Here is a 57671-nt window from a genome sequence, read left to right as displayed (position 1 = left end):
CCGGCAACAGTTGCGGCAGCAGGATGTGCCGGAACCGCTGGGTGGGGGTGGCCCCGTCCACCCGGGCCGCCTCCTCCAGCTCGCCGGGCACCGCCTGGAGCCGGGCGAGCAGGAACAGGAACGCGAACGGGAAGTAGCGCCACGCCTCGAACGCGATGACCGTGGCGAGGGCCGTCGACTCCTGGGACAGGAACGGCACCGGGGTGTCCCAGCCGAGGAACCGCTGGCCCCAGTCGTTGACGATGCCGAGCTGGGGGTCGAGCATCACCTGCCAGACGAAGGTGACCGCGACCACCGGCGCCACGTACGGCAGCAGCATCGACGCGCGTACGAGGGTGCGGCCCCGGAACGGCCGGCGTACGACGAGCGCCGCCACCAGGCCGAGCACGATCGAGCCGGCGGTGCTGGCCACGCTGTAGACCAGCGTGGTCCAGAGGGTGTCGGCGAAGCCGGGGGTGTTGAGGACCCGCTCGACGTTGTCCATCGTGAACTCGCCGAAGAGCCCGGTGCGGCGCAGCGTGGCCAGGCGTACCCGCTGGAAGGCCAGCACGACGGTCCAGACGATGGGGATGCCGATGACCGCGACCACGACGAGCAGGGTCGGGGCGACCAGGGCGAGCCCGGCGCGGCCCTCGCGGCGCCGCAGCGTCAGCGGCCGCCGTCGGGCGGCCGGGGCCGGCCGCTCCCGGGTGGGGGAGCGGCCGGTGCCCGGAGCGGCGGTGGTCAATTGACGCCCGCCTTGATCGCCTCCACGTCCTTCTTCGCCCGGCCGGCCGCGGCGGCGGCGTCGGACTTGCCGGCGACCACGTCGCTCAGCGCCTTGGGCACGGGCAGCTCGCCGAGGATCGCGCCGACCAGCTTGCCCTGGCCCTGGGCGAGGCCCCACCGCTGGAAGGTGTCCGGGCTGCGCCGCAGGCCGGCGAGCACCTCCTCGCCGTAGACCTCGGCGAGCGGCTTCTTGGCGTCCACCCCGGCCTGGCTGGCGTTCCAGGCGGTGAGGAACTTCTCCGGCTCCTGCGCGGTGCCCTTGCGGACGGGGAAGCGCCCCTCGGGGGACATGCCGAACCAGCGGGGGTAGGCGTCGCCCAGCATGTGCTCCACGAACGACTTCGCCGGGTCGGCGGCGGCGCCGTCGAGCACCGCCCACGAGCTGATCTCGCCGTACTGGGCCGGCTCGGCGCCGTTCGGGCCCTTGATCGCGGTGACGAAGCCGCTGTTCTTCGCCAGGTACGTCGGGTCGGCCTGGCACTGCGGGCAGGTCGGCTTGGCGTCGTTGCGCAGCCCGGCCAGCTCGTCGAGGATGAACGGCGACCAGATCAGCATGGCCGCCTTGCCGGCGAAGTAGGTGGCCCGCGTGGTGTCCACGTCCTGCGCGCCCTTCACGGAGCTGGTGCGCATCAGGTCGCCGTAGAACCGGAACGCCTCGACGCACTCGGGGGAGTCCAGCTTCACGGCCCCGGAGTCGTCGGTGAGCTGGCAGTTGTTGGCCAGCGCCAGGTGCTCGAAGGTCTGCTGGGTGAACACGTCGCCGGGGGCGGTGGCGGCGGTGATGCCGGCGACGCCGCCGGTGTTCAGCTTCGTCGCGGCGGCGGCGATCTTTTCGTACGTGTCGGGGGCGGGCAGCCCGGCGGCGTCGAACAGGTCCTTGCGGTAGACGAGCAGCTGGCCCCACCCGTCGCTGGGCACGGAGAGCTGCTTGCCGTCGTCGGCGGTCAGCTCGAGCGCGCGCGGCGAGAACGTCTGCCGGCCGAGAGCCTCGACGACCTCCGCGTTCGCCGAGGGGTGCAGCAGTTCGTTGCCGGCGAGGGTGCGTATCCCGGCCAGCGACACCGAGCCGACCACGTCGGGCAGCTCGCCGGCGGCGGCGCTGGAGGCGATCAGCGAGGGGAACTGGTCCTCGTTCACGGTGACCAGGTCCACCGTGATCCCGGTCCTGGCGGTGAAGTCCGCGATGATCGCCTTCGTGGCGGTGACCCGGTCGGCCACGTCCTCCAGGCTCCACACGGTGATCTTCTTGCTGTCGCTGCCGGATTCGCCGTCCCCACAGGCCAGCAGACTGGCCCCGGTGACTGCCATGATCAGGGTCGCGGCGAGTATCCGCATCGGAGGTGCTGACATCGGTGGCACTCCTCTCGAAGGGTATACAAGGGATTCAACGCCTTCGATTGATCAATTACAAGACATATACCGATTTTTTGCCTACGATGGAACCCAGTGCTACCGGGATGTGACTCATGGTCAACTGGGTTGTCTCTCTGGCCGGGCCTCGACGGATCAGCCTCGAGCCCTGCCCCCCGGATCCGCTCGGACCCGGTCAGGTCCGCGTCCGCACCTGCTACTCCGGCATCTCGGCGGGCACCGAGCTCACCCTCTACCGGGGCAGCAACCCCCGGCTGAGCAAGGACTGGGACGACGTCAGCCGGATGTTCGTGCCCCGGCAGACCTCCGTGCCGTACCCGCTGGTGGGCTTCGGCTACGAGGAGGTCGGCGAGGTCGTCGAGGTCGCGCCCGACGTGGCCGACCGGCGGGCGGGGGAGGTGGTCTGGGGCATCTGGGGGCACCGCGCCGAGGCGGTCGTGGCCGCCGAGGCGGTGCACCCGCTGCCCGCCGGGATGGATCCGCTCGCCGCCGTCTTCGCCCGTCCCGGGGCGATCGCCCTCACCGCCGTGCTCGCCGGCGACCTGCACCTCGGCGACTGGGTCGGCATCTTCGGGCAGGGCGTCATCGGGCTGCTCGCCACCCGCCTCGCCGCCCTCTCCGGCGCCCGGGTGGTCGCCGTCGACCGGGTGCCCGCCCGGCTGGCGCACGCCACCCGCCTCGGCGCGCGCATCGCGGTCGACGCGGGCGCCGAGTCGGCCGCGGCCGTGCTGCGCCGGGCCACCGGCGGCCGGGGCGCGGACGTCTGCCTGGAGCTGTCGGGCGCCTACCCGGCGCTGCACGAGGCGATCCGCTCCACCACCCACGCCGGCCGCGTCGTGGCCGCCGGCTTCTACCAGGGGCAGGCCGACGGGCTCGGCCTGGGTGAGGAGTTCCACCACAACCGGATCCAGCTGGTGGCGGCCCAGGTTTCCGGGTCGACCCCGGCGCCCGGCATGGCCGGCCGGTGGACCGGAGCCCGCGTCGCACACACCTTCATGGACCTGGTGGCCGAGGGCAGCGTCGACCCGCTGCCGCTGGTGAGCCACGTCGTGGACGCCAGCGCGGTGGCCGACGCGCTGGCGCTGCTCGACCGCGGTGACGGTGACGCCCTCCAAGTGGTGCTGAGGTTCCCATGACGATTCCCCTGGCCTGTCAGGAGCAACTCCTGCCGGGCACCGACCTGATCCAGAAGTACGCGCTCGCCACCGCGCTCGGTTACGACGCGATCGAGCTGCGCGGCCGGGGCGACCTCGGCCTCGCCCGTCGGCTGCCCGAGCTGCGCCGCGCCCGGGCGGCCGGCGTGGTCATGCCCACCGTCTGTGTCGAGATGGACCACTTCATCGGCGACTTCGACCCGGGGCGGTCCCGCGACGCGGTGCGCAACCTGCGCTCGCAGCTCTCGGTGATCGCCGAGCTCGGCGGCGTCGGCGCGATGACCCCGGCGGCGTGGGGGATGTTCTCCCGGCGGCTGCCGCCGTTCGAGCCGCCCCGCTCGCCCGCCGGCGACCGGCAGGTGCTCCTCGACGCCCTCGGCGAGCTGGGCGAGCACGCCCGCGCCGAGGGGGTGACGCTCTTCCTGGAACCGCTGAACCGGTACGAGGACCACATGGTCAACCGGCTCGACGACGCGGTGGCCCTCTGCGCGGCCGTCGGGCTGCCCTCGGTGCGGGTGGTGGCGGACACCTTCCACATGAACATCGAGGAGGACGACGTGCACCGGGCGCTGCGCGCCGCCGCGCCCTACCTCGGGCACGTGCAGGTCAGCGACTCCAACCGCTACCAGCCGGGGGCCGGCCACCTCGACTGGCCGGCCCTGGTGCGCACCCTGCTGGAGATCGGCTACCGGGGTTGGCTGGCGCTGGAGTGCCGGCTGCGGGGCGATCCGGTCCGCGCCCTGCACCAGGCCGCCGCCGTGCTCCGGCACGCGCAGCCCGGGCAGGCGGCGGCATGAGCACGGACACCGCGGACGGCGGCCCGGACACCGGAACGACCACCGACGCCGGGGCCCGGGACGTCGCGGCCCGGGACGTCGGGGCGCTGCGCCGGCTCGCCGTCGCCACCCTCGACGGCAACTGGGAGCACGACCACACCGTGCCCTCGCGCACCCTCTACCCGCACCAGTGGAGCTGGGACTCGGCGTTCATCGCGCTCGGCTGGGCCCACGTCCGCCCCGACCGCGCCTGGCGGGAGCTGGCGAGCCTGTTCCGGGCCCAGTGGGCCGACGGGCGGGTGCCGCACATCGTGTTCAACCCGGCGCTGCGGGTCGGCTCGTACTTCCCCGGGCCGGAGTTCTGGCTCTCGGCCGCCGCCGAGGGCGCCCCGGCCGTCGCCACGTCCGGGCTGATCCAGCCGCCGGTGCACGCGCCCGCCGCCTGGCTGGCGTACCGCCGGTGCCCCTCCGAGGACGGGCGGGCCGCGCTGCGCCGGCTCTATCCCCGGCTGGTGGCGCAGCAGCGCTACCTGGCCACCCGTCGGGACGTCGGCGGGGGCGGGCTGGCCTGCATCGTCCACCCGTGGGAGTCCGGGCTGGACAACAGCCCCGCCTGGGACGCGCCGATGGCGGCGGTGCCCGCCGACGCCGCCGTCATGCGCGCGTACCGCCGGCACGACACCGCGCACGCCGACGCCGCGCACCGCCCCACCGACCTCGACTACGCGCGCTACGTCGCGATCGTGGCGTCCTACCGGGAACACCGCTACCGCGACGGGGAGCTGGCCGCCCACCACCCGTTCCTGGTGGAGTGTCCGCTGCTCAACGCGGCGATGGGCGCCGCCGAGCACGCGCTCGCCCGGATCGCGCCGGTGGTCGGGGCCGACCCCGGCCCGCACCGGGAACGCGCCGCCCGGATCACCGAGGCCCTGGTGCGCCGGCTGTACGACCCCGCGACCGGCACCTTCCAGCCCCGGGACCTGCGCGCCGACCGCCTCGTGCCGGCCCGGACGGTGCTCGGCCTCGTCCCGCTGATCCTGCCCGACCTGCCCGCCCGGCAGGCCACGGCGCTGGTCGCCGAGGCGTGCTCGCCGCGGTTCGGGCTGGCCGCCCGGATGGACCGGCCGCTGCCCAGCCACGACCGCACGGCGCCGGACTTCGAGCCGCTGCGCTACTGGCGCGGGCCGAGCTGGATGAACGTCAACTGGCTGGTGCGCCGGGGGCTGCTCACCCACGGCCGTCCCGATCTGGCCGCCGGCCTGCGGGACTCGATGATCGAGCTGGTGGCCCTGTCCGGCTGCCACGAGTACTTCCACCCGGACACCGGCGCCGGGCTCGGCTCGCCCGCCTTCGGCTGGACCGCCGCGCTGCTGCTCGACGTCCTCGCCGACGACCCCGCCGGGTGAGTCCGCCGTCGGGCCCGGGGCGGGGGCACCCGTTTGCCGGTGGCGGGCACGGGTAAGCGCGGGGCCGGTGACGACAGGAGGGCGCCGTGCGGTTTCCCCTATTCGTCGACGCGGTGTCCCGCCGGGCCGGGCTGTCGGCCGCCCAGTCCGCCGCGATCGCCCGCGCCGTGCTGCAGACGATGGTGGAGCGGATGACCGGCGGCCGGTCCGGCGACCCGGCCGGGCACCTCCCCGACGAGTTGGACGGCTACCTGGCCGGGCCCGACCCCGCCGACGGCCCGCCGGCCCCCCTCGGGCCGGCGGAGTTCCTGCGTCGTGTGGCGGAGCGGGCCGGAGTAGACGAGGCCACCGCCCGCGCCGGGACCGGCGCCGTCTTCGCCACCCTGCGGGAGGCGGTCACCGTCGACGAGTTCCGCGACATGGTCGCCCGGCTACCCCGGGAACTCGACGGCATGACCCAGCCGATCCCCAGGCCGCCGTATGACAGCTGACGGGCCACCCCGTCATCAGACGTTCACAAATCGGCTGTGGACATCGACCCCGGTCACAGGAAGACTGATGGCCCCGGGGTCGTCTCGCCGCAAAATCGCCGGGCGGTACGCAATTAGACGAAAGCTCCTCTAGGCGCTAGAGGGATGATCGGACGGACTTCGCCGCCCGTTGTGCGAGGGTCCCGTCGACTGTTCGGTCTGACTCTAATCGATGATCTTTCGAGCCAGGTATCGAGCCTTATGCTGCTTCCATTGTGAAGTCCTGGGGGGGATCATGATTGCGTTTGTCAAACGCTGCACGCTGCCCATGAGCGGGTCCGCCGCCGCGCGCTGACATGGCAGAACCGACGGTAGTCCATCGCTTCGGCGCGGTCGCCGCCCGTCGCCCCGATCAGCCGGCAATCCTCGGCGAGGCCGCCCCGATCAGCTACGCCGCGCTCGCCGGGGCCGCCGGCGGGCACGCCGTCGCGCTCGCCGCGGCCGGGTGCCGACCCGGCGACCGGGTCGCCCTGCTCACCGGGCACGGGCCCGCGACCATCGCCGCCATCCTCGGCACGCTCGCCGCCGGGTGCGCGTACGTGCCGCTGGACCCGGGCTTCCCGGAGCAGCGGCTGCGGCACATGCTCACCGCCGCGGAGGTCGGCATCGTCCTGTGTGGAGTCGAGCACGCCGGACTGGCCCGCCGGCTCATCGCCGACCGGCCGGCCGTCCGGGTGCTGACCGTCGACGACCTCCCGGCCGCGCCGCTGCGGCCCGTGCCCGTCGACCCGGACGCGCTGGCGTACGTGCTGTTCACCTCCGGCTCCACCGGCGTGCCGAAGGCGGTCGGTCAGACCCACCGCAACCTGCTGCACGTGGTGGACAACCAGATCGCCGCCCTCCACATCGGCCCGGACGACCGGCTCAGCCTGCTCGCCTCGTTCAGCTTCGACGCGGCGATCCCCGACCTCTACCCGGCGCTGCTCGCCGGGGCCGCCGTCGTCCCGGTGGAGCTGCGCCGGCACGGTCTCGCCCACGCCGTCGAGCAGCTCGCCCGGCACGGGGTCACCGTCTACCACTCCACCCCGACCGTCTACCGCTTCCTGCTCGACACCCCCGGCCCGCGCCTGGACCGGGTGCGGGTCGTGCTGCTCGGCGGCGAGCAGGCCACCCACGCCGACGCGGCCCGCGGGCGGGACCACTTCGCCCCCGACTGCGTGCTGGTCAACGGCTACGGCGCCACCGAGCTGACCTTCGCCGCCCGGTACGCGCTGCCGCTCGCCGACGCCGACCCCGCCGCCACCGGGCCGCTGCCGATCGGCACGGCGCTGCCCGGGTACGAGCTGCGCCTGGGCGAGGGCGACGAGATCGTGGTGCGCAGCCCGCACCTCGCCCCCGGCTACCTCGGCCAGGACAGCGACCGGTTCTCCGTCGACCCCGACGGCGTGCCGACGTACCGGACGGGGGACCTCGGCGCGCGGCTGCCCGGCGGGGACCTCGTCTGCCTCGGCCGGCTGGACCGGCAGGTCAAGGTGCGCGGGTTCCGCGTCGAGCTGACCGAGATCGAGGCCGTCCTCGCCGACCAGCCGGGCGTCGCCGCGGTCCGCGCCATCGCCCGCGACGGCGAGCTGCTCGCGTACGCCCGGCCGGGCGGCGACGCGCTGGACCCGGCGGCCCTGCGCGACGCCCTCGCCCGACGGCTGCCGGAGTACGCGCTGCCGCGCGCGGTGGTGGTGGTCGACGAGTTCCCGCTCACCGTCACCGGCAAGATCGACGAGCGGGCGCTGCCCGACCCGGCCCGGGACGTGCCCGCCGGGGAGGCGCCGGCCACGCCCACCGAGCGGATCGTGCACGAGATCTGGTGCGAGGTGCTCGGCCGCCCGGCCGTCGGCCGCTCCGACAGCTTCTTCGACGTCGGCGGCCAGTCGCTGCTGCTCGGTCGGGTGCAGCAGCGGCTCGCCGAGCGGTTCGGGGTGCGGCTGCCGATGCTGCGGCTCTTCGAGCACCCGACCGTGGCCGCCCAGGCCCGGCTGGTCGACACCCCGCCGGAGCCGGTCCGCGCGCCGGTCGTGCCCGCCCCGGCCGCCCCGGCGACCGCCGCCCGGGAGTACACGGGCGACGAGATCGCCGTGGTCGGCCTCGCCGGCCGGTTCCCGGGCGCACCCGACGTCGGCACCTTCTGGTGGAACCTCTGCGCTGGCGTGGACTCCATCCACGACCACAGCGACGAGGAGTTGGCCGCCCTCGGCATCGGCCCCGGCCTGCGCGCCGACCCCCGGCACGTCAAGGCGGCCGGCCGGCTCGACGGGGTGGCCGACTTCGACGCCGAGTTCTTCTCCTTCGGCGCCGACGAGGCGGCCCGCACCGACCCGCAGCACCGGCTCTTCCTCGAGACGGCCTGGGAGGCCCTGGAGGACGCAGGGCACGACCCGGCCCGGTTCCCCGGGCTGGTCGGCGTCTACGCCGCCACCTCCGCCAACCGGTACTTCCTGTTCCACCTCATGGACAACCCGGCCGTGGTGGGCGACGTCGACCCCGACGACTGGGAGGCCCGGCTCGTCGGCCGGCAGTTCACCGACCACCTGCCCGGGCAGGTGGCCTACCGGCTGGGCCTGACCGGGCCGGCGGTCGCCGTGCAGAGCGCCTGCTCCAGCTCGCTGGTCGCGGTCTGCCTCGCCGCGCAGAGCCTCGCCGACTACCAGTGCGACATCGCCCTGGCCGGCGGGGTGAACGTGACCTGGCCGCGCTACCGGCACACCCCCGGCGGTCTGGCCTCCCCGGACGGTCGCTGCCGCGCCTTCGACGAGGCCGCCGCCGGCGCCGGCTTCGGCTCCGGGGCCGGCGTGGTCGCGCTGCGCCGGCTCGCCGACGCCCAGGCCGACGGCGACCGGATCTACGCGATCCTGCCCGGCTGGGCCGTCACCAACGACGGCGCCGACCGCGCCGGGTTCGCCGTCCCCGGGCCCGCCGGGCAGGCCGCCGCCGTCGCCGGCGCGCTCGCCGCGGCGGAGGTCGCCCCCGGCGAGGTCCGCCTCATCGAGGCCCACGGCAGCGGCACGCCGCTCGGCGACGCCATCGAGGTCGCCGCGCTGCACGAGGTGTACGCCGGCGCCGGACCCGCCGAGACGTGCGCGCTCGGCTCGGTGAAGACCAACATCGGCCACCTCGACGCGGGCGCCGGCATCGCCGGGCTGATCAAGGCCGTGCTCGCCGTGCAGCACGGCGTCATCCCGCCGAACCTGCACTTCACCCGCCCGCACCCGGAGATCGACCTGGCCGGCGGCCCGTTCTACGTGCCGACCAAGGCGCGGGACTGGCCCGAGGCGACCCGTCGCGTCGCCGGGGTCAGCTCGTTCGGGCTGGGCGGCACGAACGCGCACGTGGTGGTCGAGCAGCCGCCCCCGGCCGAGCCGGTCGAGAGCGCGGACGCGCCCGCGTACCTGCTGCCGGTGTCGGCGCGGACCCCGGCGGCGCTGCGGGCGGCGCTGACCCGGCTGCGCCAGCACCTCGCGGGGGCCGCTCCGGCGCTGGCCGAGGTGGCCGCCACCCTCGCGCTGGGCCGGCGCGCCTTCGGCTGCCGGGCGGCGGTGGTGGCGGTCGACCCCGCCGATGCCGTCACCGCCCTGGAGGAGTTGCTCGCCACCGACGCCCGGCTGGCCGGCGAGCCCGGCGAGCTGCGCGAGCTGGCGGCGGCCTGGGTCGCCGGCCGGGACGTGGACTGGGCGGCGCTGCACCCCGAGGGCTCGGTCCGGCGCACCGGGCTGCCCACCTACCCGTTCCAGCGCCAGCGGTACTGGATCGACCCTCCTCAGAAAGGCGCGCGGTGAACTGGTTCGTCTCCGCCGGCCGCCGTGACCCGGCACCGGTGCAACTGTTCTGCCTTCCCTACGCCGGCGGCGGCGCGAGCGTCTTCCGCCGCTGGCAGGACGGGCTCGGCACGGACGTCGAGGTGCTGCCGGTGCAGCTGCCGGGCCGGGAGAACCGGATCAGCGAGGACCCGGAGTTCCGGGTGGCCGACGTCGCGTCCGCCATCGCCGACCGGGTCCGCGGCCCGTACGCGATCTACGGCCACTCCATGGGCGGCCGGGTCGGCTTCGAGGTGGTCCGCGAGCTGCGCCGTGCCGGCCGTCCGCTGCCGCTGCGGCTCTACGTCGGCGGTGCCCGCGCCCCGCACGTGACCGCGGCCAGCCTCTTCGACGGGCTGTCCGGTGTGGACGACGACGAGCTGCTGCGCCGCCTCGGCGCCGGCGGCGGCCTGCCGGCCGAGCTGCTGGCGCACCCCGAGCTGGTCGAGCTGCTGCTGCCGCTGCTGCGCGCCGACTTCGGCCGGGTCGACAGCTACCGCTACACCCCGGGCGAGCCGCTGCCGGTGCCGATCGTGGCGTTCAGCGGCCGGCACGACCGCGCCGTCGCCCGGGAGCACAGCGACGCCTGGCGCGAGCACACCGCCGCCGGCTTCACCCTGCACGAGATCGACGGCGGCCACTTCTTCCTCAACGACCGGCTCCCCGAGCTGCTCGCCGCGATCCGCGCCGACCTCGCCGGGGCCGTGGCGGCCGGCCCGGTGCCGGCAGCTGCCGTCGAGTCGGCGGCGACGATCGGGACCGGCTCGGCGGCGGGTGGGCACCGGGTGCCGCTCGGCGACACCGGGTGGTCGGTGTGGCGGGACGCCATCCTGCGTACCACCGGCTTCCCCGCCGACGGCCTGACCATGCTGTCCGCCCCGCAGGCCGCGGCGGCCGCCGACGAGCTGCTGGCCACCGGCGACGGCGCGGAGCGGTTCGACAAGGAGTTCGCCGAGGCGGTGACGGCGACCGGGCGCCGGCTCACCGAGCTGGCCGCCGAACCGCTGCTGCGGGAGGCGGTCACCTGGCAGAACCGGGGTGCCGTGGTCGCGCTGGACGGCCTGGCGGGCGGCGGCCCCGACCCGGCCCGCAACGTGCGGCGGCGGGACCGCGAGCGCGCCCTGCTGAAGTACTGGCAGCGGTACTGCGGCAAGAACGAGACGGTCGGCTTCTTCGGCCCGAGCTGCTGGGTCACCCTCGACCCGGCGCGCCCGGAGACCGCCGACGTGCGCCCCGGCCCGGGCCTGACCCGGCGCCGCTGGGTGTGGTTCGAGTCCTGGGCGCTCAGCGCCTACGCCGAGCGGATCGGCCGGGACGTGGCGGTGCGCAGCTGGTGGGCGCCGATGCTCTGCCCGCAGCTGAGCCTCGCCGACCGCACGGTCCGCCGGCCGGGCCGGCCGCCGGTGTCGCTCACCCCGGTGGAGGCGGCGCTGCTGGCCGCCGCCGACGGCCGGCGCCCGGCCCGCGAGCTGGTCGCCGACCCGGCGATCGGGTTGCGCCGGCCGGAGGACGGCTACGCGCTGCTGGACCGGCTCGTTGAGCGCGAGCTGATCACCTGGGACGCGGCGCTGCCGGTGAGCCCGGACGCCGAGGACGTGCTGCGGCGGCGGATCGAGGCGATCGGCGACGAGGCCGCCCGGCTGGGTGCCCGCGCCGGCTTCGACCAGCTGTGCGCCGCCCGGGACGCGGTGGCCGCCGCGGCCGGCGACCCGGAGCGGCTGCGCACCGCCCTGGACGCGCTCGACGCGACCTTCACCGAGCTGACCGGCCAGCCCCCGCGCCGTCGCGCCGGTCAGATGTACGCCGGCCGCACCCTCTGCTACGAGGACACCAGCCGCGACCTCGACGTGGTCTTCGGCAAGCCGCTGCTGGACCGGATCGCCGCCCCGCTCGCGGTGCTGCTCCAGGCGGCCCGCTGGCTGGTCGACGCGCTGGAGCGGGCGTACGACGAGGCGTTCCGCGAACTGTACGACGAGCTGCGCGTCGAGGCGGGCGGCGGAACGGTCGCCCTGGCCGACCTGTGGTTCCTGGCGCAGGGCCTGTTCTGGGGCGACGGTGCGCGGCCGGTCGACGCGGTCGCCGCCGAGTTCGCCGACCGCTGGGCCGGACTGTTCGGCCTCGCCGCGCTGCCGCCCGGGACGACCGAGATCCGGCTGCCGGTGGCCGATCTGGCCGCCCGGGTCGCCGAGGTCTTCCCCGCCGTGCGGCCGGCCTGGCCCAACGCCCGGCTGCACAGCCCCGACCTGCAGATCTGCGCCGCCGACGCGGAGGCGCTGGCGCGCGGCGACTTCACCGTGGTCCTCGGCGAGCTGCACGCCGCCTGGGCGTCCTTCGACTGCCAGGTCTTCACGCCGTCACACCCGGACGTGGGCCGGCTGCGCGACGCGCTGACCGAGGACCTCGGCGAGCGGCGGATCCGGCTGCTCGTCCCGACCGACTGGCCCCGGCGCACCAGCCGGGTCGCCGAGGCGCTCACCGGGCCGACCGACCGGCAGCTGGCCTTCGCGCCCGCGCCCGGCGCCGACCCCGACCGGGTGCTGCCCACGGTCGACCTGACCGTCGCCGAGGAGGGCGGCCGGCTGGTCGCCACCGCCCCGGACGGGGAGCGCTGGACGCTGCCCGAGATCTTCTCCCCGCTGCTCAGCGCGCACGCCGTCGACGGGTTCAAGCTGGTCAGCCCAGCGCCGTACACGCCCCGGATCACGGTCGGCGAGCTGGTGCTGGCGCGGCAGACCTGGCGTACCACGGTCGGCGCGAGCGGGCTCGCCGCCGTCACCGGCGAACGGGAACGGTTCCTCGCGGTCCGGGAGTGGCGCCGCCGCCTCGGGCTGCCCGAGCAGGTCTACGTGAAGCTCGGCACCGAGACCAAGCCCTGCTTCGTGGACCTCAGCAGCCCGGCGTTCAGCGCCATGTTCTGCGCGATGGTGCGGGCCGCCCGCACCGACGGCGGCGACGACGTCTCGCTGATGGTCAGCGAGATGCTGCCCACGGTCGGGGACGCCTGGGTGCCCGACGCGGCCGGCCGGCGCTACTTCAGCGAGCTGCGGCTGCACATCGTGGACGCCGACGGGGAGGACGCCCGATGAACGAGCGTCAGCGAGTGAATTGTTGGTGCAGCGCGTTGGTGCCTCATGGCGGCGCGGAGCGAAGCGGAGTGCTGTCATGAGCCACCGGATCCCGCTCGGCGACACCGGCTGGTCGGTGTTCCGCGACGTCGTCCTGCGTACCGCCGGCTTCCCGGCGGCCGGGCTGGCCGCCTTCGCCGCGCCCGAGGCGGCTGCCGCCGCCGACGCCCTGCTCTCCGGCGAGGGCGAGGCGGACACGTTCGACAAGGCGTTCGCGGCGGCGCTGGCGGACGGCTCCGAGGTGGCCAACCAGATCGCCGCCGACCCGCTGCTGCGCGAGGCGGTCACCTGGCAGAACGCGGAGATGCTGATCGCGCTGGACGGCCTGCTGCGCACCGACCCGGCCGTCCGCAACGTCCGCCGCCGCAAGCGCGAGCTGAGCCTGCTGCGCTACTGGCAGCGCTACTGCGGCAAGGCGGAGACGATCGGGTTCTTCGGCCCGGTCTGCTGGGGCCGCCTCGACCCCGACGAGCCGGCCACCCGGCTGCGGCCGGGGCCGGCGCTGGTGTCCCGGCGCGAGGTCCACTTCGAGGCGTGGGCGCTGATCGCGTACGCCGACCGGCTCGCCGACGACCTGGCCGTGCGGCGCTGGTGGGCGCCGACGCTGCCGCCGCACCTGAGCCTCTCCGACCGGCAGGTCACCCGCCCGCTGCTCCCGCCGACCGAGCTGACCGGCGCGGAGGCGCGGCTGCTCGCCGCCTGCGACGGGCGCACCCCGGCGGTCACCCTGGTGGAGCGCCTGCTCGCCGGCGGGGAGGCCGGGCTGCGCAGCGCCGACGACGGCTACCTGCTGCTCGACCGGCTGGTGGACCGGAGCCTGCTGACCTGGGACGCCGGCCTGCCGGTCAGCCCGGACGCCGAGCGCGTGCTGGGGGAGCGGATCGAGGCCATCGGCGACGCGTCCGTCCGCGCCGAGGTGGCGGCCGGGTTCGACCGGTTGCGCGCGGCGCGCGACGCGGTGGCCGCGGCGGCCGGGGACCCGGACCGGCTCGGCGCCGCGCTGGCCGCGCTGAACGCCGAGTTCACCGCCGTCACCGGCCGGCCCGCCACCCGCCAGGCCGGGCAGATGTACGCCGGTCGCACGGTGCTCTACGAGGAGACCGCCCGCGACCTGGACTTCACGGTCGGCTCCCGGGTGCTGGACACGCTGGCCGAGCCGCTGGCGATCGTGCTGACGGCCGCGCGCTGGCTGACCGCCGAGGTCGGTGCCGCCTGCGAACGGCTCTTCGCGGAGCTGCACGCCGAGCTGCGCGGCGACGGGCCGGTGCGGCTGGCCGACATCTGGGCCCTGGCCCAGGGGCTGCTGCTGGCCCCGGACGGCCCGATCGCCCAGGCCGGCGCCGGGCTGACGGCCCGCTGGGCGGAGCTCATCGGCCTGGACGCGGTGGCCCCGGGGCAGGCCGAGCTGCGGCTGCGCAGCGCCGACCTGACCGAGCGGGCCCGCGCCCTGTTCGCCGCCGACCGTCCCGGCTGGCCGTCCGCCCGGATCCACAGCCCGGACGTGCAGATCGCCGCCGCCGGGCTGGACGCCCTCAACCGGGGCGACTTCCTGCTCGTCCTCGGCGAGCTGCACCCGGCCTACGTCCCGTTCGACAGCGCGGTGCTGACCCCGTTCCACCCCGACCAGCCGTCGCTGCGGGCCGCGCTGGACGCCGAACTCGGGCCGGCCCGGGCGCGGGTGCTCTACCCGGAGAGCTTCCCGCGGATGACGACCCGCATCACGTACGCCCTCAACGGTCCCCGGGACCGCCAGTTCGGCATCGACACGGCCCGGGGCGCCGACGTCGACCGGCTGGTCCGAGCCACCGAGGCACGGGTGGAGAACGACGGCGGCGAGTGGCTCGCGGTGCTGCCGGACGGCACCCGCTGGCCGCTGATGGAGATCTTCGCCAACCTGCTCGGCGCGTTGCTGCTGGACACCTTCAAGCTCCTCGCGCCGGCCCCGCACACGCCTCGGATCACCATCGACCGGCTGGTCGTGGCGCGGCGGACCTGGCGGACGACGGCGGCGGAGACCGGCCTGGCCGGCATCACCGGCGAGGCCGAGCGGTTCCTCGCCGTACGCCGGTGGCGGGCGGGTCTCGGGCTGCCCGAGCGGGTGTTCGTCAAGGTGGGCACCGAGATCAAGCCCTGCTACGTCGACCTCACCGCCCCGCTGCACGCGCAGTCCCTCTGCGCCATGGTCGACGCCGCCGCGAAGAGCGGCCCCGACGTCACCGTGACGGTCGGCGAGCTGCTGCCGGACCCGGCGGACGCCTGGGTGACCGACGCGCGGGGACGCGGCTACGTCAGCGAGCTGCGGTTGCAGATCACCGATCCAGTGAGCTACCGGGGAGAGAACGGGTGACCGACATCCTGTCCACCAGCGCCGTCCACGGGGAGACCCTGCCGTGGCCGGACGCGACGCTGGCCGAGCTGATCGCCGCCCAGGCCGCCCGGACCCCGGACGCGGTCGCCGTGCGCCAGTGGGACACCCGGCTCACCTACGCCGAGCTGGTCGGCCGGGCGGCCGGGGTGGCCGCCGCGCTGCGCGGGCGCGGTGTCGGCCGGCAGACGCGGGTCGGCGTCTGCGGAGCCCGCAACCCCGACCTCGTCGCCACCGTGCTCGGGGTGCTCTTCGCCGGCGGCTGCTTCGTGCCGCTGGAGCCGGGCGGCCCCCGCCGGCGGCTGCGGGAGATGGTCGCCGACGCGGGGGTGTCCGTGGTGGTCGGCGACGCCGCCGTGGCCGAGTTCGGCGACGTGCCGGGCGTCGAGGCGCTCGGGCTGCCCGGGCCGGCGCCGCTGGCCGCCTGCCCGGCCCGCCCCGGCGACCCCGCGTACGTGCTGTTCACCTCAGGCTCCACCGGCCGCCCCAAGGGGGTGGTCGTCACCCACCGGAGCGTGGTCGAGTTCGTCACCGGCTGCGCCGCGGTGACCGGCGCCGACGCCGGCGTACGCAGCCTCGGCTACGCCTCGCTCAGCTTCGACGCGGCGATCATCGACCTCTTCGTGCCGCTGCTGCTCGGCGGCGCCGTCCAGCTCGTCGGCGCCGACGACCGGGCCGACCCGGTGCGGCTGGCCCGGTTCATCGCCGCGCACGAGGTGAACTGGGGACTCCTCACCCCGACCGTGCTGTCCATGCTGGACCCGGCGGAGCTGCCCGCCTGGCGGGTGGTGCTCTGCGGCGCCGAGGCGGTGCCGGCCGAGCTGGCCGCCCGCTGGGCCCCCGGCCGGCTCTTCGTCAACGCCTACGGCCCGACCGAGGCCACGGTGATGGCGGTCAGCGGCGAGCTGACCGGTGCCGAGACCGACCCGGTGCCGATCGGCCGCCCGGTCCCCAACCACCGCGTGTACGTGGTCGACGCCGGGCTGCGCCCGGTGCCGCCGGGGGAGGCCGGCGAGCTGCTGATCGGCGGTCCCGGGCTGGCCGACGGCTATCTCGGCCGGCCCGGCCTGACCGCCGAGCGGTTCGTCCCCGACCCGTTCGGCGAGCACCCGGGGCAGCGGCTCTACCGCACCGGCGACCTGGCCCGGCAGGAGCCCGACGGCCGGCTGGTCTACCTCGGCCGCATCGACCGGCAGGTCAAGATCCGGGGCCAGCGGATCGAGCTGGGCGAGGTGGAGGCCGTGCTGGCCGGCCTGCCCGGCGTGCGGCAGGTCGCCGTGGAGGCCGTCCCCGGCCCGGCCGGCACCGAGCTGGTCGCCTTCCTCACCCCGGCCGACGCGCCCGACGACGAGCGGCTCCGGGCGTACGCCCTGCCCCGGCTGACCGCCGCGATGCTGCCGACCCGGGTGCTGCGCCGCGACGCCCTGCCGGTCAGCCCGACCACCGGCAAGCTGGACCGGCCGGCGCTGCGTGCGCTGGCCGCCACCGCCGAGGTCCCGGCCCCGGCCGGGCCCGTCGACGCCGACGAGCCGCTCGCGGCGGCGGTGGCCCGGATCTGGGGCCGGCTGCTCGGCGGGACGCCCACCCCGGAGACCGACTTCCTCGCCGCCGGCGGCAACTCCATCGCCGCGATGCGCCTGGTCGCCGCGCTCCGGGCCGAGCTGGGCCGGCACGTCGAGACCCGGGACGTGTTCACCGGGCGCACCCTGGCCGGCCTGGTGGAGCGGGTCACCGCCGCCGTCCCGACCGACGGCGACGGGCTGACCACCGGCAACCCGCCCACCCTCTCCGCGCCGCAGCGCCGGCTCTGGTTCGTCGACCAGCTCGCCCCCACCAGCGCCCCCTACAACATCGCGGTGGCGCACCGGCTGCGCGGCCCGCTGGACACCGCCGCCCTCGGGGCGGCGCTGCGGGCGGTCGCCGAACGGCACGACGTGCTGCGCTGGCGCATCCCGCAGACCGCCGGCGTGCCGTACGCGGTCCGCGAGGAACCGACCGACGTGGCCGTCCCGGTGGTCGACCTGACCGGCAGCGCCGACGCCGAGGCGGAGCTGGCCGGGATGCTCGCCGCCGGGGCGGCGCACTCCTTCGACCTGGCCACCGGGCCACCCTGGCAGGTGACCGTCTACCGGCTCGGGCCGGACGAGCACGTCCTGGCGATCACCCTGCACCACGCGGTCTTCGACGGCTGGTCCGAGAAGCCGCTCTACGACGACCTCGCGGCGGCGTACGACCGGGCGCTGGTGGGCGGCAGCCCGACGCTGCCCGCGCTGCCCGCCACGTACGCCGACTACGCCGTCTGGCGGGCGGAGCGGGACCGGCATCGCGGCGCCACAGACCTGGACTGGTGGGTGGCGCACCTGCGCGACGTGCCCACCGTGCTGGACCTGCCCCGCGACCGGCCCCGGCCGGCGGTGGCCACCTACGCCGGCGCCGAGGCGGCGGCGTGGCTGCCCGAGGCGTGCGACCGCGGGGTGCGGGAGCTGGCCGAGCGGCGCGGCAACACCGTGGCGGCGGTGCTGCTGGCCGGCTTCGGCGAGCTGCTGCGCCGGCTCACCGGCCGCGACGACCACGTGGTCGGCGCCGTCGTCGCCGACCGCCGGCTGGCCGCGTTCGACGACGTGGTGGGCTTCTTCATCGACACCGTGCCCGTGCGGGTGCGCGGCGGCGCGGCCAGCTTCGCCGAGCTGGTCGACCGGTGCGCCGGCGAGCTGCACGAGGCGACCGCCCACCCCGGCGCCCCGCTGGAGCGGATCGTCGAGGCGCTCGCCGTGGGCCGGGACACCTCCCGCGCGCCGCTGGTGCAGGTGCTGTTCAACGTGCTCAACTTCGCCCCGCCCCGGCTGGCGCTGACGGGCCTGGACACCGAGCCGGTCGCGGTGCCCAAGCCCGGCTCGCCCTTCGACATCACCGTCTACGTCGTGGAGCGGGCCGGCCGGTACGGCGTCGAGGTGGTCTACAACCCGGACCTCTTCGACGCCGGCCGGATCGACGACCTGCTGGCGGACCTGGCCGCCCTCGTCGGCGCGCTGGTCGCCGCGCCGGACACGCCGGCCGACCGGGTGGCCACCGAGCTGCCCCGCCCGACGGTGGCCACGCCCCAGCTCGGCGCGATGACCGTCGCCGCCGGCGAGGCGCCGCGCGGCGTGCTGCCGGCCGGCCCGGACGGGCTGACCGACACCGAGGAGCTGATCGCCGGGATCTGGCGCGAGGTCCTCGAACGCGACCAGGTCGGGGTCACCGACAACTTCTTCGACATCGGCGGGCACTCGATGGCGCTGGCCGCCGTGCACGCCCGGCTCACCGCCGCCACCGGCCGCTCGATCAAGATGCTCGACCTCTTCCGCCACCCCACCATCCGGGCGCTCGCCGCCAGCCTCGACGGCGCCGCCGACCGGCCGGAGCTGGCCCGCGCCGCGCTGCGCGCCGCCGCCCGACGCAGTCGTACCCGCCGCAACCCACCCCGCCGCCCCGGCGGCACCGCGTGACGAAGGACAGCCTGATGAGCAACCCGACCGCAACCGACCTCCCCGAGGGCGACGGCATCGAGCCGATCGCCATCGTCGGGCTGGCCGCCCGCCTGCCCGGCGCGGCCGACGTGAACGAGTTCTGGCGCAACCTGGTCGACGGGGTCGAGTCGGCCACCGAGCTGACCCGGGAGGAGCAGATCGCCCGCGGCGCCACCGCCGACGAGGTCGACGACCCGGGCTGGGTCAACCGCGCCCCGCTCGTCGACGGGTACGACGAGTTCGACGCCGGGCTGTTCGGCATGACCGCCCGCGAGGCGGAGATCACCGACCCGCAGCACCGGCTGTTCCTGGAGTCCTGCTACACCGCGTTGCAGGACGCCGGCTACGACCCGACCCGCTACGACGGCTCGATCGGCGTGTACGCCGGCACCGGCGGCAACACCTACCTGCACCGCTTCGTGCTGCGCAACAAGCGGGTCGGCGGCAACCTCCACGGCACCGTCTCGCTGGCCACCGGCAACTCCCCGAACTACGTGGCCACCAACGTGTCGTACCGGCTGGACCTGCGCGGGCCGAGCATGACCGTGCACACGGCCTGCTCCACCTCGCTGGTCGCGTTCCACCTGGCCTGCGAGGCGCTGCGCAACGGCGAGTGCGACATGGCCCTCGCGGGCGGCGTCAACATCGAGCTGCCGCACGTCGGCTACCTGGGCATGGACGGGTTCACCTCGCCCGACGGCCGGTGCCGCCCGTTCGACGCGGACGCGAACGGCACGGTCTGGGGCAGCGGCGCGGGGGTGACCCTGCTCAAGCGGCTCTCCGACGCGATCGCCGACGGCGACGCGATCCGCGCCGTGGTCCTCGGCAACGCGATCAACAACGACGGCGCCGGCAAGGTCGGCTTCACCGCCCCGAGCGTCGACGGGCAGATGGAGGCGATCGCCCAGGCCGTCGCGATGGCCGACGTGGACCCGCGCACCATCAGCTACGTCGAGGCGCACGGCACCGGCACCGCGATGGGCGACCCGATCGAGATCGCCGCGCTCTCCGCCGTCTACACGAAGGACACCGACGAGCGGGGCTGGTGCGGCATCGGCTCGGTGAAGTCCAACATCGGCCACCTCAGCCAGCCCTCCGGCATCGTCAGCGTGATCAAGACGGTGCTCGCCATGGAGCACGGGCTCATCCCGCCGACCATCAACTACGAGACGCCGAACCCGGCGATCGAGTTCGCCGACACCCCGTTCTACGTGGCGAACACGCTGACCAAGTGGGACACCGACGGCACGCCCCGCCGCGCCGGGGTCAGCTCGTTCGGCATCGGCGGCACCAACGCGCACGTGGTGCTGGAGCAGGCGCCGGCCGCGTACCGGGAGCGGCGGGTCCGCCCGGCGCAGCTGCTGCACGTCTCGGCGAAGACGGCCGGCGCGCTGGAGACGGCGGTGCAGCGGCTCGCCGAGCACCTGGAGTCCGCCACCGACCGGGGGCCGGAGCACCTCGCCGACGTCGCGCACACCCTGCGCGTCGGCCGCCAGCAGTACCCGCACCGCGTCGCCGTGGTCGCCACCGACCTGGCCGACGCGGTCGCCGCGCTGCGCACCAAGCGCCGCCGGCAGGCCGGCGTGGTCGAGGGCCCGGCGCCCCGGACGGCGTTCCTCTTCTCCGGCCAGGGCTCGCAGTACGCCGGGATGGGCGCGCAGCTCTACGCCGAGGAGCCTGGCTTCGCGGCGGTCGTGGACGAGTGCGCCGAGCTGCTCCGCCCCGAGCTGGGCCTGGACATCCGCGACCTGATCCTCGGCCGCGACCCCGAGGCGGGGGAGAAGCTCACCGAGACCCGCTACACCCAGCCCGCCCTGTTCGTCGTCGAGTACGCCCTGGCCGTGCTCTGGCAGTCCGCCGGCGTGCGGCCGGCCGCGATGATCGGCCACTCGATCGGCGAGTACGTCGCCGCGACGGTGGCCGGGGTGCTGAGCCTGCCCGACGCGCTGCGGGTGGTCGCCGCCCGGGGCCGGCTGATGCAGTCCGTCGCGCCGGGGTCGATGCTCGCCGTGCCGCTGGACGAGTCGGTGGTCGCCGAGCGGCTGCCCGAGGGGGTGGCCATCGCCACCGTCAACGGCCCGGGCACCTGCGTGGTGGCGGGCCCGAGCGACGCGGTCGCCGCCTTCGCCGACACGGTCGGCGCCAAGACCAAGGCGCTGCGGACCTCGCACGCCTTCCACTCGCCGATGATGGACCCCGTCCTCGCCGAGTTCACCGCCCTGATGTCGACGGTGACGCTGCGGCCGCCGGCCGTCCCGTTCCTGTCCAACGTGACCGGCACCTGGATCACCGAGCAGCAGGCCACCGACCCGGCGTACTGGGCGGCGCACCTGCGCCAGCCGGTGCGCTTCGGCGCCTGCGTGGCCACCCTGCTCGCCGAGGGCACGTGGTCGCTGGTGGAGTGCGGCCCGGGCCGCCAGCTGGCGAACCTGGCCCGGATGCAGGTGGCCAAGGCGTCCGAGGCGCAGCGCAAGCTCGTCCCGCTGGGCAGCCTGCCCGGCCCCGGCGAGCCCACCGGCGACCTGGCCACCCTGCTCGGCACGGCCGCGGCGCTGTGGTGCGCCGGCACGCCGGTGCGGCTGGGCTCCGACCCGGACGCGCGGCGGGTGCCGCTGCCGACGTACCCGTTCGAGCGCCGCCGCTACTGGGTCGACCCGGACACGGTGCAGGCCGGCGCCGCCGCGCCGGTCGAGACCGGGCCCCGGCCGCTGCCCGAGTGGTTCGCGGTGCCGGTGTGGCGGCAGGCGGCCCCCGAGCCGCGGGCCACGCCGCTGGGCCGCTGCCTGGTCCTCGTCGACGGCCCGCGCGGCGACGCGCTGGTCGAGGCGCTGCGGGCCGCCGGGGAGCAGCCGCTGACGGTACGCCCCGGCGACGGCTTCGCCGCCGAGACCGACGGCTGGCGGCTGCGCCCGGGCGTCCGGGACGACTACGACGCGCTGGTCGCCGCCCTCGCCGCGGACGGCGTGCCGGCCCGGCTGGTGCACGCGTTCGCCCTCGACGGCGAGCCGGCCGGCGCCGACATCGCAGCCACCTGGGCCGCCCAGGACCGGGGCTTCTTCAGCGCGCTGCACCTGGTGCAGGCCCTGGCGGGCGCCGGCCTGACCGCCGAGGAGGGCGCGTACACCCTGGACCTTGTCACCGCCGGCATCGGCGACGTGACCGGCGCCGACCTGACCCGGCCGGAGCACGCCACCCTGGCCGGCCTGGCCCGGGTGCTGCCCGCCGAGGTCCCCGGCCTGACCGTCCGGCTGCTCGACGCCGGCCCCGCCGACGCGGGCGAGCGGGCCCTCGTGGCCGAGCTGCGCCGCCCGGTCGACCCGGAGCGGCCCGAGGTGACGCTGCGCGGCGGACGCCGCTGGGTGACCGGCTACGAGCAGGTCACCGTCGACGCCGAGGGCGAGCCGGGGGCGCTGCGCGAGGGCGGCCGGTACGTCATCACCGGCGGCCTCGGCGGCATCGGCATCACCCTGGCCGAGGACTTCGCCACCCGGGCCCGGGCGAAGCTGGTGCTGCTGGCCCGCTCCGGGCTGCCCGCCCGCGAGGAGTGGGACGACCACCTGGCCGTGCACGGCGGCGACCGGGCCGGCCGGGCGATCGCCGCGATCCGCCGGATGGAGGCCGCCGGCGCCGAGGTGCTGGTGCTCGCCGCCGACGTCACCGACCCCGCCGACCTGGCCCGCGTGCGGGCCGAGGCCGAGCGGGCGTACGGGGGGATCGACGGCATCGTGCACGCGGCCGGCCTGGCCGGCGGCGGCATGGCCGAGATCAAGGAGCGGGCCGAGGCGGAGCGGGTGCTCGCGCCGAAGCTCGCCGGCACCCTCGCCCTGGCGCGGGTCTTCGGCGACCTGCCGCTGGACTTCGTGGTGCTCTGCTCCTCGGTCACCGCGGTGATCGGCGGCTTCGGCCAGGTCGACTACTGCGCGGCGAACAACTTCCTCGACGCGTACGCCCGGGCCGGCGCCGGCTTCGCCGCGCCCGTGGTGTCGCAGAACTGGGGCGGCTGGGCCGAGGTGGGCATGGCCGTGGAGACCAACGTCCCCGCCGGCTTCCGGGCCGCCGGGCGGGACACGGTCGCCTCCCCGGTGGACCACCCGGTGCTCACCACGAAGGTCACCGGCCCGGACGGCACCGTGCTGCACGGCCTGGTCTCCGCCACCAGCCACTGGCTCCTCGACGAGCACCGCATCGGCGGGGTGCCCGTGGTGCCGGGCACGGCCCACCTGGAGTCCGTCCGCGCGGCGGTGACGGCCGCGCTGCCCGCCCCGGCCGGGGACGCCGCCGTGGAGCTGCGCGACGTGGTGTTCCTGGAGCCGTTCTCGGTGCCGGACGGCACCGTCGCCCAGTACCGGGTGGAGCTGACGCCCGCCGAGGACGGCGTCGACTTCGCCGTGTCCAGCCTCGCCGCCGGCCAGTCCCGCACCCACGTGCGCGGGTCGGCGGGCTGGACGGTCGAGCCGGCCCCGCCCGCGGGGCAGCCGGCCGTGACGGGCCGCCGGGTCGACGACGACTCGTCGTTCGGCCGCGGGCGCACCAGCATGCTGACCTTCGGGCCGCGCTGGGCCGCGCTGCGCGAGCACCACCTCGGCGACGGCGAGGAACTGGCCCGCATCGAGGCCCCCGCCGAGGCGCTCGGGGACCTGCCGTCGTGGGGCCTGCACCCGGCGCTGCTGGACGTGGCGACCGCGTTCGGCCGCGGCCAGGGCGCCGGCACCTACCTGCCGCTGTCCTACGGGCGGATCGTCGTGCGCGGGTCGCTGCCGGCGCGGTTCCACAGCCACCTGCGGCACCGGGACAGCGCCACCGCCGAGGTGGTCGCCGCCGACCTGTCGCTGCGTGACGCCGACGGCCGGGAGCTCGTCGCCATCAGCGACTTCGTGCTGCGGCGGGTCGACCAGGGCGCGGTGACCGGCGGGCTGGCCGCCGCGCCGGAGGCGGACCCGGCGGCGACCTCCGCCGGACCGACCGAGGACATCCGGCCGGTGGACGGGGTGGAGGCGTTCCGGCGCAGCCTCACCGCCGGGCTGGGTGCCCAGGTCGTCATCACCACCCGGACGGTGGCGGACATCCGCAGCCGCGCCGGTCGGGTGACCACGGAGAGCCTGGAGAACGAGCCGGAGGCGACCTCCTCGGCGCCGTCCGGCACCGGCGGCGGCTCGGCCGCGCCCCGCACCGAGTTGGAGATGACCATCGCCCGGGTCTGGCAGGACGGGCTCGGCGTGGCCGAGGTCGGCGTCGACGACGACTTCTTCGCCCTCGGCGGCAACTCGCTGGTGGCGGTGCAGCTGATCGCCGCGATGCGCAAGGCGACCGGGGTGCGGCTGCCGATGCGCAGCCTCTTCGAGACGCCCACCGTGGCCGGCATCGCGGCGCGGATCGAGGAGATGCGGGCCGCCGCCCCCGCCGACGAACCGGCCGCGCCGACCAGCCCCACCATCCCGCGGCTGCCCCGCGCGTGACGACGAGCGACAAACAGGAGTGAGGAAGCAATGAGCGACACGATCGCCACGCTGCCGGTGGTCGTCGAGAACGACGGCCGGGAGTTGACCGAGCTGATCGCCGCCCGCCGCGCGGAACTGCGCGCGAGCCTCGTGGAGCACGGCGGGCTGCTGTTCCGCGGGTTCGACGTCGGCGGCGTCGAGGGCTTCGACCGGGTGGTCCGGGCGCTGTCCGGCGAGCCGCTGGTCTACACCGAGCGCTCGTCGCCCCGGCACGCCATCGCCGGCCGGGTCTACACCTCGACCGACTACCCGCCGGACGAGGAGATCTTCCTGCACAACGAGAACTCGTACCAGGCCCGCTGGCCGCTGACGCTGTTCTTCTACTGCATCACCCCGCCGCTGACGCAGGGCGCGACGCCGCTCGCCGACGTCCGCCGCGTGTACGCCGAGATCGACCCGGCGGTCCGCGAGGAGTTCGTCCGCCGCCGCTGGATGCTGGTGCGCAACTTCCACGGCGACTTCGGCACCCCCTGGCAGCACGTGTTCAACACCGAGGACCGCGCCGAGGTCGAGGCGTACGCGGCGGCGAACCGGATCGAGCTGGAGTGGCAGGGCAAGGACGGGCTGCGCACCCGGGCGGTGCGGGACGTCGTGCATTACCGCCCCGGCTCGGACACCCCCCGCTGGTTCAACCACGCCACGTTCTTCCACCTCAGCACCCTGCCGAAGGACTACCAGGAGGGGCTGCTGGCCATGTTCGGCCCCGAGGGGCTGCCGTCGAACACCTACTACGGCGACGGCGGCGAGATCCCCGCCGACGTGATGGACCACCTGCGGGCCGCGTACCGGGCGGCCAGCGTCCGCTTCGACTACCAGCGCGACGACGTGCTGGTGGTGGACAACATGACCGCCGCGCACGGGCGGGAGCCGTTCACCGGCCCCCGCAAGATCGCCGTCGCGATGGCCGAACCGCACACCCCCGAGAGCGCTGGAGAGAAGTGATGGCCGAAACCCGATTCCTGGTCGTCCGCAACGACGAGGAGCAGTACTCGATCTGGTCGGCCGACCGCGACCTCCCGGCGGGCTGGCACGAGGCCGGCTTCGCCGGCACCCGCGAGGAGTGCCTCGCACACATCGACACCGTGTGGACGGACATGCGTCCGCGTTCCGTGCGGGAGGCCAGCCGGTGAGCGCGAGGAGTGCAGCGGAGCGGAGCCCCGCAGTCGCGAACGAAGGATGGCAACGGTGAGCGCGAGGAGTGCAGCGGAGCGGAGCCCCGCAGTCGCGAACGAAGGGGGGCAACGATGAGTGCCGCGCGGGAGTGGACCTTCCCGGCCTCCTACGCCCAGGAGCGGGTGTGGATGGCCAACCAGCTCGACACCGACTCGCCCGTCTACAACGTCTCCAACCCGTGGCGCTTCGCTACCGGGATCACCCCGGAGCAGGCCAACGACGTGTTCGGCCGGGTCGTCGCCCGGCACGAGTCCCTTCGTACCCACCTGCGGATGGACGACGGCACCCTCACCCAGGTGGTCCGCGCGGCCGAGCCGGTCGCGCTGCCGGTCGACGACCTGCGCGGCCTCGCCGCGCCGGAGCGCGACGAGAGGGTGACGGCACTGCTGAGCGGGCTGGCCCGCACGCCGATCCCGCTGGACGCGCCGCCGCCGTGGCGGGCCCGGCTGGTCCGGCTCGCCGACGACGAGGTCGCGCTGCTGTTCGTGGTGCACCACGCGTTCTTCGACAGCCAGTCGGCGGTGGTGTTCACCGACGAGCTGGCCGCGTTCAGCCGGGCCGCGCTGACCGGCGCGCCCGCCGACGTGCCCGAGCTGCCCATCCAGTACGCCGACTTCGCGGTCTGGCAGCGTGACCAGCTCACCGGCGCGGAACTGGACCGGCAGCTCGCCTTCTGGCGGGGCCACCTGGCGGGCGCGCCGCCGGTGACCGCCCTGCCGCTGGGCCGGCCGCGCCCGGCGCAGCTCGGCTTCGCCGGTGACGAGGTGCGCTTCGACCTGCCCGACGGCCTGCTCGACCGGGTCGGTCAGCTCGCCACCGGCTCCGCAGCCACCCCGTACATGGTGCTGCTGGCCGCGTTCACCGCGCTGCTGTCCCGGATCTCCGGCGACGACGACGTGGTGGTGGGCGTCTCCACCGCCGGCCGGGACACCGCCGAGCTGACCCCGTTGATCGGCATGTTCGTCAACCCGGTCGCGCTGCGCTGCGACCTGACCGGCGACCCCACCTTCGCCGAGCTGCTGGGCCGGGTGCGCGGCGGGCTGGTCGACGCGATGGAGCACGGCTCGACCCCGTTCCAGAAGATCGTCGAGACGATCGCCCCGCAGCGGGACCCGTCGGTGCAGCCGATCTTCCAGACCGCGCTGAACTTCATCCCGGACTCGGGGCTCGACGCGGTGGAGCTCGGCACCACCAAGGACGACCTGGCGTTCGACATCACCACCGGCCCCAGTCGGCTGGTCTACCGCACCGCGCTGTTCGACCGGGCCACCGCCGAGGCGGTCGTCGCCCGGTACGTCCGGCTGCTCGCCGCGGCCGTCGCCGACCCGGCCCAGCGGATCTCCGCCCTGCCGCTGCTCGACGACGCCGAGCGGACCCAGGTGCTGTCGGGCTGGAACGACACCGCGCACGAGGTGCCGGCGTCCACCCTGGTCGCCGAGTTCGAGCGGCAGGCGGCGGCCACCCCGACCGCGCCCGCCCTGGTCCGCGACGGCGTCACACTGACGTACGCCGAGCTGAACGCCGCCGCGAACCGGCTCGCCCGGACGCTCGTGGCGCGGGGCGCCGGGCCGGACGCCCGGGTCGCGCTGGCCCTGCCGCGCTCCGTGGAGCTGGTGGTGGCGATCCTCGCGGTGCTCAAGTCCGGTGCCGCGTACGTGCCGGTGGACACCGGCTACCCGGCCGGGCGGATCGCCTATCTGCTGGAGGACTCCGAGCCGGCCCTGGTGCTGGCCACCGGCGAGACCGCCGGGCTGGTGCCGGCGGGCGCGCTGGTGCTCGACGGCCCGGTCGACGGCGACGACGGCGACCTCACCGACGCCGACCGGATCGCCCCGCTGCGCCCCGGGCACCCGGCGTACGTGCTCTACACCTCCGGCTCCACCGGCCGGCCGAAGGGCGTGGTGGTGGAGCACCGGGCGGTCACGGCCTACCTGGCCTGGGCCCGGGACACCTACCCGGGGCTGGCCGGCACGGCGCTGCTGCACTCGCCGGTGTCGTTTGACCTGACCGTCACCGGGCTGCTCGGCCCGCTCACCGCCGGCGGCACCGTCCGGCTCGCCGCCATCGACGAGGCCGCGGCCCGCGTCGGCGACCGGCCGGCGTTCCTCAAGGTCACGCCGAGCCACCTGCCGCTGCTCGACGCCGAGCTGTCGCCGACGACCGACCTGGTGATCGGCGGCGAGGCGTTGACGGCGGAGCAGCTCGCCGACTGGCGGGCCGCCCACCCGGGCGTCGCCGTGATCAACGAGTACGGCCCGACCGAGGCGACCGTCGGCTGCGTGGCCGCCCGGGTCGCGCCGGGGGAGGAGCTGCCGGCCGGCGCGGTGTCGATCGGCCGGCCCACCTGGAACACCCGGGTGTACCTGCTCGACGCCGCGCTGAATCCGGTCCCGCCGGGCGTGGCCGGCGAGCTGTACGTCGCCGGTGACCAGCTGGCCCGGGGCTACCTGCGCCGGCCCGGCCTCACCGCGGAGCGCTTCCTGCCCTGCCCGTACGGGCCGCCGGGGGAGCGGATGTACCGCACCGGCGACCTGGCCCGCTGGCGGGCCGACGGCACGCTGGACTACCTCGGCCGCCGCGACAACCAGGTCAAGATCCGCGGCATGCGGATCGAGCTGGGCGAGATCGAGTCGGCCCTGCTGGCCCGGCCGGACGTCCGCGAGGCGGCCGTCGTGGTGCGCACCGACACCGGCGAGCCGACCCTGGTCGGCTACCTCGTCGGCGCGGCCGACGAGGCGGCGCTCGCCGCCGACCTGGCCCGGGAGCTGCCGGCGCACCTGGTGCCGGCGGCGTTCGTCCGGGTCGACGCGCTGCCGCTGACCCCGAACGGCAAGCTGGACGCCGCGGCGCTGCCCGCCCCGGCCGCCGCCCCGGCCGCCGACGCGTTCGTCGCCCCGCGCACCGATGCCGAGGCGCTGGTCGCCGAGGTGTACGCCGAGATCCTCCAAGTGGACAAGGTCGGCGCGCTGGACGACTTCTTCGCCCTGGGCGGCAACTCGCTGCGCGGCATGCGGGCGATGGCCCGGATCCGGGCCGAGGTGGACGTGGACCTGCCGATGCGGGCGCTGTTCAGCACCCCGGTGGTGGCCGACCTGGCCGCCCAGATCGAGCAGCGGATCGCCGCCGAACTCGACGAGCTCTCCGAAGCCGAGGTCGCCGCGCTGCTCGCGGCGGAGAAGGACACTCCCTGATGACCGACGTGAAGGACCCGGCGCGGGACGCGGCCCGCCAGGCGCTCATCGCGCAGCGCCTGCGCAAGCGGCAGGCCGCCACGCCCACCGCCCGGATCACCCCGCGTCCGCCCGACGCCGAGGTGCCGCTGTCGTACGCCCAGGAGCGGGTCTGGTTCATGGACCAGATCGCTCCGGGCGCGGCGGCGTACCACATCGCGGTGCCGCTGCGGGTGCGCGGGCCGCTCGACGTCGCGGCGCTGCGCGCCGCGCTGGCCGGGCTGACCCGGCGACACGAGTCGCTGCGCACCCGGTTCCCGGCCGACGCCGACGGCCGGCCCACGGCGGTGGTCGCCGACTCCGTCGAGGTGCCGCTGACCATCGTGGACGCCCCCGACGAGGCGGCGGCGCAGGCGCTGGTGGACGCCGCCGCCGCCGAACCGTTCGACCTGGCGCGGGGCCCGCTGCTGCGCGCCCTGCTGATCCGGCTGGCCGCCGAGGACCACGTGCTGTTCCTCGGCAAGCACCACATCGTCGGCGACGGCTGGTCGGTCGACGTGCTGTTGCGCGACCTGATCACCCTCTACCGCGGTGGGGAGCCGCCGGCCCTGCCGATCCAGTACGGCGACTTCGCCCACTGGGAGGCCCGGGAGCTCGACGGGCCGGCCGCGCAGGGGCACGTGGAGTGGTGGAAGCAGCGGCTGACCGGGATCACCCCGCTGGAACTCCCGCTGGACCTGCCCCGGCCCGCCACCCAGACCTACGCTGGCGATTTCGTCGAGTTCCGGCTGGACCGGGCCGCCATGGACGGGCTCGCCGCGCTCACCCGCTCCTACGGCGGCACCCTGTTCATGACGCTGCTCGCGGCGTACCAGGTGCTGCTGGCCCGGCACGCCGGTCAGGACGACTTCGCCGTCGGGGCGTCGGTGGCCGGCCGTTCCGCGCCGGAGCTGGAGAACGTGGTCGGCATGTTCATCAACATGCTGCCGATGCGGGCCGAACTGGCCGGCGACCCCACCTTCGCCGAGCTGCTGGAACGCACCCGGCGTGCCGTGCTGGACGGGCTGGAGCACGGCGAGGTGCCGTTCGCCAGGGTGGTGCACGAGCTGGGCCTGCCCCGCGACGTGAGTCGCTCCCCGGTGTTCCAGGCGATGTTCGTGTTGCAGAACTACGAGATCGGCCGGTTCACCCAGGTCTCCGACGCCACCGACGTCACCTTCGACTGGACGCCGATGGAGCTGCGGGCCACCCGGTTCGACTTCGAGTTCCACGCGGTGGAGGTCATCGACGGGCTCTACGGCAAGCTCGTCTTCAACACCGACCTGTTCACCCGCGACACGGTGGAGCGGATGGCGCAGCGGCTCAGCACGCTGCTGCGCGCGGTGGTGGCCGCCCCCGACACCCCGATCTCCGCGCTGGACCTGCTCCCCGCCGACGAGCGGAACCTGCTGGCGGGGTGGAACGCCACCGCCGCCGACTTCCCGGCCACCCAGACGCTGCACGGGCCGATCGAGGAGCGGGCCGCCCGCACCCCCGACGCGGTGGCGGTCACCTTCGAGGGCCGCGCCGTCACGTACGCCGAGCTGAACGCCGCCGCCAACCGGATCGCGCACCGGCTGCGCGCCGCCGGAGTGGGCCCGGAGACCCTGGTCGGGGTCTGCGCGGAGCGCTCGGTGGAGCTGGTCGCCGGGCTGCTCGGTGTGCTCAAGGCCGGCGGGGCCTATCTCCCGCTGGACCCGGAGTACCCGGCCGACCGGCTGTCCTTCATGGTCACCGACGCGGCCGCGCCGGTGGTGCTGGTCCAGGAGCACCTGCGCGACGTGCTGCCGGACACCGGCGCCACGGTCCTCGCCCTCGACGACGAGCGGGTGTGGGCCGACCAGCCGGCGGACGACCCCGCGCCGGTCGTCGGCCCCGGGCACCTGGCGTACGTCATCTACACCTCGGGCTCCACCGGGCGGCCGAAGGGGGTGCCGAACACCCACCGGGGCATCGTCAACCGGCTCGACTGGATGCAGAAGACCTACGGGCTCGGCGCCGACGACGCCGTGCTGCAGAAGACCCCGGCCAGCTTCGACGTGTCGGTGTGGGAGTTCTTCTGGCCGCTGCGCGAGGGCGCCCGGCTGGTGGTCGCCAAGCCCGGCGGGCACAAGGACGCCGGCTACCTGCGCGACCTGCTGGTCGCCGAGCGGGTGACCACCGCCCACTTCGTCCCGTCGATGCTGACCGTCTTCCTCGCCGAGGACGGCGTCGAGGCGGCGACGGCGCTGCGCCGGGTGATCTGCTCGGGCGAGGAGCTGCCGCTGGCCTCGGCGCTGGACTTCACCGCCCGGCTGCCGTGGTGCGGGCTGCACAACCTGTACGGCCCGACCGAGGCGGCCATCGACGTCAGCTCCTGGCACTGCGATCCGGCCCTGCTGGCCGGGCTGACCAGCGTCCCGATCGGCGCGCCGATCGCCAACCTGCGGCTGCACGTGCTCGACGAGCGCGGCGAGGAGTGCCCGGTCGGGGTGGCCGGCGAGCTGCACATCGGCGGGGTCGGGCTGGCCCGCGGCTACCACCGCCGGCCGGCGCTGACCGCCGAGCGGTTCGTGCCGGACCCGTTCTCCGGTGAGCCGGGCGCGCGGCTGTACCGCACCGGCGACCTCGCCCGCTGGCGCACCGCCCCGGGCGGCACGGGCGGGGTCATCGAGTTCCTCGGCCGCATCGACCACCAGGTCAAGCTGCGCGGCCTGCGGATCGAGCTGGGCGAGATCGAGAGCGCGCTGCGCGAGCAGCCGGAGGTGGCCGAGGCGGCGGTGATCGTCCGCGAGGACAGCCCCGGCGACAAGCGGCTCACCGCGTACGTGGTCGGCGCGGCGGAACACACCGCGCTGAAGTCGGCGCTGAAGGAGACGCTGCCCGAGTACATGGTGCCGGGCGCGTTCGTCACCCTGGACGCGCTGCCGCTGTCGCCGAACGGCAAGCTCGACCGCAAGGCGCTGCCCGCGCCGGTGGTCACCCGCGAGGCGTCCGTGGCGCTGGTGGAGCCGCGCGACGACACCGAGCGGCTGCTGGCCGGGATCTGGTCGGAGGTGCTCGGCGTGGACACGCTCGGCATCGACGACGACTTCTTCGACCTCGGCGGGCACTCGATGCTCGCCACCCAGGTCGTGGCGAAGATCCGCAAGGCGGAGCACGGCGGCCGCCCGGTCGGCGTGATGGACCTGTTCCAGCAGCGGACCATCCGCGAGCTGGCCGCCTTCATGTCCGGCAGCGGCGAGGCCGACGGGCCGCGCCGGCTGCTCTACGAGCTGACCAAGCCGATCCCGGCGGGCAAGCGCGTGCTCTCGTACGTCTGCGTCCCCTACGGCGGCGGCAGCGCCATCGTCTACCAGCCGCTCGCCGACGCGCTGCCGGCCGGGCACGCGCTCTGGTCCCTCGCCATCCCCGGCCACGACGTCGGCCTCAGCGAGGACGGCCTGCCCTTCGACGAGCTGACCAGCCGGGTCGCCGAGGAGATCCTGGAACGCGTCGAGGGGCCGATCGTCCTGTACGGCCACTGCGGCGTCGGCAGCGCGATCGTCGCCGAGGTGGCCCGCAAGGTCGAGGCGGCCGGGCGGGACCTGGAGGCGCTCTACATCGGGGCGATGTTCCCGTTCGCCCGCCCGAAGGGCGCGTTCGCCGCCCTGCGCAACCGGCTGGAGCGGCTGCGCAGCAACCGGCACTACGCGAGCTGGCTCAAGTCGATGGGCGTGGACACCGACGAGCTGGACCCGGAGCAGGCGGACCGGATCATCAGCAACATGCGGGCCGACTCCCGGGCCTCCGAGGAGTACTTCACCGGGCTGCTGGACCGGGGGGCGCCCAAGCTGCGCACGCCGATCATCTCGGTGGTCGGCTCGGAGGACCCGGTCACCGACTACCACACCGAGCGGTACGCCGAGTGGCAGTTCCTCAGCGACACCCTCGGCCTGGTGGTGCTCGACCAGGCCGGGCACTTCTTCCTGAAGTACCGGGCCGAGGAGCTGGCCGAGATCGTCACCCGGGTCCACCCGGCGGTCGTGGCCGGGGACGTCTCGGCCCTCACCCCGGCCGCCCGGGGCGAGGACGCCGGCTGGGTGGTCGCCGACCAGCAGCGCGTCGGCCTCGACGACCGGCCGGAGAAGACGGTGGTCAAGCCGTCCATGGCCAGGTTCGTGGCGGTCACCGCCGGGCAGCTCGTCTCCACGACCGGGTCGGCGCTGACCGCGTTCGCCCTGCCGATCTGGCTGTTCACGCAGACCGGATCGGTGGCCAACCTCGGGCTGCTCTGGGCGCTCGCCCTGATCTGCGGCGTGCTGATGCTGCCGATCGCCGGGGCGATCACCGACCGGGTCAGCCGTCGGAAGATCATGATGATCGCCAGCAGCAGCGCCGGCTCGATCCAGCTGGTGCTGGCCGCGCTGCTCTGGACCGACAACCTCCAGCTGTGGAACATCTACCTGCTGGTGGCGCTGAGCCAGGTCGCCGGGTCGTTCCAACGCATCGCGTTCCAGTCGGCGGTGCCGCAGCTCGTGCCGAAGCGCTACCTCGGCCACGCGATGGGCATCACCCAGCTCACCAACGGCTTCGCCATGCTGCTGATGCCGGTCTTCGCCGCCGGCCTGCTGGCCGCCATCGAACTCAAGGGCATCCTGCTGATCGACGTGGCGAGCTACGTGGTGGCGGTGCTGACCCTGGCCGTGGTCCGCTTCCCCGACCTGCTCGGGTGGCGGCCCAGGGAGCGGCTGCTGGTGGCCATCGCCAACGGCATGCGCTACTCCTGGCAGCACCGGGGCTTCCGGTTGATGCTCGGCTACTTCGCGCTGGGCAACATCTTCCTGGCGCCCGCGCTGGTGCTCACCACGCCGCTGGTGCTCTCCTTCGGCACCGCGACGCAGGTGGCCCAGGTGGCCCTCGCCGAGGCGCTCGGCGCGGTCGCCGGCGGCGTGCTCATGTCGATCTGGGGCGGCCCCCGGCACCGGCGCATGATCGGTGTGCTGATCGGCAACCTCGGCACGGCCGTCGGCTGCATGCTGATCGGCCTGGACGCCTCGGTGGCGATGATCTGCGTCGGCGCGTTCTGGCTGGCGATGGCGATGACCACGGCGCAGTCGATCTACGCCACCATCGTCCAGGTGAAGGTGCCGCAGCGCTTCCACGGCCGGGTGTTCAGCCTGAACCAGACCATCTCCTGGTCGACCCTGCCGATCGGGTTCGCGCTGCTCGCCCCCGGCGCGTCCGCCCTGTTCGAGCCGATGCTCGCCCCGGGCGGGTCGCTCGCCGGGTCGGTGGGCGCGGTGATCGGTACCGGTCCGGGCCGCGGCATCGGCTTCGCGTACGTCTGCTTCGGCGCGGCGCTGGTGCTGATCACCCTCGGCGGCTTCGCGATCCGGCTGCTGCGCCGGTTCGACATCGAGGTGGAGGACTCGCTGCCCGACGACCTGATCGGTGCGCAGGAGCGGGAGAAGCGCCTGGCTGCCCGCGCCGCCGAACGGGAGGGCGAGAAGGTGCCGGTCGCGGCGTGAGATGCGGGGGCCTCCGGCGCGCCCGCCGGAGGCCCCCGCCCTCCGTCAGTCTTCGTGGTCGGCGAGGTCCGCCTCGGGCACTTCCTCGGGCTCGGCGACCCACGCCGAGAAGACCGGGACCCCGTGCCACGGCCCGGTCGCGCCGCCGCGCCGGGTGTCGGTGGCGACCGCCACCACGGCGTACGGGTGGCCGAAGCGCAGCTCCGCGATCCGCGCGATCCCCTCGGGCGGCAGGCTGGTCGCCATGCCCCACCCGGTCACCGCAGCGGCCTCGAAGCCGTACCGGCCGTACCGGGCCACCGCCGTCTGCACCACCGCGGCCGTCAGATCAGGGGCGTTCAGCAGCGCGCCGAACGCCCAGGTGGCGACGGGGAAGCCGAGGCGCTCCACATTCAGGTTGTGGCGGCTCTCGGCCGACCAGCAGGGCAGGAACGCCGTCACCTTCTCCTCCCGGCCGTCGGGCGCGTACGTCCAGGTCGGTTCCTCGCGCAGCGTCCACATCGCGGTGTCGCCCAACGACAGGTCGAACAGGGACCGCCGTCCCGTCGGGTTGGCCGCCAGACGCCGGCGCTTTCCGTGGGGCTCATCCCCGTCCGGTGCGGTGACGGCGGCGGTCGCCAGCTCGTGCGCCGCTGCGAGGACGTCGACGGGGGCGACCTCGGGGGCGGCGGCCACCGAGACGACGAGCAGGCCGGCATCGCCGTCGGCGGTGGACACCCGCGTCGAGGGCGCGGCGTGTACCGCCACGTCGCCGGCCCGGCTACTGGTCGCGATCCAGCACTTGTGGCCGCGTTCCGGGCTGCGCAGGACCCGCCGCAGCCGATTCGCCCACGGGCTCGCCGGGCCGAGCCCGTCGGCCGGCGTCACCTCGAACGGATCCTCCCAGGAGATCCGGGTTGCCAGGGCGCTGGCCAGGACCAGCAGCGTCTGCGGCGTCACGGCCACCGGAAACTGGTCGATCAGGCCCAGCGTGTGCTCCCGGGCCCAGTCGTTGAGGGCCGGCTGGTCGGGCAGCGGGCCCGTCGCGGTCGATGCGGGCAGGGTCGCACGCCAGCGGTCCAGCGCACCGGCGTCGAGTCCGGCGCGCTGCCACACGGCGCTCGCCGCCGCCACCAACGGATGCGGCGCCTCCAGCAGCGCGCGGACCGCCGCCGCGGCGCCGGCCACGTCGGTGCCGAGCACGTCCTCCAGTTCCGCGCGGTCCGGGCCGGCGGTGGCCGGGCCGGCGAGCGCGAGCAGCAGCCAAGCGCCGAGGGGAGAGGCCACGTGGTGTCCTGCCCCGGCGGTCGCGTGCAGCCGTTCGGCGTAGCGGATCAGCGGGCCGTTGATGTCAGTCATCGCACCACTGTGCCGTGCCGCCGCCACGCCGTCACGACCACAGCTCGAAAGGCTCGTCGATCTCCTCGCCGGCGAGGAACGGGGTCAGCAACTCGGGCAGCCGGCCCGGGTAGAACCGCTCCCGGCTCGCCACGACCTCCGGCGCCGCCCACCAGCGGAAGCCGAAGTAGTCCTCCCGCTCGTAGTCGAGCCGGTGCGCCTCGTCCACGTCCGGGCCGGGGCCGGCGAGCCGGACCGGGACGACCACCTCGTCCTGGAGGTGCCGCCGCTGCCGGTGGACGAAGCTGGCCCGCCGCCGCCACGTCGGCGGGCCGATCTGCGCGGCGGTGGCGACGATGCCGGTCTCCTCGCGCAGCTCCCGTACCGCCGTGTCCAGGTAGGTCTCGCCGGGGTCGGCGCCCCCGCCGGGCACCTCCCACCAGGTGCCCAGGCGGGGGTGGTCCGGGTCGCGGGTGTGGAACAGCAGCACCCGGTCGTCGGCGTCGAGCACCACCACCCGCACCGCGCTGCGCTCCACGACCGGCAGATCCCGCGGCAGTTCGGTCATTCGCCCATCATCCCTCGCAACACCCTCGGGGCGCACCGAAGGTTGGCCGCATCGGCCAGGTGAACGGATCCGGCCGGCTGGCGTCCGGACTACCCGACGCCTCCCACGGGCCGGCCATCGCCCGGTGGCTGCGCCGCGAGTCGCCCCTGAACGGCGTCCATACCGCGCGGTACGTCGCCTCCGGCGGCCGGATCTCGTTCACCACGCCCGGCCACTTCGGCGAGGGCGACGTCGAGACGAGCGGGACCTGGCGTGCCGGCCGCCTCGTCCTGCGCGCGCGGCACGGCGGGCACGCGGCACCGGAGCGGCTCTTCCGCCGGATCTGGCCGACGCACCCGTGACACCGGCCGCCGGTCGCAGGCCCGGCGCGGGGCGGGCGGCCGGCGCCCGCGCGGCTGGTCCGAGGGCGCAGCCGAGCGTCTCGGCGCAGCAGCCACCACTCGTGCCCGGCTCGGTGGCGTCCGTTCGATCACTCGTCCATCGCGCCGGTGACGCGCGCTGGCGGAGGGCGGGCTGGTCATCCCTCGCCACAGCCCTCCGCGCGGCGCACGTCACCCGCCGATTCAGGAGCGGACCGGATCGAACTGGAGGTAGTCGAGGTTCCAGTTCTGGTAGGCGTCGGCCGGCAGGCTCACGCGCACGGTGTGGTGACCGGCCGAGAGTTCCTGGACGACGCCACTGGGCTGGAGCACCTGCTTGTTGTGGCTTGTGGTGTTCAGGACCGCCACCCGCCCGCTCTCCGGGCCTCCGTCGAACGACAGCGTGTACGCGCCGGCGGGGGAGTACGGCGAGGACACCCGTGCCGACACGGCGTACCTGCCGCTGCGAGGCACCTCGATGTCGTAGGTCAGCCACTCGCCGCCGCGCATCCACGAGATCCGCACGTTGCCGTCGGCGTCACTGATGTCCACGTCCTCGCCGGGGCGCATCGGCAGCCCGCCGCGGTTACCGGCGTCGAGGTCGTGGTAGCCCACGCCCGCGCCCGGAAGGAAGTCCTCGGCCTGGACCCGGACGCTACCCGTCGGCACCGGGTCGCCGTCGCCGGTCTGCAGCCACCGCTCGAGCTTCTCGACGTCGTCGGTCTGGATGACGGTGGCGCCGAAGCTGGTGACCAGCCCCTCCCAGCCTCGACGAGGATCGGTCAGCGAGGCCTCGTCGGTGAAGCGGTCCGCCAGACCGTTCCACATCGAGTTGACCCAGACCCTGCTGCTCGCCGCCAGCCGGTCCAGGAACGGCTTGCGTGCCACGACGTCGTACTGGCTGTCGAAGTTGACCTCGTAGCCGACCGGCTGGTCGCCGCCGAACGCCGCGACGTCGGCGAGATTGCCGTCGCCGATCATGTGCAGGTAGAGCGCGCCCTCGTGCCCGGCCAGGAACCGCTGGACCTCAGCCACCGGCGCGGCGCTCTTGTAGAGCCCGTTGCGGACCGTCCCGGTCTCGACGAGCACCCTCCAGATCTCCTCGCGGAACGGCCAGCCCTTGTCGAGATTGACGAGACCACGCGTCTTCGCGACCTCCATGGCCTCGGCGAGAGTCGGGACCTGCTCGTCGGTGACCGCCGCCTGAGCGCCGCCGAGGCCCTGCTTCAGGCGGAGCGCCTTGACCTGGGCGAGGGTGAGGTCGGCGACGGCGCCGGTTCCGTTCGTCGTGCGGTCGACGGTGGTGTCGTGCATGAGCACGGGGACACCGTCCTTGGTCAGCCGCACGTCGATCTCGACGATCTCGGCGCCGTCCTCGTAGGCGGCCGCGACCGCGGGCAGGGAGTTTTCCGGGGCGACGCGCCACTGGCCGCGGTGCGCGGCGGTGAGGATCTTGGCCTTCGGACTGTGGTCGAGGATGTCATGGTAGGCGCGCTCGGCCGGCGTGCCGCCACCCCGACCCGGCCCGCCGTAGAGCAGCGCCGGGGGAGGAGTGCCTACGCCGCTGGTTGTGACGGCGAGGGCGGCAGGTGCCTGCCAGCCGGTCGTGAGCGCTGCTCCGGCGACAGCGCCGGCAGCGACAAGGGAGAGCGCGGTTGCGACGCGTACGGCCTGGTTGAGGGGGGATCGGTTCATGATCGCCGAAGCTAGGGCCCGACCAGTCGCGCTGAGCGTAGCGAGCGTTGACTCCGCTTGACGATCCGGTGAAGGTCGGTCGCTCGGACGAGCCGGCCACGAGCCGACGCCGCTGGCGCCGCCACGGACCGACGAACCGGCGCACCCTGCTGAGGGGGCGGTCAGGCGGCGGGCAGGGCGCCGAGGCGGCGCAGCAGTTGCCGGCCGAGCGGCAGCCGCTTGTCCGCGTCGGCGTCGGCGCGGATGTCCACGTTCAGCGCGAAGCAGTACAACCGGTCGCCGCGTTCGACCCAGCCGACCCACCACCCGATGCCCGGCTCGGTGGCGTCCGTCTGTCCGGTCTTGGCGTACAGCGTGTGGGTGGCGCCGCGTTCCAGGCGCAGGATGTCCCGGACGGTCGCCTGGTGCCCCCGGTCGGCCGGCAGTTCGCCCCGGGCCAGCCGGGCGAGCCACCGCGCCTGCTCGTCGGCCGAGACCGCCAGCGGCCCGCGCAGCCAGAACCCGTCCACCTCGGCGCCGACCTCGCCGTTGCCGTAGCCGAGCCGGCGCAGCCACTCCCGCTCCCGCTCCGGCCCGATCCGCCGGGCCAGCTCCTGGAACACCGGCACGTTGGACACCCGGACCGCGTCGCGTAGCCCCATGTCCCGCTCCCAGGCCGCGACGCGCTGCGGCCGGCCGCCGTACGGGACCTTCTCGTGCTCGTCGCGCACCACGCCGGTCTCCAGGGCGACCAGGCTGTGCGGGATCTTGAACGTCGAGGCCGGGATGAACCGGCGCTCGGCCCGGGCGCGGTCCACCATGACGACTCGCGCGGCCGTCACGTCGTACAGGACGAAGGTGCCCCGCAGGCCGGCCTGCCAAAACAGGCTCGCCAGGTCGTCGCGGGTCTCGACGGCCGGCGCGGCCGGCGCGGCCGGCGTGGGCGACGCGGGGGTGGCGGCGGTGACCGACGGGCCGCCGGTCGGCGGGGACTCCGGGCGCTCGGCCCCGGCGCAACCGGCCGCGCCGGCCAGCAGAGCCAGGGCGAGGGCCGTCGCGACCGCGACGCTCCGCGTGGGACGAGCCGGCCGCGGACCGCGTGGGCGGCGCGGATCACGCCGGCGGGCGTCGGGCAGGCCCCGCACCTCGAAGGTCACCTGCCACCGCCTCCTCGCTCCGGCCCCGGCACCCAGTCAAACACGTGCCGCGCCAGCGGACGGGCCGACGCCGCCCACCCGCCGGCCGGCTCACGGCGTCGCCGCCCGGGCCCCCGGTTCCGAGACCTGGAGATGCCGGTCCAGGCTTTCCACCAAGCCGTCGGCGGCGGCGGGTACGACCCCGTCGGCCCACGTCCGCAGCACCCGCAGGAACCCGGCGAGGTCCGCACTGACGCCGTCGACGAGCCGCATCAGCTCGTCGACCCGGACGTCCACATGCGCACCGCGCTCCTCGTCCGCCCAGACCCGGATCGTGCCGTCCCTGCGGTGCTCCACCCACGGGTCGGGGTCGTGGCCCTGGTCCGGCGACGCCCCCGACGGAATCTCGTACCACGCGCGCCAGTCCTCAAGGCCGCTGCAGCAGCCCGGGTCGACCCGCGCCCCCGTGCCCGGGTCGGTGAGACGCAGGCCGCCGGGCACCACGAGGGCGCCCGGCTCCGGCCCGGCCGCCGCCACCGGCAGCACGGCGGTCAGCGGATCGTCGTCCTCGGGCCACACCGTGCGGTCGTCGACGTGGTGGTACGCCGCGATCGGCGCCACGGCGGTGCCCACCTCGGCGGCGGTCAACGCACCGGAAAGCGCCAGCCACGGCCCGACCTCGGCCACCGGCCAGAGCGTGAAGCCGTCGAGGGGATCCACCTCCAGCACCGGCTGGAGGATCGGCACGTGCCGCGCGGCGGCCGGTCGCACGGCACCGGCGGCGCCACGCCTCGACCAGGGGCGAAACCCCGTCACGGGATCACCGCGCCGACGACGGCGGCCACGTCCGGTGGCAGCGGGTACGGGCGCTCCGGCGGCAGCAGGGCCTCGGCGGTTCGGTCGTCGCCGGCGTCGAGCGCCGCGCGCACCGCGTGGGCCGTCGGGGTCACGTCGGTGAGGGCGACCAGCCATTCGTCCACGTACCGGCGCACCGCCTCGCCGGAGAGCCCGACCTGGAGCGACCGGTGCGGCAGCGGGGCCAGCCGCAGCGACCGCTCCGGGTCCCACTGCACCCGCACCGGGCTGGCGCGCAGCCGCCGCGACCAGGTCTCCCGGTCGGGGTAGCGGTCGCGGTCGAAGCTGCTCAGGCAGGAGTTGGCCAGGGCCCACTCGAAGCCCGACCGGGTGATCCGGACGGCCAGCACCCGCTCCTGGCCGGGCTTCGTGGCCCAGCCGCAGCGGTACATCATCCAGCGGAACGACGGCTTGATCCAGGTCATCCGTTCCCGCTTGAACGGCGGCACGAAGCGGCCGGCGGCCAGCGCCGCGCGGGCGATCTCCGGCGGGTACGCCTGGTACACGGTCACGGTGTCGGCGGTGAAGTCGGCGCGGATCTGGTGGGCGGGGACCGTCATGCCGCCGATCCTGATCGAGGGTCGGCCCCGGGTCCACCCGATTGTTCCCGGCCCGGCCGGGCGGCGCGACGGAAGATAGGCTGCCGACCGTGGCAGGTCTTCTCAGGAGTGTGGCGGCGCGCATCGGCGGTGTCATCCCGTCGCCCCGGCGTCCGGGCCCCGCCCCGGCGCAGGTCGCCCGGCGTCGCCAGGTCGCCGCGCTGCAACGCCGCGTGCTCGCGTACGCGCCGGAGCTCGACGGGCACGCCGACCCGGGCGAGATCGTCTGGACCTGGGTGCCGTACGAGGACGACCCGCGCCAGGGCAAGGACCGCCCGGTGCTGGTGGTGGGCCGGCACAGCCGCACCCTGTTCGGGCTGATGCTCTCCAGCCAGAGCGAGCGCGACGGCCAGCGGCACTGGCTCGCGCTCGGCCCGGGCGAGTGGGACCGGGACAACCGGCCGAGCTGGGTACGCCTGGACCGCGTGCTGACCATGCGGGAGGACAGCATCCGCCGGGAGGGCGCGGTGCTGGACCGGGCCCGCTTCGACCGGGTCGGGCAGGCCCTGCGCGCCGGCTACGGCTGGCGCTGACCGCTCGGGCCCGCCGGTGTCGACGACGGCTCGGCGCCGACGGTCAGGCCGGCTCCCGGCTGGGCCCGACCCCGGCGGCCTTCGCGTCCGGCGGCGGGTACGGCTGCTCGGCCAGCAGCCGGGCGAGGTGCGCGGCGTTGAGCGCCAGGGCTTTCGTGGTGCGGCCCGTGGTGTCCGGCTTCGGCCGGGCGTCGATGTAGTCGACCTTGTGCAGCGCCTCGCCCACCCAGTAGGTGGCGCCGGCCGCGGGGCAGGTGAAGCCGACCTCGTTGAGGGCCTGCTGCACCTGGCCGATGGTGTGGTGCGCACCGTCCTCGTTGCCGACGACGGCGACGCCGGCCACCCTGCCGTAGGTGAGCAGCCGACCCTCGGCGTCGGTCTCGGACAGCTCGGCGTCGAGGCGTTCGAGGACCATCTTGCACACTGCCGACGGCTGGCCGAGCCAGATCGGTGTGGCGACGACGAGGATCTGCGCGGCCAGCAGTTTGGCCCGGATGGCCGGCCATCCGTCCCCGTCGCCCTCGTCGGTGGAGACCCCGAACCGCACGTTGTGGTCAACGACCCGGACCAGCTCGCCCTCGACGCCCTGCTCGGCGAGGGCGTCGAGCACCTCGCGTCCGAGCATCTCGGCGCTCGACGGGGCGGGTGACCGCTTCAGGGTGCAGTTCAGGATCAGGGCCCGGATGGTGGCCACGATCGTTCCTCTCGCCGACGCCGCGCTGTTTCCTCCGAATACCCGGCAGACGGCGCGAGACACGTCGAAACTCGTCCTGCGAGGGACGGCGTCTGTGGAGCGAGCGGGACGGGCGCCGCCGGGTCAGCACTCCGCCAGGTGGGCGGTGTCGACGAGCTGCCGGCGCGAGCGGGCCGACCCGAGGCTCTTGGCCCGGTACATGGCGGCGTCGGCGCGGTCGAGCGCCTCGGTGAGCTGCGCCGGCCCGGTGACCGGCGCCAGCCCGACGGACGCGGTCACCCGGACGCTGAGCCCGCCGAGGGGGATCGGCGCGGCCAGGCTCTCGCAGAGCCGGCGGGTGGCGTGCTCGATCCACCGCCGGTCCACCGTCGGGCTGGTGAGCAGCCCGGCGAACTCGTCGCCGCCGAGCCGGGCGACCAGGTTGTCCCCGGCGAACGCGGCGAGCCGCTGGGCCACGCTGATCAGCACCTGGTCGCCGGCGGCGTGCCCGTAGCGGTCGTTGATCTGTTTGAAGTCGTCGAGGTCGAGCACCACGGCGATCAGTGGCTGCCCGGCCGCGTCGGTGAGCAGCGTGGCCGCGATCCGGTAGAACGCGCGCCGGTTGGGCAGGCCGGTGAGGGGGTCGTGGCTGGCGGCGTGCCGCTCGGCGGCCAGCTCGGCCTGGAGGTGCCTGATCTCGGCCTCGGCCCGCAGCGCGCGGCTGCGTAGCTGCCAGGTGGTGACGAGGGCCCCCGCGGCGCAGATGCCGGACGCGATGGTGACCGGATCCGGCACGAGACCTCCCATCGCCACGATGCCCCGTCGCCCCGGCGTGCCGCGCCCGTCGCGGGGCCCTGTCGTCGCTGGTGGCAGCCCAGCTGTCGGTGACTCAGAGTGAGCGGATGGGTACCGCGCACCTGCGTTATCATGCTCGCTGGCCGATGCAGATGCAAGAGCAGATGCACGTGCAGCCAACCCCTCTCGTCGATGCCGTGCGCCGCTCAGCAGCCCCGCCCGCCCGGCAGCGGCGGCCCGCGGAGAGAAAGACGCCCCATGCAGCAGCCACCGAACGGCGTTCCCGCCAACCAGTTGCCCCCGCTCAACTGGCAGAAGAGCCGCCGGAGCAACCCGAGCGGCAACTGCGTCGAGTTGGCCCAACTGCCCGGCGGCGCTGGCATCGCCCTGCGGAACTCACGACACCCGGAGGGGCCCGCCCTGATCTACACGATGGACGAGATCGCCGCCTTCGTGCTCGGGGCCCGCGACGGCGACTTCGATCACCTCATCGGCTGAGCGCCCCGCCCCCCGGCAGGGTCGGCGCCCCGTCGCGCGGGGAGTTCTCCTCACTCACGGTCCATGGCATGATTACACGTCGGTCGGGCTGGCGCTCCCGGCTAGCGCGCGGCATGCGGAGGTTGGCATTGGCATCTCCTTCCCCGCCTAATGGTGGGGGAGTCCCACCCTCACGGGTTGGGGTTCCTGGTTCACCGCAGACCGCACGGAAGGTTGCCCTTCGTGTCTGACGTCCGCTCCGCAGGCGGTTTTCGTCTCGACCAGCCCGGCCGCGACGGCGATGTTCGTGGCGGCGTTGACGTCCCGGTGATGCCGGGTGCCGCACCCCGGACACGCCCAATGCCGTGTGCCGAGGGAAAGCTGGGCGAGCAGGTGCCCGCACGCCGAACACGTCTTCGACGACGGGTACCAGCGGTCCAAGACCGCAAGGGTGCGGCCGTCGCGGTGCGTCTTGTAGGCGAGCAGGGTGCGGAACTCGGCCCAGCCCGTACGGCAGATCGCCTTGGCGAGGGACCGGTTGCGGACCATGTTCGCCACCGCCAGGTCCTCCACGGCGATGGCGGCGAACCGGCGCACCAGGGCGGTGGACTGCTGATGCAGGAAATCCCGGCGCACGTGCTGGTGCCGCAGGGTCTGCTGCAACGGCACCGACGACACCTCACCCAGGAACGCCAGATCAGGCTGCCGCTTCATCTCCGTCAACGCCCGATCCGTCTCGGCATAGGAGGTGGATCTCCGTTCGGTGTGCCAGCGGGCGTGACGGACGGCGAGAGTGCGATTCCAGACGACGCGTACACACCCGAACGTGCGGTTCAGCACCGCCGCCTGCTCCGGGGTCGGATACGCCCGACACCTGTACGCCGTCCGCACAGAACCAGTCATACCAGAAAGGACAGACATGGCTGACAACGCGTCCGCCATTCCTCCCCGCGCTGAAGGACGGGGCATCCTGGCGGTAATCCGGTGACGATGGTGCCCGCCGAGGGCGGCCCGGCTACCGGGCCCACCGTGCTGCGCATGCTGCTCGGCGCCCAGCTGCGCCGTCTCCGCGAGTCCAGCGGGGTGACGCGGGAGGGCGCCGGCTGGGAGATCCGGGCCTCCGAGTCGAAGATCAGCCGGATGGAGCTGGGCCGGGTCGGCTTCAAGGAGCGCGACGTCGCCGACCTGCTCACCCTCTACGGCGTCACCGCGTCCGAGGAGCGCGAGGCGCTGCTCAAGCTCGCCCGGGACGCCAACAGCCCGGGCTGGTGGCACCGCTACGGCGACGTGCTGCCGAGCTGGTTCCAGTCGTACCTCGGCCTGGAGGCCGCCGCGGCGCTGATCCGCTCCTACGAGGTCCAGTTCGTTCCCGGCCTGCTCCAGACCCGGGAGTACGCCCGGGCGGTGGTGCTGCTCGGCCACGGGCGAGCCGCGCCGGCCGAGATCGAGCGCCGGGTCGCCCTGCGCATGCAACGCCAGCGGTTGCTGCGCCGCGAGAGCCCGCCGCTGCTCTGGGCGGTGGTGGACGAGGCCGCGCTGCGCCGGCCCATCGGCGGCCGGGAGGTGATGCGCGGCCAGGTGGCGGCGCTCATCGAGGCGACCAAGTCGCCGCACATCCGGCTCCAGGTCATCCCGTTCGCGGCCGGCGGGCACGCCGCGGCGGGCGGCGCGTTCACGATCCTGCGCTTCGGCGACCAGGACCTGCCGGACATCGTCTACATCGAACAGCTCACCAGCGCGCTCTATCTCGACAAGCGCGACGACCTCGACTTCTACGCGGCGGCGATGGAGCGGCTCTGCGTCGAGGCCGAGCCGCCGGAGCGTACGCCGGAGATCCTCGGCCGGATCCTGGACGACCTCTACCCGGGGTGACCGCCCGCGGGGCCCGGCCCCGGGCGGCGGTGCGGTTACCATGGTCGCCGACCGGCGACAGTGGACGGACGCCACCGGTGGCGGTTGGCGCAGAGTCGTGGAGGCAGCCTTGACCACCGACGCTCCGGGCGTGACCACCGGCCCCACCCACCCGAGCGACCGCATCGACACCTCCGTGGCCCACCCGGCACGCCGGTACAACTACTGGCTGGGCGGCAAGGACAACTTCCAGGCCGACCGGGACTCCGGCGACGCGGTGGCGGCGGCCTTCCCGACCATCCGCACCGCCGCCCTGGAGAACCGTCGCTTCCTCCAGCGGGCCGTACGCCACCTGGCCCGGGAGGCGGGCATCCGCCAGTTCCTCGACATCGGCACCGGCATCCCGACCGCCGACAACACCCACGAGGTCGCCCAGGCGATCGCCCCCGAGTCGCGGGTGGTCTACGTCGACAACGATCCGATCGTGCTCGCGCACGCCCGGGCGCTGCTCAGCAGCTCGCCGGAGGGCGCCACCGCCTACATCGACGCCGACCTGCGCGACCCGGAGAAGATCCTCCAGCACCCCGACCTGCTGCGCACCATCGACCTGTCCCGGCCGGTGGCGCTGATGCTGGTGGCGATCCTGCACTTCGTCCCCGACGGCGACGACCCGTACGGCGTGGTCGCCCGGCTGCTCGAGGCGCTGCCGTCCGGCAGCTACCTGGCGGCCTCCCACGCCACCCACGACCACCTGCCCCCGGAGGTCGCGCGGGAGGCGAAGGCCGCCGGCCGGGGCGACGGCCCGCACGGCGTGCTCAGCCTGCGGAGCCTGGCGGAGTTCACCCGGTTCTTCGAGGGGCTCGAGGTGGTGGAGCCCGGGGTCACCTCGGTCGCACGGTGGCGCGCCGAGGACGCCCCGCTGCCCCGGCCCACCGCTGCCGAGGTCAGCATGTACGGCGCGGTCGCCCGCAAGCCCTGACGGCCGCTGCCCCGACGCCCCATCCGGCCGGACCGGGTGGGGCGTGCTCGTGTCCGCCGGTCGCGGCGTATTGACGCCGTCGATTGCCGCCACTAGTCTCTGTATCGATCCAGACTGAATCGATACAGAGGAGCGCGCGGTGAAGCCGACCCTGCAGGCCGTCGCGGACGCCGTCGGCGTGTCCCGCAGCACCGTCTCCAACGCCTACAGCCGCCCCGACCAGCTCTCCGCCGCGCTGCGCCAGCGGATCCTGGACGCCGCCCGGCAGCTCGGCTACCCCGGGCCCAACCCCACGGCCCGGTCGCTGCGGCGCGGCTGGGTCGGCGCCATCGGGGTGCTTTTCGAGTCGCAACTGTCGTACGCCTTCACCGACCCCTTCGCGGTCCGCTTCCTGGCCGGCGTCGCCGAGGCGGCCGAGCGGCACGGCACCAGCCTGCTGCTCGTGCCCCTGCCCGCCGATGAGGCGGCCGCGCGGCGGGCGGTGGAGGACGCCTCCGTCGACGGCTTCTGCGTCTACTGTGTCGGCGACGAGGGCTGGATCGTCGACGTGCTCCGCGACCGGGGCCTGCCCGTCGTCACCACCGCGCCCCGCGACGACGCGGGCCCCGACGACCGCTACGTCGGCATCGACGAGCGCGCCGCCGCCCGCGCCGTCGCCGCGCACGTGACCGGGCTCGGACACCGCCGCGTCGCCCTGCTCGGCGACGCCGTCCGGCCCGGCGCCGCCCCGGGCGAGGTACGGCTCGCCGACGTGGCCGACGTCGCCCATCCCACCACCCGGGGGCGGTTCGCCGGGTTCGCCGACGCCTTCGCCGAGGTCGGCGTCGCCTGGTCCGAGCTGACCCTGCTCGCCGCCACCGGCAACAGCCGGTCGGCGGGCGCCGCCGCCGTCGCCGCCGCGCTCGCCGCGCCGGCGCCGCCCACGGCGGTGCTGGCCGGCTCGGACGTGCTCGCCCTCGGCGTCCTCGACGCGCTCGCCGAGGCCGGCTCGCCACCGGTCTCGGTCACCGGCTTCGACGACATCGCCGAGGCCGCCGCGGCGGGCCTCACCACCGTGCGGCAACCCGCCGAGGAGAAGGGGCGCATCGCCGCCCGACTCCTGCTCGATCCGCCCGCCGACCCGGCGGCCGGTCACGTCCTGCTGCCCACCGCACTCGTCGTCCGGACCTCCACCGGACCCGTCCCGAGGAGCTGACCATGGAACATTCCACCGGCTTCGTCGTCGCCGTCGACGCGGTGACCCGACACGTCAACTCCGCCCGGCCGGACGCGCCGGTCCACGCGGAGCGCCCCCGAGCGCCGCGGCTCGCCCCCACCCGGCTGGCCGCCGCCGGCGCCCTGCGCCGGCTCGCCGACCGGATCCAGCCACCGCCGCTGCCCGCGCCGCAGCGCTGCTCCTGACCCGCCGCCCGCCGCGCGGGTGGCGTGCGCCACCCGCGCGGCCGGTCGTTGCGGCACCATCGGGACGGCCGGCGCGCAACCGGGCATGGCGGGTGGTGGCCGCCCCGCCGGGCCAGGCAGACTGAACGGCTATGTCGCCGTTCTCGCCCACCCTTCGGTTGCACGACCGGTACGTCCTGCGCCGGCGCATCGGCCTCGGCGGGATGTCCGAGGTGTGGCGCGCCGACGACGAGGTGCTGCACCGCCCCGTCGCGATCAAGGCCCTCGCCGGGGAGTTCGGCACCGACCCGCAGCTGCGGGCCACCATCCAGCGCGAGGCCCGCGCCGCCGCCCGGCTCACCCACCCCCACGTGACCCAGGTGTACGACTACGGCGAGGCGACCCTCACCGGCGGGACGGTCGTGCCGTACCTGGTGATGGAGCTGGTGGAGGGGCGCAACCTCGCCGACCGGCTCGCCGACGGGCCGCTCGCCTGGCCGGACGGCGTCCGGCTGGCCGGTCAGGTCGCCGCCGCGCTCGCCGCCGCCCACCGCATCGGCGTGGTGCACCGCGACATCAAGCCGGGCAACGTCATGCTCACCGAGACCGGCGCCAAGGTGCTCGACTTCGGCATCGCCGCGCTCGCCGGCCCGGACCACCCGCTGGCCGGGCAGACCGGCGAGCTGCTGATGGGCACGCCCGCCTACTTCGCGCCGGAGCGCATGCGGCCCGGGCCGCCGAACCCGGCCAGCGACGTCTACGCCCTCGGCGCGCTGCTCTACCGCACCCTCACCGGCCGGGCCCCGCTGCCCGTGCGGACCTGGGAGGACGCGCTGGAGGTGCACGGCGGGCACATGCCCGTGCCGCCCCTGCGGACTCCCGGCCTGCCCGCCGACGTCGCCGACCTGACCCTGGCCTGCCTCGCCGCCGACCCGACCCGTCGGCCGACCGCGGCCCAACTGGCCGCCCGCTTCGCCGGCGCGGTGCCCGCCGAGCCGCACACCGCGGTCCTGCCGACCCTGCCCGCGCCGGCGGGCGCGGTCCCGCCGGCGCACCCGCCCACGCTGGTCGACCGCTCGCTGCCCACCTCGGCGGCGGTCTCCACCGGCCGGCCGGGATCCCCGGCGATCGCTGGCCGGGCCGGCGTGCCGGTGGCGGGCGGCCGGGCCGGCGTGCCGGCGGCCGATGGTCGAACCGTGGCCGCCGGCGGCCCGCGTCCCGCCCCGGTCGCCGGGCCCCGGGGGAGCCGGGCGATCGCGGTGCTGGTCGCCGCCGGCGTCGCGCTGCTCCTCGGGCTCGTCGGGGTGCTGGCCCTCGGCGACGGCGAAAACCCGCCGCCGTCCGCCGCCCCGTCCGTGGTCACGCCGGCCGAGGAGCCGACCACGACGTCGCCGACGCCGGAAGCCACCCCGTCCGCCCCGCCGTCCACCGCTCAGTCGGCCCCGATCGGCCTTCGCCAGCTGGCCGCCGAGTTCGCCGCCGCGCTCGCGCAGGCCCAGGCCCGGGGCGAGATCGACCGGAAGACGGTCGAGCAACTGCGGGACGAGCTCGCCGACCTGACCCGCGGCAGGCCGAAGGACCGGGCCAAGCGGGTCGAGGACCTGCGGGAGCGGCTCGCCGAGGCGGTCGAGGAGGAGAAGATTTCGCCCGACACGGCGGCCCGCCTCGACGCCCTGCTCGACCGCGTGGACACCGGGTCGTCGGGCGACGACGAGGACGACGACTGAGCCGCGCTCAGCCGACCCGCACCACCGACTCCTGCTCCACCCGGCCCCCGCGCAGCACCTGCGCGTACGCGCCCACGCACGGTTGCGGGCCGAGCTGCGGCAGCGGCGCGACCCGGTTGAGGCGGGCGGGGACGCGCAGCGCCTCGGTCCGCCGGGGGAGCGGTCCGTGCGCCAGGGTCGGAACGGCGCAGCGCGGGGTGGGGGCGAGCACCCGCAGCACGAGCGCCGGGCCGATTCGCAGCTCGCGGCCGACCCAGTCGTTCTCCGCGAAGGCGTCCGCGTCGACCTCGAGGACGAGGTTGGGCCGGTAGCGGGCCGCGTCGAGGGTGCCCCCGGGCAGCTCGGCGGCCAGCCGGGCCAGGGTCGCCGTGGTGACCAGGTGCACGGGGGCGAAGTCGAAGAAGGTGCCCGGCGCCGCCGCACCGAGAGGGCTGGCGTCCACCGGCACCTCGGCGGCCAGCCCGGCGGCGAGCACCGATTCCGGATCGGCCCGGTCCAGCGTCGCCCCGGCGGGTGGCCGGTCGATCAGCGTCACCGGGGCGCCGAGCACCCCGGAGAGCACGTCGTCGACGTCGGCGTCCGCGCTGGACACCTCGCGTCCGTCGGGCAGGGTGACGCTTACCGGATCGGGTGCGGCGCCGGCCGCGCGGAGGGTGAGCAGGTCACGCCAGAGCCGGGGGTGCTTCGCGCTGGCCACCCGCCCGGTGTCCCGGTGCCGCAGGGCCAGCCGCCGGTCGCCCGCCACCCCCGCCGCGCCCACCTCGGCGGCCGGCAGCCGCTCGCCCAGCATCGACTTCACCGGGTACCGCCAGAGCTGGGCCAGCCGCCCGCTCATCGTGCCCGCCCCGGCAGGTCGACCGCCGACTCGGGGGGTGTCCTGGGTCATCGGATCACCCTAGGCCGTTACGGCCGCTCGGTCGGCTACCTGGCCAGGAGGGCGCGCAGGGCCTTGACGACCTCGGCGGGCGCCTCCTCGGCCATGAAGTGACCGCAGGAGACGGTCCGGTGCTCCAGGTCCGGTGCCCAGGCCCGCCACAGCGCGACCGCGTCGTAGCCGAGGGCCGCGCCCCAGTCCTGCTGCAGCACCGTCACCGGCATGCGCAGCGTGTTGCCGGCCGCGCGGTCGGCCCGGTCGTGGTCGACGTCGACGCCGGCCGAGGCGCGGTAGTCGGCGACGATCGAGGCGACGGCCTCCCGGGACGCCCGCAGGTACGCGGCCCGCACGTCGGCCGGGATGGCGTCCGGGTCCCGGACCCAGGCGTCCAGGAAGTGGCCGAAGAAGGCGTCCGGGCTGGCGCCGATGAGCTGCTCGGGCAGGCCGGGCGGCTGGGCCATCAGGTAGAGGTGGAAGCCGACGGCCGCGGTGGTGCCGTGCAGGACGTCCCACATGTCGAGGGTCGGCAGCACGTCGAGCGCGGCGAGGTGGGTGACCGCCCGCGGATGGTCCAGGCCCGCGCGGACGGCGACCAGCGCGCCGCGGTCGTGCCCGGCCAGGGCGAACTGGTCGTGTCCCAGCGCGCGGGCCAGCGCGACGACGTCGGCGGCCATGGTCCGTTTCGCGTACGCGGTGCCGTCGGGATCGGCGGGCTTGTCGCTGTCGCCGTAGCCGCGCAGGTCCGGGCAGATCACGGTGTGGTCGGCGGCGAGGTCGGCGGCGACGTGCCGCCACATGAGATGGGTCTGCGGGAAGCCGTGCAGCAGCACGACCGGGCTGCCGGAGCCGGCGACGGCCGCGGTGAGCGTGACGCCGTCGGCGACGGTGACGCGCCGGTAGTCGAATCCCCTGATGGTCGGGTTCATGGTGGTCCCTTCATGCGGTGCCGGTGAAGTGGCGGGAGCGGTGGTCCGTGGGGACCACGTCGTCCGGCGTCGAGCGTGCCCGGTGGTCGTCAGCGACCGGTCAGCAACGGATGAGCGGCCCCCGGCCCCCACCGTGGGGAGCCGGCGGTCGGACCTGCCTAAATTGGTCCCATGACCACGCAGGCGACGGCACCTCCGGTGGCCTTCGGCGTACTGGGGCCGGTGGAGGCGGTGAACGATCTCGGTCCCGTCGCGCTGAAGGGTCCCCGCCAGCGGGCGGTGCTGGCCCGCCTGCTCGTCGCCCGGGGCCGGGTGGTGCCGGTCGACCGGCTCGTCGGTGACCTGTGGGAGGAGCCCTCGGACGGCGCGGTGGGGGCGATCCGCACGTTCGTCGCCGACCTGCGCCGGGCTCTCGAACCGGACCGGCCGCCCCGGCAGCCGGCCCGCCTGCTGGTGACCGATCCGCCCGGGTACGCGCTGCGTGCCGCGCCCGACGCGGTGGACGCCTGGCGGTTCGAGGCGGCGGTCGGCGAGGCGGGCGAACTGCTGGTGGCGGGCCGGCCCGGCCCGGCGCTGGCCTGCCTGGACGGCGCGCTCGCCCTGTGGCGCGGCCCCGCGTACGCCGAGTTCGCCGGACAGCCCTGGGCCCGGGCCGAGATCGACCGGCTCGACGAGCTGCGGATGCTGGCCGTCGAGCGGCGGGCCGAGTCGCTGCTGGCCCTGGGCCGGGCCGCCGAGGCGGCCACCGGGCTGCGGGCCCACGCCACCGGCCACCCGCTGCGGGAGGACGCCTGGCAACTGCTGGCCACGGCCCTGTACCGGTCGGGTCGGCAGGGCGAGGCACTGGCCGCGCTGCGGCAGGCCCGCGACACCCTGGTGGCGGAACTCGGCGTCGACCCGGGCCCACGGCTGCGGCAGCTGGAGGCCGACATCCTCGCCCAGGCGCCGGAACTCATCCCGCCGGAGGCGCACCTGCCGGGACGGGTCGACGCCGCGCCGCCCGTTCCCGGCGGCACCGAGCAGAGACGCGACCGCCCGGCGCCGCCGCGCGCGACCGCGCCCACCAGTGCCCGGGCGCGCGACGACCGCCGCCCGTTCGTCGGCCGCGACGAGGAGCTGGCCATGCTGCGGCAGGCCGCCGGGCACGTCGCCCGGCAGGGCAGCCCCGCGCTGGCCCTCGTCTCGGGCGAGGCGGGCGCGGGCAAGACCGCCCTCGCCCACGCGCTGGCCCGGGAGCTGGCCGCCGGCGGCTGGACGACGGCGTGGGGCCGCAGCCCCGAGTACGAGGGCGCCCCCGTCTCCTGGCCGTGGAACCAGATCACCGACGCGCTCACCGGGCCGGCCGACCCGGAGCCGCCTGCCGCCGCCCGGCGGGAGGCGCCGCCGCCCGGCGGCCCAGGCCCGGGGCCGCACGCCACCGACCCCGGGCCGCACGCCGTCGGCCCGGCTTCGCGCGCCGCCGGCCCGGGAGAGGACCCGGCGGCGGCCCGGTTCCGGGTGCACCGCGCCACCGTTGCCCTGGTGTCGGCGGCGGCCGGCCGCACGCCCGTGCTGCTGGTCGTCGACGACCTGCACCGCGCCGACGCCGACACGCTGGACCTGCTGACCGCCCTGGTCGGCGAGCCGGAGCCGGTCGCCGGCCCGGTGCTGGTCGTGGGGACGTACCGCGCCGCCGAGATCACCCCGGAGCTGACCGCCGCCCTGGCCCGGGTGGCCCGCGCCGAACCGGTCCGGGTCTATCTCGGCGGCCTGCCCGAGCCGGCGACGGGCGACCTGGCCCGTGCCGTCGCCGGGCAGGCGCTGGACGCGGCGGTGGTGCGCCTGATCCACCGGCGCAGCGGCGGGAACCCGTTCTTCGTCCGGGAGTTGGCGCGGCTGCTCGCGGCCGAGGGCGAGTCGGCGCTGCACCAGGTCCCGCCGGGGGTGCGGGACGTGATCCGCCACCGCCTGGCCCGGTTGCCGGAGGCGGCGCAGACCGTGCTGCGGCAGGCGGCGGTGCTCGGCCGCGACGTGGACCCGGACGTGCTGGCCGCGCTGGCCGGTGACGCCGCGCCGGTGCTCGACGCCCTGGACCGCGCCCTGGCGGCCGGCTTCCTCGGCGAGGAGGGCGCCGACGGGCGGCTGCGGTTCACCCACATCCTGGTGCGGGACACGCTCTACGGCGATCTGTCCGCGCCGCGCCGGGCCCGCTGGCACGCCGCCGTCGGGGACGCCATCGAGCGGCTGTACCCCCACGACGTCGCCGCCCTCGCCCACCACTTCGCCCGCGCGGCGAGCCGCGCCACCGCGCCCCGCGCCGCCCGCTACGCCGGGGCGGCGGCCGAGCAGGCCGAACGTCGCTTCCACCCGCACGAGGCGGCCCGCCTGTGGCGGCAGGCGGTCGCCGCCCACGACCGCGCGGGCGGCGACGACGTACGCGGGCGGCTGGCCGCGGCCATGGGACTGGGCCGGGCGCTCGCCGTCACCGGCCACCTCGACGAGGCGCGGCGGCTGCGGTCGGCGGCGATCACCACGGCTGTCGGGCTCGACGATCCGGGCCTGGCCACGAACGTGCTGACCGCGTTCGACGTCCCGGCGATCTGGACCCGCAACGACGACGAGCACCTCTCCCGGCAGGTCGTCCGGGCCGCCGAGCGGACGCTGGCCGCGCTCGGCGACGACGAGCCGGAACGGCGCAGCCGGCTGCTGAGCACCCTCGCCCTGGAGCTGCGCGGCACCACCACCGACCGCGGTCACCAGGCGGCGTGCGAGGCGGAGTCCATCGCCCGGCGGCTGTCGCACCCGGCGCTGCTCGCGCACGCGCTCAACGCCCGCTTCCTGCACTCCTTCGGCCGGGCCGGCCTCGCCGCCGAGCGCGCCCGCATCGGCGCGGAACTGGTCGACCTGGCCGCCCGGCACGAGCTGGTGAGCTTCGAGGTCCTCGGCCACCTCGTCCTCCTGCAGGCGCACTGCGCCCTCGCCGACCTCACGGTCGCCGACGCGCACGCGGACGCCGCGGACCGCCTCGCCGAGCGGTACGACCTGCCGCTGGTGGGCGTGTTCACCCGGTGGTACGCCGCCCTGCGGCTGGCGGTCGGCGGCGACCCGGAAGGGGCGGCGGCCGCGTACCGGTCCGCGCAGGCCACCCTCACCGGCAGCGGGATGCCCGGCATGGAACACGGCCTGCTCGCCCTCGCGCTGCTGTGCCTGCGCCTGGCACCCGCACCCCGGGAGCGGGGCGCCGCCGGGGCGAGCGGGCCGGGGGAGCACGACCTGACGGAGGGGGACTTCGGGCCGTACGAGCCCTGGGCGCGACCCCTGGTGCTGCTCGCCACCGGTCACCGGGGCGAGGCCGCCGCCGCGCTGCGCGCCCTCCCGGAGTCACCGCACGACCTGCTCCGCGAGGCCCGGATCTGCCTCGCCGCCCGCGCCGCCCTGGCCCTCGGCGACCGCGCGACGATGCGGTGGGCGTACGCCGAACTGGCCCCCGCCGCCGACGAGTTGGCCGGGGCCGGCAGCGGCATCCTCACCCTCGGCCCGGTGGCCGACCACCTCGGCGACCTCGCCGCCGCGCTGGGCCGCCCCGACGAGGCCGCCGCGCACCGGAGGACCGCCCGCGCGGTCGCGGCGCGGGCGGCCGGGTAGGACGACAGCGGTCGCCGGTGCGACCCCTGTGGTTTTCCACACCCCGCCCGGTGCGGTCGCCCCGGCCGAACCGGACGGCCGGCCCCATGGTCGGCTCTCAGGATGAGTTCGTAGCGTGGAGGCCATGATTCGTACCGCGCACGCCCTGCTCGCCACCGGAACCGCCACGGGGGAGGCCGCGCCACCGGAGGACGGCCTGGTCGGCTACGTCACCGGCCTGGTGGAACGACTCGGTGGCCCCGGCGCGGGCCTGGCCGTCGCCCTGGAGAACCTCTTCCCGCCGATCCCCAGCGAGGTGATCCTGCCGCTCGCCGGCTTCGTCGCCGGTCAGGGGCGGATGAGCGTGGTCAGCGCGATCTTCTGGACCACCCTCGGTTCGCTGCTCGGCGCCCTCGCGCTGTACTACATCGGCGCCGCGCTCGGTCGGGAGCGGATCCGGGCGATCGCGGAGCGGCTGCCGCTGGTCAAGCTCAGCGACGTGGACCGCACCGAGGAGTGGTTCCTGCGGCACGGGGTCAAGGCCGTCTTCTTCGGCCGGATGATCCCGATCTTCCGCAGCCTGATCTCCATCCCGGCCGGCGTGGAGCGCATGCCGGTGTGGACGTTCGCGGTCTACACGACCCTCGGCAGCCTGATCTGGAACACCACCTTCGTGATGGCCGGTTACCTGCTCGGCGACAACTGGCATCTGGTCGAGGGGTACGTCGGCGTCCTTCAGAACGTGGTCATCCTCGCCTCCGTGGCGGCCGTCGGCTGGTTCGTGGTCTCGCGGGTGATCCGGGCGCGGCGGGGCGCGGCGGCGGCCGTCGAGCCGGAGCCGACCCCCGGACCCGCCCCGCTGCACCACGCGCCCGACCCGGCCGGGCGGGGCACCATCTACCGCAGCGCCTACTCCGAGGGGCAGCCCGCCCCGTGGGACCACGACGGGGTGCGCTGAGCCGGTGGAGGCACCCCGGTCGGTGACGCCACGCCCGGCCCGGATCCCCGTCGGGGTCGCCCTCGGGATCCTCACGGCCGCCGTCGAGGCGCTGTTCCTCCTCGGTACGGCCGTCGCCGTGACCGGCGCCGCGGCCGTGCCGCCGGCCCGCCGCCGCGTCCGCGCCACCATCCGCCGGTACGTCGCGACGTTGGCGCGGTACGAGCGGGACCGGCTGGCCCGGTTCCACGGGGTCGAGGTCCCGCCCGGCGCGGCGGGCCGGCGGGAGGTCGGTTACCTGGCCGCCCGTCTGCTGCCCGGGGCGCTCGGCCTGCTCGCGTACGGGATGCTGGCCGTCGGCGTGGTGCTGGCCTCGATCGTGGTGCGGGCCGTGATCCGCGGCGACCTCGGCGTGACGGACGCTCTGGTGCAGACCGTCATCGGCGCGGCACTGCTCCTGGTCAACCTGCAGGCCGTGGTGAGCGTGGCCGCGCTGGACGTCCGGCTCGCCCGGCGCCTGCTCGGCCCGAACGCCCGCACCCTGCTGGAGAACCGGGTCCGGGAGTTGGCCGCCAGCCGCGCCGGCGTCATCGCCGCCGTGGACGCCGAGCGGCAGCGCATCGAGCGGGACCTGCACGACGGACTCCAGCAGCGCCTGGTCGCCCTCGGCATGCTGCTCGGCCGGGCCCGCCGCAGCCGGGACGCCGAGCGCACCGCCGCGCTGCTCGCCCAGGCCCACGCCGACGCGCAGCAGGCCATCGGGGAGCTGCGCGAGGTGGCCTGGCGGGTGTACCCGTCCGCGCTCGACGACGCCGACCTCGGGCAGGTGTTGGAGATGGTCGCGCAGCGCTCCGACGTTCCCGTCCGCGTCCGCTGCGACCTGCCCGTACGCCCGCAGCGGCAGGTCGAGACGGCCCTGTACTTCGTCGCCTGCGAGGCGCTGACCAACGCGGCGAAGCACGCCGCCGCTACCCTGATCACCGTCGAGATCGGGGCCGGGGAGAGGTTCGTTCGGATGACGGTGCACGACGACGGCGCCGGCGGCGCCGACCCCGCCGGGCGCGGCCTGTCCGGCCTGGCCCGCCGGGTCGCGGCACAGGACGGGCGGCTGCGGGTCGACAGCCCGCCCGGCGGGCCCACCACGGTGTCGGTGGAACTGCCGTGCGGATAGTGCTCGCCGAGGACTCCACGCTGCTGCGCGAGGGCCTGGCCCGGCTGCTGGCCGAGGAGGGCCACGAGGTCGCCGCCGCCGTCGCCTCCGCCGACGACGTGGTCGACGCCGTCGCCCGACACCGGCCCGACGTCGTCGTCACGGACGTACGGATGCCGCCCACCCACACCGACGACGGGCTGCGGGCCGCGCTGGAGATCAGGCGGCGCTGGCCCGACACCGGAGTCCTGGTCCTCTCCCAGTACGTCGAGAAGCGGTACGCCACCCGGCTGCTCGCCGACCGCCCCGAGGGCGTCGGTTACGTGCTCAAGGACCGGGTCGCCCAGGTGGACGACTTCCTCGACGCCCTGGACCGGGTGGCCGAGGGCGCGACGGCGCTGGACCCCGAGGTGGTGCGGCAGGTCCTGGCCGGCACCGACCGCACCGACCCGCTGGCGCGGCTGACACCCCGCGAACGGGACGTGCTGCACCACATGGCGCAGGGCCACACCAACGCCACGATCGCCGGGCGGCTGCACGTGTCGCAGAGCGCGGTGGAGAAGCACGTCAACACGATCTTCGACAAGTTGGAGCTGCCGCGGGCGGGGGGTTACAGCCGGCGGGTGCTCGCGGTGCTTCGGTATCTCGGGGTCTGAGCTCGTCTCGTCTCTCGGCTGGCTGCGTTGTCTGGGCGTGTTGGGTTGCTGTGCTGCGGTCGTTTGTTGCTGTGCGTCGTGGTGGGGGTGTGGCCCGCCGTGCCCGGCTCCGGGCGGTCAGGCTTGATCCCTGCGCCGGGCACGGCGGGCCACACCCCCCGTGGGCGGTCGCGCGCCGTCCGTGCCTGAGTGTCCGTTTGGCGTCGAGCTGACCCGTCTGTGAGACCGCGTGTCACGGCAGGCTCGGTGGCTTGCGACGGCACCGTGTGCCCCATTTGTGAGGCGGTTCGACAGGGGCCGGGTGTGGTGGCGTCCCGGGTGTCCGGTTTCGGGGTGTGACCGGGGGCATCGCAGGCGTGGAATCGTGGCGGGGGCGGGGTCGTTACACCATGCGTACGGCCGAGCAGGACATGCCCCCGCCCTGGTGGCTGGCGTGTGCAGGCC

At 75.4% G+C, this 57671-nt stretch carries 38 protein-coding genes and 1 pseudogene (1 of these 39 running past the window's edge); 25 read left to right on the top strand and 14 right to left on the bottom strand.

What is annotated here, in order from left to right; translation table 11 throughout:
* A protein-coding gene (locus ACFY23_RS29010) for a sugar ABC transporter permease (protein ID WP_350687110.1) crosses the window boundary here: on the bottom strand, positions 1 to 727 show its 5' portion. The gene continues 236 nt to the left of window position 1, outside the view; 727 of the gene's 963 nt are visible here — the first part of the coding sequence; its start codon is at positions 725 to 727; its stop codon lies off the left edge, out of view.
* The gene (locus ACFY23_RS29005; RefSeq protein WP_350687109.1) at positions 724 to 2118 is read right to left on the bottom strand and encodes an extracellular solute-binding protein; all 1395 of its coding nucleotides are present in this window, start codon (positions 2116 to 2118) and stop codon (positions 724 to 726) included. Before ACFY23_RS29005 ends, ACFY23_RS29010 begins: the two co-directional genes overlap by 4 nt.
* A gap of 116 nt (positions 2119 to 2234) precedes the next feature.
* On the opposite strand from ACFY23_RS29005, the gene ACFY23_RS29000 reads away from it, so the two are divergent.
* The 13 genes from ACFY23_RS29000 (at position 2235) to ACFY23_RS28940 (ending at position 34158) form a co-directional block, all read left to right on the top strand.
* A complete protein-coding gene (locus ACFY23_RS29000; protein ID WP_350819498.1) occupies positions 2235 to 3275 on the top strand; it encodes a zinc-binding alcohol dehydrogenase in 1041 nt (346 codons plus the stop codon).
* Complete coding sequence (locus ACFY23_RS28995) at positions 3272 to 4090, top strand: sugar phosphate isomerase/epimerase family protein (protein WP_350686478.1); 819 nt, start codon at positions 3272 to 3274, stop codon at positions 4088 to 4090. Before ACFY23_RS29000 ends, ACFY23_RS28995 begins: the two co-directional genes overlap by 4 nt.
* Positions 4087 to 5475 carry a hypothetical protein gene (locus tag ACFY23_RS28990; RefSeq protein WP_350686479.1) on the top strand — a complete coding sequence of 463 codons (1389 nt, stop codon included), beginning with the start codon at positions 4087 to 4089 and terminating at the stop codon, positions 5473 to 5475. The genes ACFY23_RS28995 and ACFY23_RS28990 overlap by 4 nt, the downstream gene beginning before the upstream one ends.
* An 86-nt stretch (positions 5476 to 5561) precedes the next feature.
* Positions 5562 to 5966, top strand: a complete 405-nt coding sequence (locus ACFY23_RS28985) for a DUF2267 domain-containing protein (RefSeq protein WP_350686480.1) — start codon at positions 5562 to 5564, stop codon at positions 5964 to 5966.
* Between the two features lie 335 nt (positions 5967 to 6301).
* Positions 6302 to 9772, top strand: coding sequence for an AMP-binding protein (locus tag ACFY23_RS28980; RefSeq protein WP_350686481.1), 3471 nt, complete (start codon positions 6302 to 6304; stop codon positions 9770 to 9772).
* Positions 9769 to 12876, top strand: coding sequence for a thioesterase domain-containing protein (locus tag ACFY23_RS28975; RefSeq protein ID WP_350819496.1), 3108 nt, complete (start codon positions 9769 to 9771; stop codon positions 12874 to 12876). The genes ACFY23_RS28980 and ACFY23_RS28975 overlap by 4 nt, the downstream gene beginning before the upstream one ends.
* A gap of 76 nt (positions 12877 to 12952) precedes the next feature.
* On the top strand, positions 12953 to 15262 hold the full coding sequence (locus tag ACFY23_RS28970) for a lantibiotic dehydratase (protein WP_350819494.1): 2310 nt from the start codon (positions 12953 to 12955) through the stop codon (positions 15260 to 15262).
* Positions 15259 to 18768: an amino acid adenylation domain-containing protein gene (locus ACFY23_RS28965; protein WP_350685418.1), complete on the top strand. Its 3510-nt coding sequence runs from the start codon at positions 15259 to 15261 to the stop codon at positions 18766 to 18768. The genes ACFY23_RS28970 and ACFY23_RS28965 overlap by 4 nt, the downstream gene beginning before the upstream one ends.
* A 14-nt stretch (positions 18769 to 18782) precedes the next feature.
* On the top strand, positions 18783 to 24245 hold the full coding sequence (locus ACFY23_RS28960) for an SDR family NAD(P)-dependent oxidoreductase (protein WP_350685420.1): 5463 nt from the start codon (positions 18783 to 18785) through the stop codon (positions 24243 to 24245).
* A gap of 30 nt (positions 24246 to 24275) precedes the next feature.
* The gene (locus ACFY23_RS28955) at positions 24276 to 25229 is read left to right on the top strand and encodes a TauD/TfdA family dioxygenase (protein WP_350685422.1); all 954 of its coding nucleotides are present in this window, start codon (positions 24276 to 24278) and stop codon (positions 25227 to 25229) included.
* Complete coding sequence (locus tag ACFY23_RS28950) at positions 25229 to 25417, top strand: MbtH family protein (protein WP_350685424.1); 189 nt, start codon at positions 25229 to 25231, stop codon at positions 25415 to 25417. The genes ACFY23_RS28955 and ACFY23_RS28950 overlap by 1 nt, the downstream gene beginning before the upstream one ends.
* A gap of 114 nt (positions 25418 to 25531) precedes the next feature.
* Positions 25532 to 28651, top strand: coding sequence for an amino acid adenylation domain-containing protein (locus ACFY23_RS28945; RefSeq protein WP_350819492.1), 3120 nt, complete (start codon positions 25532 to 25534; stop codon positions 28649 to 28651).
* A complete protein-coding gene (locus ACFY23_RS28940) occupies positions 28651 to 34158 on the top strand; it encodes an amino acid adenylation domain-containing protein (protein ID WP_350684083.1) in 5508 nt (1835 codons plus the stop codon). The genes ACFY23_RS28945 and ACFY23_RS28940 overlap by 1 nt, the downstream gene beginning before the upstream one ends.
* A 45-nt stretch (positions 34159 to 34203) precedes the next feature.
* On the opposite strand, the gene ACFY23_RS28935 is transcribed toward ACFY23_RS28940, so the two are convergent.
* Together ACFY23_RS28935 and ACFY23_RS28930 are read right to left on the bottom strand one after the other, a co-directional pair.
* Positions 34204 to 35496, bottom strand: a complete 1293-nt coding sequence (locus ACFY23_RS28935) for a hypothetical protein (protein WP_350684084.1) — start codon at positions 35494 to 35496, stop codon at positions 34204 to 34206.
* A 31-nt stretch (positions 35497 to 35527) separates the two neighbouring features.
* On the bottom strand, positions 35528 to 36043 hold the full coding sequence (locus ACFY23_RS28930) for an NUDIX domain-containing protein (RefSeq protein WP_350684085.1): 516 nt from the start codon (positions 36041 to 36043) through the stop codon (positions 35528 to 35530).
* Positions 36044 to 36102: 59 nt separating this feature from the next.
* Here ACFY23_RS28930 and ACFY23_RS28925 point away from each other — a divergent pair, with 59 nt between their 5' ends.
* Entirely contained in the window at positions 36103 to 36384 is a 282-nt protein-coding gene (locus ACFY23_RS28925) for a hypothetical protein (RefSeq protein WP_350684086.1), read from the top strand.
* A 222-nt stretch (positions 36385 to 36606) separates the two neighbouring features.
* Here the strand turns inward: ACFY23_RS28925 and ACFY23_RS28920 are convergent, their stop codons facing one another.
* From ACFY23_RS28920 to ACFY23_RS28905, 4 genes are all read right to left on the bottom strand, one after another.
* The gene (locus tag ACFY23_RS28920; protein WP_350684087.1) at positions 36607 to 38097 is read right to left on the bottom strand and encodes a glycerophosphodiester phosphodiesterase family protein; all 1491 of its coding nucleotides are present in this window, start codon (positions 38095 to 38097) and stop codon (positions 36607 to 36609) included.
* A 161-nt stretch (positions 38098 to 38258) separates the two neighbouring features.
* A complete protein-coding gene (gene blaOXA, locus ACFY23_RS28915) occupies positions 38259 to 39233 on the bottom strand; it encodes a class D beta-lactamase (protein WP_350684088.1) in 975 nt (324 codons plus the stop codon).
* A 90-nt stretch (positions 39234 to 39323) separates the two neighbouring features.
* Positions 39324 to 40028, bottom strand: coding sequence for a hypothetical protein (locus ACFY23_RS28910; RefSeq protein WP_350819490.1), 705 nt, complete (start codon positions 40026 to 40028; stop codon positions 39324 to 39326).
* Entirely contained in the window at positions 40025 to 40627 is a 603-nt protein-coding gene (locus ACFY23_RS28905; protein ID WP_350684090.1) for a DUF4291 domain-containing protein, read from the bottom strand. The genes ACFY23_RS28910 and ACFY23_RS28905 overlap by 4 nt, the downstream gene beginning before the upstream one ends.
* 89 nt (positions 40628 to 40716) lie before the next feature.
* Between ACFY23_RS28905 and ACFY23_RS28900 the strand changes: the two genes are divergently transcribed.
* Positions 40717 to 41199, top strand: a complete 483-nt coding sequence (locus tag ACFY23_RS28900) for a type II toxin-antitoxin system PemK/MazF family toxin (RefSeq protein ID WP_350684091.1) — start codon at positions 40717 to 40719, stop codon at positions 41197 to 41199.
* A 43-nt stretch (positions 41200 to 41242) separates the two neighbouring features.
* Here ACFY23_RS28900 and ACFY23_RS28895 read toward each other — a convergent pair whose 3' ends face one another.
* Both ACFY23_RS28895 and ACFY23_RS28890 read right to left on the bottom strand, forming a co-directional pair.
* Positions 41243 to 41893 carry an NAD(P)H-dependent oxidoreductase gene (locus ACFY23_RS28895; RefSeq protein ID WP_350684092.1) on the bottom strand — a complete coding sequence of 217 codons (651 nt, stop codon included), beginning with the start codon at positions 41891 to 41893 and terminating at the stop codon, positions 41243 to 41245.
* A gap of 123 nt (positions 41894 to 42016) precedes the next feature.
* Positions 42017 to 42667, bottom strand: coding sequence for a GGDEF domain-containing protein (locus ACFY23_RS28890; RefSeq protein ID WP_350684093.1), 651 nt, complete (start codon positions 42665 to 42667; stop codon positions 42017 to 42019).
* Positions 42668 to 42925: 258 nt separating this feature from the next.
* On the opposite strand from ACFY23_RS28890, the gene ACFY23_RS28885 reads away from it, so the two are divergent.
* Complete coding sequence (locus tag ACFY23_RS28885; protein ID WP_350684094.1) at positions 42926 to 43165, top strand: DUF397 domain-containing protein; 240 nt, start codon at positions 42926 to 42928, stop codon at positions 43163 to 43165.
* Positions 43166 to 43312: 147 nt separating this feature from the next.
* Here the strand turns inward: ACFY23_RS28885 and ACFY23_RS28880 are convergent, their stop codons facing one another.
* Both ACFY23_RS28880 and ACFY23_RS28875 read right to left on the bottom strand, forming a co-directional pair.
* Positions 43313 to 43858 carry a transposase gene (locus ACFY23_RS28880; protein ID WP_350684103.1) on the bottom strand — a complete coding sequence of 182 codons (546 nt, stop codon included), beginning with the start codon at positions 43856 to 43858 and terminating at the stop codon, positions 43313 to 43315.
* Between the two features lie 57 nt (positions 43859 to 43915).
* A pseudogene (locus tag ACFY23_RS28875) lies at positions 43916 to 44047 on the bottom strand (helix-turn-helix domain-containing protein); the annotation flags it as partial.
* A gap of 81 nt (positions 44048 to 44128) precedes the next feature.
* On the opposite strand from ACFY23_RS28875, the gene ACFY23_RS28870 reads away from it, so the two are divergent.
* The 5 genes from ACFY23_RS28870 to ACFY23_RS28850 all read left to right on the top strand — a co-directional run bounded on the left by ACFY23_RS28870 (position 44129) and on the right by ACFY23_RS28850 (position 49081).
* Positions 44129 to 45016 carry a helix-turn-helix transcriptional regulator gene (locus ACFY23_RS28870; protein WP_350684095.1) on the top strand — a complete coding sequence of 296 codons (888 nt, stop codon included), beginning with the start codon at positions 44129 to 44131 and terminating at the stop codon, positions 45014 to 45016.
* Positions 45017 to 45125: 109 nt separating this feature from the next.
* Complete coding sequence (locus ACFY23_RS28865) at positions 45126 to 45974, top strand: SAM-dependent methyltransferase (RefSeq protein WP_350684096.1); 849 nt, start codon at positions 45126 to 45128, stop codon at positions 45972 to 45974.
* A 139-nt stretch (positions 45975 to 46113) separates the two neighbouring features.
* Positions 46114 to 47169, top strand: coding sequence for a LacI family DNA-binding transcriptional regulator (locus ACFY23_RS28860; protein WP_350684097.1), 1056 nt, complete (start codon positions 46114 to 46116; stop codon positions 47167 to 47169).
* 2 nt (positions 47170 to 47171) lie between these two features.
* A complete protein-coding gene (locus ACFY23_RS28855; RefSeq protein ID WP_350684098.1) occupies positions 47172 to 47375 on the top strand; it encodes a hypothetical protein in 204 nt (67 codons plus the stop codon).
* Between the two features lie 131 nt (positions 47376 to 47506).
* The gene (locus ACFY23_RS28850; RefSeq protein WP_350684099.1) at positions 47507 to 49081 is read left to right on the top strand and encodes a protein kinase; all 1575 of its coding nucleotides are present in this window, start codon (positions 47507 to 47509) and stop codon (positions 49079 to 49081) included.
* Positions 49082 to 49088: 7 nt separating this feature from the next.
* Here ACFY23_RS28850 and ACFY23_RS28845 read toward each other — a convergent pair whose 3' ends face one another.
* Positions 49089 to 49967, bottom strand: coding sequence for an MOSC domain-containing protein (locus ACFY23_RS28845; protein WP_350684100.1), 879 nt, complete (start codon positions 49965 to 49967; stop codon positions 49089 to 49091).
* A 35-nt stretch (positions 49968 to 50002) separates the two neighbouring features.
* Positions 50003 to 50881 (bottom strand): alpha/beta hydrolase, encoded by an 879-nt coding sequence (locus ACFY23_RS28840; protein ID WP_350684101.1) that lies wholly within the window; start codon positions 50879 to 50881, stop codon positions 50003 to 50005.
* 171 nt (positions 50882 to 51052) lie between these two features.
* Here ACFY23_RS28840 and ACFY23_RS28835 point away from each other — a divergent pair, with 171 nt between their 5' ends.
* The 4 genes from ACFY23_RS28835 (at position 51053) to ACFY23_RS28820 (ending at position 57227) form a co-directional block, all read left to right on the top strand.
* On the top strand, positions 51053 to 54505 hold the full coding sequence (locus ACFY23_RS28835; protein WP_350819488.1) for a BTAD domain-containing putative transcriptional regulator: 3453 nt from the start codon (positions 51053 to 51055) through the stop codon (positions 54503 to 54505).
* 124 nt (positions 54506 to 54629) lie between these two features.
* Complete coding sequence (locus tag ACFY23_RS28830) at positions 54630 to 55442, top strand: DedA family protein (RefSeq protein ID WP_350687000.1); 813 nt, start codon at positions 54630 to 54632, stop codon at positions 55440 to 55442.
* 4 nt (positions 55443 to 55446) lie between these two features.
* Positions 55447 to 56592: a histidine kinase gene (locus ACFY23_RS28825; RefSeq protein ID WP_350686999.1), complete on the top strand. Its 1146-nt coding sequence runs from the start codon at positions 55447 to 55449 to the stop codon at positions 56590 to 56592.
* Positions 56583 to 57227, top strand: a complete 645-nt coding sequence (locus ACFY23_RS28820; protein ID WP_350686997.1) for a response regulator transcription factor — start codon at positions 56583 to 56585, stop codon at positions 57225 to 57227. The genes ACFY23_RS28825 and ACFY23_RS28820 overlap by 10 nt, the downstream gene beginning before the upstream one ends.
* Positions 57228 to 57671 lie beyond the last annotated feature (444 nt).

The organism is Micromonospora sp. NPDC000121, from assembly GCF_042899165.1.
In the GTDB taxonomy this organism is placed as follows: Bacteria; Actinomycetota; Actinomycetes; order Mycobacteriales; family Micromonosporaceae; genus Micromonospora.
The sequence above is the reverse complement of the archived record's forward strand: the minus strand, read 5'-3'. Positions and strand labels throughout refer to the sequence as shown.

Excerpts from the sequence above, each read along its gene's own strand:
- ACFY23_RS29005 (WP_350687109.1), bottom strand. The coding sequence starts at position 2,118 with ATGTCAGCACCTCCGATGCGGATACTCGCCGCGACCCTGATCATGGCA.
- ACFY23_RS29000 (WP_350819498.1), top strand. The coding sequence starts at position 2,235 with ATGGTCAACTGGGTTGTCTCTCTGGCCGGGCCTCGACGGATCAGCCTC.
- ACFY23_RS28995 (WP_350686478.1), top strand. The coding sequence starts at position 3,272 with ATGACGATTCCCCTGGCCTGTCAGGAGCAACTCCTGCCGGGCACCGAC.
- ACFY23_RS28990 (WP_350686479.1), top strand. The coding sequence starts at position 4,087 with ATGAGCACGGACACCGCGGACGGCGGCCCGGACACCGGAACGACCACC.
- ACFY23_RS28980 (WP_350686481.1), top strand. The coding sequence starts at position 6,302 with ATGGCAGAACCGACGGTAGTCCATCGCTTCGGCGCGGTCGCCGCCCGT.
- ACFY23_RS28970 (WP_350819494.1), top strand. The coding sequence starts at position 12,953 with ATGAGCCACCGGATCCCGCTCGGCGACACCGGCTGGTCGGTGTTCCGC.
- ACFY23_RS28960 (WP_350685420.1), top strand. The coding sequence starts at position 18,783 with ATGAGCAACCCGACCGCAACCGACCTCCCCGAGGGCGACGGCATCGAG.
- ACFY23_RS28955 (WP_350685422.1), top strand. The coding sequence starts at position 24,276 with ATGAGCGACACGATCGCCACGCTGCCGGTGGTCGTCGAGAACGACGGC.
- ACFY23_RS28950 (WP_350685424.1), top strand. The coding sequence starts at position 25,229 with ATGGCCGAAACCCGATTCCTGGTCGTCCGCAACGACGAGGAGCAGTAC.
- ACFY23_RS28945 (WP_350819492.1), top strand. The coding sequence starts at position 25,532 with ATGAGTGCCGCGCGGGAGTGGACCTTCCCGGCCTCCTACGCCCAGGAG.
- ACFY23_RS28940 (WP_350684083.1), top strand. The coding sequence starts at position 28,651 with ATGACCGACGTGAAGGACCCGGCGCGGGACGCGGCCCGCCAGGCGCTC.
- ACFY23_RS28935 (WP_350684084.1), bottom strand. The coding sequence starts at position 35,496 with ATGACTGACATCAACGGCCCGCTGATCCGCTACGCCGAACGGCTGCAC.
- ACFY23_RS28930 (WP_350684085.1), bottom strand. The coding sequence starts at position 36,043 with ATGACCGAACTGCCGCGGGATCTGCCGGTCGTGGAGCGCAGCGCGGTG.
- ACFY23_RS28920 (WP_350684087.1), bottom strand. The coding sequence starts at position 38,097 with ATGAACCGATCCCCCCTCAACCAGGCCGTACGCGTCGCAACCGCGCTC.
- ACFY23_RS28905 (WP_350684090.1), bottom strand. The coding sequence starts at position 40,627 with ATGACGGTCCCCGCCCACCAGATCCGCGCCGACTTCACCGCCGACACC.
- ACFY23_RS28885 (WP_350684094.1), top strand. The coding sequence starts at position 42,926 with ATGCAGCAGCCACCGAACGGCGTTCCCGCCAACCAGTTGCCCCCGCTC.
- ACFY23_RS28880 (WP_350684103.1), bottom strand. The coding sequence starts at position 43,858 with ATGAAGCGGCAGCCTGATCTGGCGTTCCTGGGTGAGGTGTCGTCGGTG.
- ACFY23_RS28855 (WP_350684098.1), top strand. The coding sequence starts at position 47,172 with ATGGAACATTCCACCGGCTTCGTCGTCGCCGTCGACGCGGTGACCCGA.
- ACFY23_RS28850 (WP_350684099.1), top strand. The coding sequence starts at position 47,507 with ATGTCGCCGTTCTCGCCCACCCTTCGGTTGCACGACCGGTACGTCCTG.
- ACFY23_RS28845 (WP_350684100.1), bottom strand. The coding sequence starts at position 49,967 with ATGACCCAGGACACCCCCCGAGTCGGCGGTCGACCTGCCGGGGCGGGC.
- ACFY23_RS28840 (WP_350684101.1), bottom strand. The coding sequence starts at position 50,881 with ATGAACCCGACCATCAGGGGATTCGACTACCGGCGCGTCACCGTCGCC.
- ACFY23_RS28835 (WP_350819488.1), top strand. The coding sequence starts at position 51,053 with ATGACCACGCAGGCGACGGCACCTCCGGTGGCCTTCGGCGTACTGGGG.
- ACFY23_RS28830 (WP_350687000.1), top strand. The coding sequence starts at position 54,630 with ATGATTCGTACCGCGCACGCCCTGCTCGCCACCGGAACCGCCACGGGG.